Origin of the sequence: Sporomusa rhizae, from assembly GCF_041428845.1 — a bacterium.
In the GTDB taxonomy this organism is placed as follows: domain Bacteria; phylum Bacillota; class Negativicutes; order Sporomusales; family Sporomusaceae; genus Sporomusa; species Sporomusa rhizae.
This window is the reverse complement of record NZ_CP156925.1, coordinates 4,534,558-4,592,228: the sequence shown is the minus strand read 5'-3', so window position 1 is coordinate 4,592,228 and position 57,671 is coordinate 4,534,558. Positions and strand designations below refer to the sequence as shown.

At 44.8% G+C, this 57,671-nt stretch carries 47 protein-coding genes and 1 other annotated feature (2 of these 48 only partly in view); of the genes, 23 read left to right on the top strand and 24 right to left on the bottom strand.

Features of this window, described 5'->3' with window-relative positions:
* The 3 genes in view from SRRS_RS21585 to SRRS_RS21575 are tightly spaced (at most 37 nt apart) and all read right to left on the bottom strand, a layout consistent with a single transcriptional unit that may run on beyond the window.
* Positions 1–395 carry the 5' portion of a DUF979 domain-containing protein gene (locus tag SRRS_RS21585; RefSeq protein WP_371363438.1) on the bottom strand. The gene continues 520 nt to the left of window position 1, outside the view, so only the first 395 of its 915 coding nucleotides appear in the window; its start codon is at positions 393–395; the stop codon falls past the left edge of the window.
* Complete coding sequence (locus SRRS_RS21580) at positions 395–1,090, bottom strand: DUF969 domain-containing protein (protein WP_371363436.1); 696 nt, start codon at positions 1,088–1,090, stop codon at positions 395–397. Before SRRS_RS21580 ends, SRRS_RS21585 begins: the two co-directional genes overlap by 1 nt.
* A gap of 37 nt (positions 1,091–1,127) precedes the next feature.
* Positions 1,128–1,817: a Crp/Fnr family transcriptional regulator gene (locus SRRS_RS21575; protein WP_371363435.1), complete on the bottom strand. Its 690-nt coding sequence runs from the start codon at positions 1,815–1,817 to the stop codon at positions 1,128–1,130.
* A 585-nt stretch (positions 1,818–2,402) separates the two neighbouring features.
* On the opposite strand from SRRS_RS21575, the gene SRRS_RS21570 reads away from it, so the two are divergent.
* From SRRS_RS21570 to SRRS_RS21560, 3 genes are all read left to right on the top strand, one after another.
* The gene (locus tag SRRS_RS21570; RefSeq protein WP_371363433.1) at positions 2,403–3,347 is read left to right on the top strand and encodes a protein tyrosine phosphatase; all 945 of its coding nucleotides are present in this window, start codon (positions 2,403–2,405) and stop codon (positions 3,345–3,347) included.
* Positions 3,348–3,594: 247 nt separating this feature from the next.
* Entirely contained in the window at positions 3,595–4,893 is a 1,299-nt protein-coding gene (locus SRRS_RS21565; protein ID WP_371363432.1) for an NCS2 family permease, read from the top strand.
* Positions 4,894–5,046: 153 nt separating this feature from the next.
* The gene (locus tag SRRS_RS21560; protein WP_371363430.1) at positions 5,047–7,023 is read left to right on the top strand and encodes a methyl-accepting chemotaxis protein; all 1,977 of its coding nucleotides are present in this window, start codon (positions 5,047–5,049) and stop codon (positions 7,021–7,023) included.
* An 88-nt stretch (positions 7,024–7,111) separates the two neighbouring features.
* Here the strand turns inward: SRRS_RS21560 and SRRS_RS21555 are convergent, their stop codons facing one another.
* The 11 genes from SRRS_RS21555 to larA all read right to left on the bottom strand — a co-directional run bounded on the left by SRRS_RS21555 (position 7,112) and on the right by larA (position 19,712).
* Positions 7,112–8,464 carry a sensor histidine kinase gene (locus tag SRRS_RS21555; RefSeq protein ID WP_371363429.1) on the bottom strand — a complete coding sequence of 451 codons (1,353 nt, stop codon included), beginning with the start codon at positions 8,462–8,464 and terminating at the stop codon, positions 7,112–7,114.
* A 6-nt stretch (positions 8,465–8,470) separates the two neighbouring features.
* Complete coding sequence (locus tag SRRS_RS21550; protein ID WP_371363428.1) at positions 8,471–9,334, bottom strand: response regulator; 864 nt, start codon at positions 9,332–9,334, stop codon at positions 8,471–8,473.
* Positions 9,335–9,563: 229 nt separating this feature from the next.
* Positions 9,564–10,811 carry a dicarboxylate/amino acid:cation symporter gene (locus SRRS_RS21545; protein ID WP_371363426.1) on the bottom strand — a complete coding sequence of 416 codons (1,248 nt, stop codon included), beginning with the start codon at positions 10,809–10,811 and terminating at the stop codon, positions 9,564–9,566.
* Between the two features lie 20 nt (positions 10,812–10,831).
* Positions 10,832–11,656: a glutamate racemase gene (murI, locus tag SRRS_RS21540; RefSeq protein WP_371363425.1), complete on the bottom strand. Its 825-nt coding sequence runs from the start codon at positions 11,654–11,656 to the stop codon at positions 10,832–10,834.
* Between the two features lie 248 nt (positions 11,657–11,904).
* Positions 11,905–13,131, bottom strand: a complete 1,227-nt coding sequence (locus SRRS_RS21535; protein ID WP_371363424.1) for a hypothetical protein — start codon at positions 13,129–13,131, stop codon at positions 11,905–11,907.
* Between the two features lie 25 nt (positions 13,132–13,156).
* Complete coding sequence (locus SRRS_RS21530; RefSeq protein WP_371363423.1) at positions 13,157–14,302, bottom strand: acyl-CoA dehydrogenase family protein; 1,146 nt, start codon at positions 14,300–14,302, stop codon at positions 13,157–13,159.
* A 71-nt stretch (positions 14,303–14,373) separates the two neighbouring features.
* Positions 14,374–15,033, bottom strand: a complete 660-nt coding sequence (locus tag SRRS_RS21525) for a 3-oxoacid CoA-transferase subunit B (protein ID WP_371363421.1) — start codon at positions 15,031–15,033, stop codon at positions 14,374–14,376.
* A 20-nt stretch (positions 15,034–15,053) separates the two neighbouring features.
* Complete coding sequence (locus SRRS_RS21520; RefSeq protein WP_371363420.1) at positions 15,054–15,815, bottom strand: CoA transferase subunit A; 762 nt, start codon at positions 15,813–15,815, stop codon at positions 15,054–15,056.
* Positions 15,816–16,105: 290 nt separating this feature from the next.
* Positions 16,106–17,458: a sigma-54 interaction domain-containing protein gene (locus SRRS_RS21515; protein WP_371363418.1), complete on the bottom strand. Its 1,353-nt coding sequence runs from the start codon at positions 17,456–17,458 to the stop codon at positions 16,106–16,108.
* A 139-nt stretch (positions 17,459–17,597) separates the two neighbouring features.
* On the bottom strand, positions 17,598–18,191 hold the full coding sequence (locus SRRS_RS21510; protein ID WP_371363417.1) for a hypothetical protein: 594 nt from the start codon (positions 18,189–18,191) through the stop codon (positions 17,598–17,600).
* A gap of 222 nt (positions 18,192–18,413) precedes the next feature.
* Positions 18,414–19,712, bottom strand: a complete 1,299-nt coding sequence (gene larA, locus SRRS_RS21505) for a nickel-dependent lactate racemase (RefSeq protein ID WP_371363416.1) — start codon at positions 19,710–19,712, stop codon at positions 18,414–18,416.
* Positions 19,713–20,099: 387 nt separating this feature from the next.
* Between larA and SRRS_RS21500 the strand changes: the two genes are divergently transcribed.
* From SRRS_RS21500 to SRRS_RS21460, 9 genes are all read left to right on the top strand, one after another.
* On the top strand, positions 20,100–21,476 hold the full coding sequence (locus tag SRRS_RS21500) for an MATE family efflux transporter (protein ID WP_371363415.1): 1,377 nt from the start codon (positions 20,100–20,102) through the stop codon (positions 21,474–21,476).
* A complete protein-coding gene (locus SRRS_RS21495) occupies positions 21,473–22,405 on the top strand; it encodes a DMT family transporter (protein ID WP_371363413.1) in 933 nt (310 codons plus the stop codon). Before SRRS_RS21500 ends, SRRS_RS21495 begins: the two co-directional genes overlap by 4 nt.
* A 20-nt stretch (positions 22,406–22,425) precedes the next feature.
* Positions 22,426–23,661, top strand: coding sequence for a Zn-dependent hydrolase (locus SRRS_RS21490; RefSeq protein WP_371369907.1), 1,236 nt, complete (start codon positions 22,426–22,428; stop codon positions 23,659–23,661).
* A 61-nt stretch (positions 23,662–23,722) separates the two neighbouring features.
* Positions 23,723–24,610: a pyridoxamine kinase gene (locus tag SRRS_RS21485; RefSeq protein WP_371363412.1), complete on the top strand. Its 888-nt coding sequence runs from the start codon at positions 23,723–23,725 to the stop codon at positions 24,608–24,610.
* Positions 24,603–25,139 carry an ECF transporter S component gene (locus tag SRRS_RS21480; protein WP_371363410.1) on the top strand — a complete coding sequence of 179 codons (537 nt, stop codon included), beginning with the start codon at positions 24,603–24,605 and terminating at the stop codon, positions 25,137–25,139. Before SRRS_RS21485 ends, SRRS_RS21480 begins: the two co-directional genes overlap by 8 nt.
* A gap of 147 nt (positions 25,140–25,286) precedes the next feature.
* Entirely contained in the window at positions 25,287–25,784 is a 498-nt protein-coding gene (locus SRRS_RS21475; RefSeq protein WP_371363409.1) for a DUF134 domain-containing protein, read from the top strand.
* Positions 25,785–25,975: 191 nt separating this feature from the next.
* Positions 25,976–27,232 carry a C4-dicarboxylate transporter DcuC gene (dcuC, locus tag SRRS_RS21470; RefSeq protein ID WP_371363408.1) on the top strand — a complete coding sequence of 419 codons (1,257 nt, stop codon included), beginning with the start codon at positions 25,976–25,978 and terminating at the stop codon, positions 27,230–27,232.
* 19 nt (positions 27,233–27,251) lie between these two features.
* Entirely contained in the window at positions 27,252–28,556 is a 1,305-nt protein-coding gene (locus SRRS_RS21465; protein WP_371363406.1) for an amidohydrolase, read from the top strand.
* 138 nt (positions 28,557–28,694) lie between these two features.
* Positions 28,695–29,924 carry an aminopeptidase gene (locus SRRS_RS21460; RefSeq protein WP_371363405.1) on the top strand — a complete coding sequence of 410 codons (1,230 nt, stop codon included), beginning with the start codon at positions 28,695–28,697 and terminating at the stop codon, positions 29,922–29,924.
* Positions 29,925–29,979: 55 nt separating this feature from the next.
* Here the strand turns inward: SRRS_RS21460 and SRRS_RS21455 are convergent, their stop codons facing one another.
* Positions 29,980–31,416, bottom strand: coding sequence for a DEAD/DEAH box helicase (locus SRRS_RS21455; protein ID WP_371363404.1), 1,437 nt, complete (start codon positions 31,414–31,416; stop codon positions 29,980–29,982).
* Between the two features lie 169 nt (positions 31,417–31,585).
* Here SRRS_RS21455 and SRRS_RS21450 point away from each other — a divergent pair, with 169 nt between their 5' ends.
* The 3 genes from SRRS_RS21450 (at position 31,586) to SRRS_RS21440 (ending at position 34,627) form a co-directional block, all read left to right on the top strand.
* Positions 31,586–32,185, top strand: coding sequence for an HD domain-containing protein (locus tag SRRS_RS21450; protein ID WP_371363403.1), 600 nt, complete (start codon positions 31,586–31,588; stop codon positions 32,183–32,185).
* A gap of 482 nt (positions 32,186–32,667) precedes the next feature.
* On the top strand, positions 32,668–34,392 hold the full coding sequence (locus tag SRRS_RS21445) for a methyl-accepting chemotaxis protein (RefSeq protein WP_371363402.1): 1,725 nt from the start codon (positions 32,668–32,670) through the stop codon (positions 34,390–34,392).
* 22 nt (positions 34,393–34,414) lie between these two features.
* The gene (locus tag SRRS_RS21440; RefSeq protein ID WP_371363400.1) at positions 34,415–34,627 is read left to right on the top strand and encodes a hypothetical protein; all 213 of its coding nucleotides are present in this window, start codon (positions 34,415–34,417) and stop codon (positions 34,625–34,627) included.
* Between the two features lie 70 nt (positions 34,628–34,697).
* Here SRRS_RS21440 and SRRS_RS21435 read toward each other — a convergent pair whose 3' ends face one another.
* On the bottom strand, positions 34,698–36,149 hold the full coding sequence (locus SRRS_RS21435; RefSeq protein WP_371363398.1) for a sigma-54-dependent transcriptional regulator: 1,452 nt from the start codon (positions 36,147–36,149) through the stop codon (positions 34,698–34,700).
* Positions 36,146–38,851: a PAS domain S-box protein gene (locus SRRS_RS21430; RefSeq protein ID WP_371363397.1), complete on the bottom strand. Its 2,706-nt coding sequence runs from the start codon at positions 38,849–38,851 to the stop codon at positions 36,146–36,148. Before SRRS_RS21430 ends, SRRS_RS21435 begins: the two co-directional genes overlap by 4 nt.
* Positions 38,852–39,182: 331 nt before the next feature.
* Here SRRS_RS21430 and SRRS_RS21425 point away from each other — a divergent pair, with 331 nt between their 5' ends.
* Together SRRS_RS21425 and SRRS_RS21420 are read left to right on the top strand one after the other, a co-directional pair.
* Positions 39,183–41,093, top strand: coding sequence for a [Fe-Fe] hydrogenase large subunit C-terminal domain-containing protein (locus SRRS_RS21425; protein WP_371363395.1), 1,911 nt, complete (start codon positions 39,183–39,185; stop codon positions 41,091–41,093).
* Between the two features lie 141 nt (positions 41,094–41,234).
* Positions 41,235–42,362: a [Fe-Fe] hydrogenase large subunit C-terminal domain-containing protein gene (locus tag SRRS_RS21420; RefSeq protein WP_371363394.1), complete on the top strand. Its 1,128-nt coding sequence runs from the start codon at positions 41,235–41,237 to the stop codon at positions 42,360–42,362.
* A gap of 354 nt (positions 42,363–42,716) precedes the next feature.
* Here the strand turns inward: SRRS_RS21420 and SRRS_RS21415 are convergent, their stop codons facing one another.
* Entirely contained in the window at positions 42,717–43,211 is a 495-nt protein-coding gene (locus SRRS_RS21415) for a Dps family protein (protein WP_371363393.1), read from the bottom strand.
* Positions 43,212–43,438: 227 nt separating this feature from the next.
* Here SRRS_RS21415 and SRRS_RS21410 point away from each other — a divergent pair, with 227 nt between their 5' ends.
* Together SRRS_RS21410 and SRRS_RS21405 are read left to right on the top strand one after the other, a co-directional pair.
* Positions 43,439–44,728, top strand: a complete 1,290-nt coding sequence (locus SRRS_RS21410) for a uracil-xanthine permease family protein (protein WP_371363391.1) — start codon at positions 43,439–43,441, stop codon at positions 44,726–44,728.
* A gap of 25 nt (positions 44,729–44,753) precedes the next feature.
* A complete protein-coding gene (locus SRRS_RS21405) occupies positions 44,754–45,710 on the top strand; it encodes a P1 family peptidase (RefSeq protein ID WP_371363390.1) in 957 nt (318 codons plus the stop codon).
* A gap of 454 nt (positions 45,711–46,164) precedes the next feature.
* On the opposite strand, the gene SRRS_RS21400 is transcribed toward SRRS_RS21405, so the two are convergent.
* The 5 genes from SRRS_RS21400 to SRRS_RS21380 form a co-directional block, all read right to left on the bottom strand.
* Positions 46,165–47,331: an aminotransferase class I/II-fold pyridoxal phosphate-dependent enzyme gene (locus tag SRRS_RS21400; protein ID WP_371363388.1), complete on the bottom strand. Its 1,167-nt coding sequence runs from the start codon at positions 47,329–47,331 to the stop codon at positions 46,165–46,167.
* Positions 47,328–47,807, bottom strand: a complete 480-nt coding sequence (locus SRRS_RS21395; RefSeq protein ID WP_371363387.1) for an Lrp/AsnC family transcriptional regulator — start codon at positions 47,805–47,807, stop codon at positions 47,328–47,330. Before SRRS_RS21395 ends, SRRS_RS21400 begins: the two co-directional genes overlap by 4 nt.
* 48 nt (positions 47,808–47,855) lie before the next feature.
* Positions 47,856–48,068 (bottom strand) — a binding site (T-box leader).
* A gap of 78 nt (positions 48,069–48,146) precedes the next feature.
* The gene (locus SRRS_RS21390) at positions 48,147–49,118 is read right to left on the bottom strand and encodes an ABC transporter substrate-binding protein (RefSeq protein WP_371363385.1); all 972 of its coding nucleotides are present in this window, start codon (positions 49,116–49,118) and stop codon (positions 48,147–48,149) included.
* A 22-nt stretch (positions 49,119–49,140) separates the two neighbouring features.
* Positions 49,141–49,866: an ABC transporter ATP-binding protein gene (locus SRRS_RS21385; protein ID WP_371363384.1), complete on the bottom strand. Its 726-nt coding sequence runs from the start codon at positions 49,864–49,866 to the stop codon at positions 49,141–49,143.
* A complete protein-coding gene (locus SRRS_RS21380; protein ID WP_371363382.1) occupies positions 49,847–50,617 on the bottom strand; it encodes an ABC transporter permease in 771 nt (256 codons plus the stop codon). Before SRRS_RS21380 ends, SRRS_RS21385 begins: the two co-directional genes overlap by 20 nt.
* Before the next feature lie 218 nt (positions 50,618–50,835).
* Here SRRS_RS21380 and SRRS_RS21375 point away from each other — a divergent pair, with 218 nt between their 5' ends.
* On the top strand, positions 50,836–52,212 hold the full coding sequence (locus SRRS_RS21375; RefSeq protein WP_371363381.1) for a sodium-dependent transporter: 1,377 nt from the start codon (positions 50,836–50,838) through the stop codon (positions 52,210–52,212).
* Between the two features lie 194 nt (positions 52,213–52,406).
* Positions 52,407–53,177 (top strand): HD domain-containing protein, encoded by a 771-nt coding sequence (locus SRRS_RS21370; protein WP_371363379.1) that lies wholly within the window; start codon positions 52,407–52,409, stop codon positions 53,175–53,177.
* 176 nt (positions 53,178–53,353) lie between these two features.
* Here the strand turns inward: SRRS_RS21370 and SRRS_RS21365 are convergent, their stop codons facing one another.
* The gene (locus SRRS_RS21365) at positions 53,354–55,522 is read right to left on the bottom strand and encodes a UvrD-helicase domain-containing protein (protein ID WP_371363378.1); all 2,169 of its coding nucleotides are present in this window, start codon (positions 55,520–55,522) and stop codon (positions 53,354–53,356) included.
* A gap of 183 nt (positions 55,523–55,705) precedes the next feature.
* On the opposite strand from SRRS_RS21365, the gene SRRS_RS21360 reads away from it, so the two are divergent.
* Both SRRS_RS21360 and SRRS_RS21355 read left to right on the top strand, forming a co-directional pair.
* On the top strand, positions 55,706–57,130 hold the full coding sequence (locus SRRS_RS21360) for an MFS transporter (protein ID WP_371363376.1): 1,425 nt from the start codon (positions 55,706–55,708) through the stop codon (positions 57,128–57,130).
* A gap of 227 nt (positions 57,131–57,357) precedes the next feature.
* Positions 57,358–57,671: the 5' portion of a YkvA family protein gene (locus tag SRRS_RS21355; RefSeq protein WP_371363374.1), read on the top strand. 73 nt of this gene lie beyond the right edge of the window; the window shows 314 of its 387 coding nt (coding positions 1–314); the start codon lies at positions 57,358–57,360; the stop codon falls past the right edge of the window.

Here is a 57,671-nt window from a genome sequence, read left to right as displayed (position 1 = left end):
GCCAGTCCGCACAAGGAGCCTATCCCCAAACCGACTAAAGCACCCAACTCGGTAAATTTGGCAATTAAGAATGTTACGATTGGCACGATGAGAGTTGGCAAAAACAGACGATTGCCAAAGCGTAAGGCCTCTTGTGTTTTTGTTTCTTTAGAATTTTCACCATAAACACCGGAGGAAAGCCATTTCATACTGGCTATAGCAGCCATCAAAATAACCATCACACCGACCAGCCAGGCGGGAATGCTCTTACCTCCTACAAAGGTTATGCCATACAGCAGCCAAAAAGCGGCAGTTCCCCATTTTGCCTTATGATTTTTATCGAATATTGTATAAGCGCTGAAAATAAACAATATTAGGCCGATCAGATAGTACATATGCTCTAAGGTGATTTTCATTACATAGCACTTCCTTTGCCGTCATCGAAGAATTTTTCTTGCAAAAGACGTTCCATTCTACGATCAAACAGCGAATAGCGAATCCCTGCAATAATTAAAGCGGCTATGCCGGTAGGTAGAGCATACAAGGCCATGGTTATTAAATCCACCTGATAGCCGGCCTGTTCCATAACCCCTTTAATTAACAGTAAACCGCCTGCGGCAATAAAAAGTAATTGACCATAAAAATTGCCATAATTCTCGGATGTAGCTGCCATAGCTCTGATTTCATCCAGTACCTCGGGGGGCAATGTCCGCCCCTTGGCAACGGCTGCTTCCGCCATAGGGGAGACAATCGGGCGAATAAAACTCGGGTGGCCGCCCAATTGCATCCCCAGTGCTCCTGTGACTTGGCGAAAGAGCATATACAGCAGCATTACACGACCCGCAGTAGCTCCTTTTAAGTTTAAAATAAAACGTTCGGCCTGCTCTCGCAGTCCATGGCGTTCTAAAATACCAATGACGGGAAGCAGTAGAATAAGTAAAGACATGTACCGATTTGTGACAAAGGCACTTCCGATTGCATCCAGGATCTCTAATGGTGCCATTCCGGATACCAGGCCGGTAACAAATCCGGCGGCAATAATTACAAGTAAAGGGTTAAACCGAAAAGCCAGTCCTAACACAACAATCACAATACCGACTAGTTTGATCATACACTCACTCCCTTCTTTTTTTGCTGCCATCTTGCTGTTACTGAATACGATCAGTGTAGCTTGCCAGGGTTTCCATATCCAAAATCACAATTTTTTTGTTCTGGATGCGAATTAACCCTTCGTTCATAAATTCTTTCAATTGCCGTGTTACGGTAATACGTGAACAGCCTACATTTTGAGCCAGCTCACTTTGCGTAAAGGAAGAGGAAATCATCGGCATATCGGTAGCATCCTGAACAGGTTCATTTGAGCATGCGGTCAGACGAAGAAGCGCTTCTGCCACGCGTCCTCGCGCGTCATTGAATAAGTGATTTGTTGACTGAAGCAGCACAATCCGAAATTTTCTTGTCATGCTATGCATAAGATACTCATACGTTTTCGGATTTTGTTCCACGGCTTGTGTCAACATTTCTTTACTGACAAAAGAGACCTGCGCTGGTTCTTTCACTTTTACCACATAATTCAGAGCTCCGCCGCCCAGCAAATTCATTTCGCCAAAAATCTCACCGGAGCGAAGCAAATAAAGTAGCTTTTCTTTGCCATGCGTACTAATAATGGTTTTTGCCACTATGCCTTTGGTTACAATACCGAAAGCATTCTCACAACAAAGAGGATCAATCAAATGGCCTTTAGGATAACTCTTACAGTAACCCCATTTTGCCAACTCCCCGCGAAAAAAAGCCCGCATCTCTGTTTGCCGTTTGTCATCAAATACTTCTTTGTACATTCACAACACACCTTATTTCAGTCTATAAGTAAGATATATTGTACAGAATTCCCCATGTTACGCTATTACACAACACTGCTGCAATCTGGTCTTATTATAACTAAAAAGCTTCTTGAAAAATGTATCATGGGCTACATTTTCAGACAAATTAGTTTATTTTTATTGAAAAAAGTGAGATAGATACAAAAAGTGTATCTGGAGAAAAGACAAGTGGATTAACTATGCGGGCTGTTAAGACTACGTAAGCAAAAGTGTAAATTAGCGGAGCGCAAATGGGAAAGATGCACAGGCAACCTTGCCCCCTTGACACGGCGGGGGAGAGTTATATTTATTTTTACACAGAAAAAATGAGAATGTTGATCCAAAACATAACAAACATATATTAAATATGCAACTAAAATAACCAAAATAAATCCTAAAATATATTGCAAATACTCAGAAAATAGATTATAATATTATCAATATGTAACTAAAACAATTCAAACAACCGAAAAGTAACCAAGATATAACCAAACGGTAGTAGCGTTATTTTTCTAAGTTGGCTAAAGATGTTTCGATTAATATAATCTGGGGAGGAGAACTTTTATGGAAAATATTAAAAATAAGCGAACCATACTTTATGCAATCGCATTGACGGTAATTTTTTTTAGTCAGTTAATATTGCCTGTGTCGGCCACAGAGCCGGAGCCGGGTGTGCTGATTTTGAAAGTTGACCGGAATGATGCGATACAGATGCCTAAGGATTTCAGGAAAGCAAGCGACTCCTTTAAAAGATCTGTCAGGGATGGCAAATTACCTTCGAGAACAGGTATGGATAAATTGCAATTGTCTGGCAGTAGTTATTTTTCTCAGTTGGAATTTGCCAAAATGGTTACGAAGCTGCCTGTTGACCGCTTAGTTATCTTGGATTTGCGCGGTGAATCCCACGGCTATTTGGATGGCATGGGGGTTAGTTGGTATAGTGCTTATAAAAGGGCGAACTTTGGTAAAAATGCCGCAGAAGTCGAAGCAATTGAACGGGACTTGCTAAAAAGTACACTAAACGCTCCGGTTAACGTTGCCAGACAAGCTGCGGATAAGTCTGTTATTTCGACGACGGAAAGAAAAGTAACTAACGCAATTACAGAAGGTGACCTTGCGGCAGCATTTGACGTGAAATACTACCGTATCCCGGTAGCTGATTATACCCCTCCGAGCAATGAAAATGTTGAGCAGTTCCTCCAGTTTTATAAAGCTCTCCCCAAAGATGCGTGGTTGCATTTACACTGTGAAGCCGGTGAAGGACGGACCACTACGTTTATGGCAATGGTTGACATGCTACATAATGCGAAAAAAGTCAGCTATGACGATATTATGACCCGTCAGTGGCTGCTTGGTGGTCAGGATATTCGTACAGCTACTTCCAAGGATCCGTGGAAAGCTAAGGCCTATGTGGAACGGGCGAAATTTACCAGGGACTTTTATGATTATGTTGTACAGAACCCCGGACTAGAGGTATCTTGGACCCAATGGATAAGGCAACATCGGTAGCTAATTAACGGAGTTAATAATACCCCTTCTTTTGAAATATAGAAATAGCCGCAGGCCCTAGGTAGACTACGAAACGTTAATTCTTAGTTTACCAGGGCCTGCGGCTTTCTATTTTACCATTTATAGCAGGGCGGAGTATATAGTAAAAAAACAGTATAATACATGCAAGGATATTGTGTATGCGATACATAGCTGTTATAATAACGTCTATATCTTTTAATAAGACGCAGTAATTGAGGTGCAATTTATGGAAAAATGGTTTGGGCTACAGGAACGCGGCACAACAGTTGGGACAGAAGTGCTTGCCGGATTTACTACATTCTTGACTATGGCGTATGCCATGATTGTTATTCCGGCAGTATTAAGCACAACGGGTATGGATTTTAACGGAGTGTTTTTGGCAACCGGGCTGACCAGTATTATCGCTACTCTCATCATGGGTTCTTTTGCTAATTATCCTATCGTTATTGGCCCGGGGCTAGGACTTAATGCATACTTAGCTTACAGTGTGGTGGCAGGTTCAGACTATTCATGGCAAATGGCGTTGGGCGCAGTTTTTGTATCCGGGGTCTTATTTTTTATTATATCGTTAACTTCACTGCGTTCCATTCTGCTGGAAGCTATTCCGACCAGCCTGAAACACGCCATAACGGCCGGCATTGGGTTATTTGTTTGTTTTATCGGCCTGCAAAGTGCTAAAATTGTTGTGGACTCGCCGGCAACTTTGGTTACTTTGGGCAATCTGACGGAGACAACGGCAATGTTATCGGTTGTCGGGCTGATTACTTCGCTTGTCTTAATGGTATACCGGGTGCGGGCCGCTTTTATTGTAGGCATGCTGCTTACGTCGCTATTGGCGTATGCAAAAGGGGTACTGGTATTGCCGGAACAATGGCTGGTCATCCCCGGAGGTTTGGAAAAAACGTTGTTCCAGTTAGATATCGCGGCTATTTGGCAACAGGGATTATATTCGGTAGTGTTTACCTTTTTACTTATTACCTTATTTGATACAACCGGTACTTTGCTGGGGATTGCCGAGCAGGCTAACATTCTGGAAAACGGCAAACTGCCGCGGGCCCGCAGTGCCTTTTTAGCCGACGCTACGGGTACGGTTATCGGTTCGCTGCTGGGGACCAGCCCGACAGCTACCTATATTGAATCAGGTTCGGGCGTAGCTGCCGGCGGACGTACCGGTCTTGCTGCAATTACCGTAGCGGTGCTTATCGGCATTATGCTGTTTTTTTCGCCTGTAGCCAAAATGTTGTCGGTTATTCCGGCTGTAACAGCACCGGCACTAATTATTGTTGGTTTTTTTATGATGAATGGGCTTAGATATATTGATTGGCAAGATATGGAGGAGGCGTTTCCGGCCTTCTTGATTGTCACGACGATGCCGTTGACCTATAGTATTGCTACCGGTATTGGCATAGGATTTATTGTTTACCCGGTGTTAAAGCTGCTGCGCGGCAAAGGAAGAGAAGTTCATCCGATTCTGTACTTGTTTATGGTTCTGTTTTTTATTCAGATCGCGTTGCTCGGACATTAAGTAACGCATAGTTTTTGGAGACTTGTCAAGCTTGGGCCTGGCAGGTCTTCTTTTTTTATTTGTAGTCCTGCTAACCCGAGAATAAGGAAAATAAAGGGATTATGTGAAGCTATGTTGAAATGTGTAATAAAAAACTAGTAGGAGGGGTTGACCGTGAACAAGCTGTACTTATCTATGGGATTGAAGAGCAAGTTGCTTCTCTTTTTTTCATTGGTTAGTTTGGTGCCTTTGATAATTCTTAGTGCTATTAACGGCTATCAATCCTATCAGGACGATGTTAGTAATGCCTACAAAGAGAATCAGCAGCTGTCGTTGAATTTGGCTAATGATGTCGACAATATGATTGAGTCCAGGATTGCTATGCTAAGGACAATAAGTCAACTGCCGCAGATTCAAAGCATGGACCCTGCACAGCAAACCTCAATTTTGCAAGTAGTAAAGCAACAAAATTCTGATTTTTCGGCCGTAGTTACCGTCGCACCATCAGGACAGCAAATCGCGCGGGATTCGGGTAAGTTGATCAGTATAGCTGACAGGGATTACTTCCAGACTGTTATGAAGGGGAAAGATATAGCTGTCAGTGAAGTGCTGATTTCAAAGGCCACCGGCAAACCGGGTATTTTTATTTGTCTGCCAATTAAAAATGCGCAAGGCGGTTTAGTTGGTGCTATTTTTGCAAATCTTGACTTAGTCGATTTGGGAACGAAGGCCGCCACTGTAAAAACAGGTAATACCGGCTATGCATATATCACCGACTATACGGGCAAAGCTATCGCTCATCCACTTAAAGAATATGTTGATAACCAGACCGATCTGAAACAGGTACTGCCTGTACAGAAGGCCATTGCCAAGGAAACGGGGACTGTGGCGTATAACTTTGAGGGTCAGCAGAAACTGGCCGGGTATGCGTTTGTGCCGACAACAGGCTGGGGCGTTGTCATGCAGGTAGCCGAGACAGAAGCGCTGGCCAATGCCCGGGCCAATTTGATGGTATCTGGTGGATTAGTAGCCGCAGCCGTCATACTGGTCATTGTTGCTGCCATTTTTATTGCCCGTTCTATTACCAGACCGATTGCCCGCCTTGTAGGCAGTACGCAGGCAGTAGCTGCGGGCGACCTGTCGCAGAGCTTGCCGGTAGAAAGCAAGGATGAAGTAGGGCAATTATCGGAAGCGTTTAACGCGATGACCGGCCAGCTAAAAAGTTTGATTAAACAAATAACCGTTAACGCTGAACTCTTGGCGGCCTCTAGCGAAGAACTTACCGCCAGTGCGGCGCAATCAACACAAACCGCTAATCAGGTTGCGGTTGCCATTGCCGATGTGGCTCAAGGTGCTGAGGAGCAAATGACAACGATACTTACTACTTCGGCGGCGGTAGAGCAGATATCGGCAAGTACCCAGCAGGTAGCCGCCAATGCCAATGAAGTGGCGGCGCAGTCTGTGGAGGCTGCCCATAAGGCCAAACAGGGCGATGAAGCGGCGGTTAAAGCGATTGAGCAAATGAACTTTATCGAAAAGACGGTTAACACTTCTGCACAAGTTGTGGCAAAATTAGGAGAACGTTCCAAGGAAATCGGTCAGATTGTCGATACGATTTCTGGTATTGCCGGACAGACCAACCTTCTGGCTCTTAACGCGGCTATTGAGGCTGCCCGGGCGGGTGAACAAGGGCGCGGGTTTGCCGTCGTAGCCGAAGAGGTGCGGAAACTGGCTGAACAGTCGCAGGAAGCCTCTAAGCAAATTGCATTGTTAATCGGTGAAATTCAGGGAGAGACGGATAAAGCTGTTGACGCGATGAATAATGGAACCCGTGAAGTTAAGCTGGGAGCCGAGGTTGTTACTTCTGCCAGTCAAGCCTTTAAGGAAATTGTCGGTTTAGTAACTGCGGTATCTGAGCGAATTAAGGAGATATCAAGCGCTATCCAGCAAATGGCCGGCGGCAGTCAGCAAGCGGTAGGGTCGGTCAAGAAGATTGAGTCGATTAGCCGGCAGGCGGCCGGGGAAGCCCAGACCGTTTCCGCGGCTATGCAAGAGCAGACCTCAACAATGAATGGCATCGCTTCAGCCAGTGAGAACTTAGCGATGCTGGCTCAGGAACTGCAATCTGCGATTAGTAAGTTCCGCGTGTAAGAAAGAGCATAGTGAAGCCTCCTAAAGTTGGGTAATTCTTAACCCTGCAATAGGAGGCTTTTTTTGCTTCCTCTTTCTAATTTGGTTATTAATGCAATTCCCTGTTAGCAAGCTTTCTCCCGGAGTTACCTTGTCCGGGGCGTTCTTCAAACAATTTACTAAACGGTAAGAATACAGAAAACTTAGTTCCCCGACCTATCTGGGAATCTACCCGGAGTGTACCACCCAACATTTCGGTAAGATTTTTTACATGAGCCAGGCCTAAGCCGGTAGACATTTTGCCGGTGGTTTCGGAATATTTGGTTGAGTAGCCGGGGACAAAAATAAGTTCAATATCTTCATCAGGAATACCATGGCCATTGTCCTCGACACTAAATATAACCTGATCGCCGGTCCTTATTTGGCTGACGATTATCACACCATATTCACCACATACTTCAATCGCATTAATAATTAAGTTATTCAAAATGGATACAAGCATATAGTGCTTATCGGTTACAAAATCGTCATCATACTTGTATATAATCCGGATTTTCTTGGTATCGACATTTAAGAAACGAACTGTATTTTGCTCGATGATATAAAAAATTTCCGAGATGTTCATGCCACTCTCTTTGGCTGAGGGAGTTACAACATCTTCAATTCCTTTAACAACCCGGTAATAGTCTTTTTTGACCTCATGAATATCTTTGGCAATTTTTAAGGCTCGCTCGGAGGACGGATTTATCTTTTTAAATTCCAAGGCTAAGGTATCCAGTTCCTGAAATAGCAAGAAACTTTCCTCCATAACCTGTTCAATATCCTGCGATGATTTTTGCAAAAAATATAATTCCGTCTTTATTTTGGCAAAAACCATAACCAGCTGCGTATATCGCTTTAAGCGGTCTTCGGCCATAATAAACATCCGGTATTGTTTTAGCGCATAATATCCATAGGCTGTAAGGATGGAGCGAAAAACAGCCACTCCGACGAGTGAAGTAAAAAAGCCTACCGACTCACTGATGCTAAAGGTGTGGCGGAAGTAGAGCTCTACCAGATTACTGACAAAATCGATAAAACTTAGTTTTAAGATCATTACAGGGATATTTCTAAGATTGCTGCGAATCCGGAATACCTGAAAACCAAGGCCAAAAATAATATAATAGCAGAGGGCAGGCAAGCTTAACATCAGGCTTTTATATAAAGTAGTATCACTATCCGCAACCGTATAGAACAGGACCCGGGAACCCATAATCAGTACTGCGCTCAAGCTGGCGGTAGTTATGACCGGAAGCCGGGGAAAATACAATAACAAAATAGACAGCATGGTAACGCCAAACGTAAAGCGGAAATGATTATCAAATGGATGAACAGACAAGGCGCTGGTTAATGCCACTAAAAATACGGTATTCAAAAGTAAATAGTATTGGGCGTACTTTTTCCGCCTTAATGTAAACACCATATCACCTTACCCGTTTGTAATAAAAAGTAGTCCTTCAACAAACTTTTTTACGTTAACCTTACCGTGGTATTTGCTTTTCTGATTAATAAAATCCATCTCAATGCGAACTTCTTTGAAGTCAAATAAGGATGAATTGTAGGCTTCAAATCTTTCGTTATAATAATCTTCAATCCCGATGTTTGCCGTATTCTCTAACGCTTTGGCGATCGTCCGGCGCACCCGTTGTTCAATGGTACGGACATCCTGATTGGATTGAAGTGAGATATGCTGAAAGATTTGCGATAATTGGTAATCAACCCTGTCTTGGTGAATATATTTTTCGGCTATCTGCACCATCTTAAAAATATCCTGGGTTCCTTTCTCGCCAAGGATTCCCAGCTCAGAGAATATTTTATATATCTTCGTTTTTTGTACGCTGTTATAGTCTTTATTACCAGTCGCAGGAGAAGCATTTGAATACTGAGACGTTGTTTTGCAGATTTGAGACATCGCTTGCCGGATATTGCGGTTATCCAGCACCTTGTTGACTATAAATACGATTTCCAGTACGTTAATAGGTTTGTGAATAAAGAATTCAATGCCACTTTGGTAAGCCTGGGTTACCAGCTTCTCACTGTTGGCCTGAGAAATCATAATGAATGCCGTATTTTCGCAAAACGGGCGAACGGCATTTAATATTTGTATACCATTCCGGCCAGGGAGTAATAAATCAATAAACACAATATCCGGTTGATGCTCGCGAACGAGTGCTTCGGCTTGTTCGCCTTCCTCGCATTCGGCCAGAACAATCCCTAAATCATGTTTCTTTATTATTTTTTTAATAATCTCACGAATGCCAATATCATCGTCAACTATAATGAATGATGTCATCCACAAGCCCTGCTTTCTTTATACTGTCTGGATGCCGGATATCGTTTAGAATAAATTCTAAACGCATCCTGCACCATGAATCCGCACTATATTGTTTCTTAATTATAACATAAAGTTGTAATACGTTATGGAACTCTACAAGTAGTCCCCGGTAGACGACGAGTAAGACAGAATCAATAACGAAATATTGATCCTGCCTTATTCTAAAACGAGACGTTATTAGGGGTTATCAGTCATAACTAACCAGATAGCCTTGTTGAAGTCTATCTTCAGGAAGTTCTTTCTCCCAACGGGCAACCACAACGGCGGCAACACAGTTGCCAATCAAATTGCATCCCGTCCGGGCCATATCCAGGACGCGGTCAACCCCCATCAGTAAGGCTACGCCCTCCATCGGCAGCCCGAGAGAGGCAGCGGTTCCGGCTACAACGATAAATGAGCCGCCCGGCACACAGGCAATTCCTTTGGTTGCCAGCATAAGTGTCAGCATAATCATGATTTGCTGCCCTAAAGAATAATCAACATGGTATATTTGAGCAATAAACATCAAGGTTAAGGCGCTGTATAAGGTACCACCGTCCAAATTAAAGGTATAGCCTGTCGGCAATACAAAGGTAATAATGTGCTTGGGCACACCTAGTTTTTCTAAGTTCTGCATAGCAACCGGAAGGGCCGCTTCACTGGTGGTCGTAGTAAATGCCAGAATAGCAGGTTCTTTTATCACTCTTAGTAAATGCCGAATATTTACTTTTGTAACAATGGCAACGAACGTAAAGAGAATTACGAGGAATATAAACAGTGCAAAATAGAGGCTAAAAACAAGTTTACTTAACGGAATCAGCATAGCAAGACCGTATTTTCCGGTTGTAAACGCACATAATGCGAATACACCGTAAGGCGCAAGGTTCATAACATAAAAAGTAAATTTGAACATAATCTCTGCCAGGCTGGTTGCCAATTTTACAACCGGTTCCCCTTTTTCCCCCATGGCCGCTGCCGCTATGCCAAAGAAAGTAGAGAAAAATACGATTTGCAGCATATCGCCGCGGACCATGCCGTCCACTATATTCGTGGGAACGATGTTTACTACCGTTTGCATAAAATCGATACTTTTACTAGCCATCTGCTGAGCCGCCGAAGCATCGACCCCGCTCAGCACTACACCATTACCCGGTTGAAAGTAATTTGCAAAACACAGCCCGACCGCTAAAGCGAGTGTAGTCGCAGCCTCAAACCAAATCGTGGCTTTCAACCCCAGTTTACCGAGTTTCTTAAAGTCTCCTGTCCCTGCGATTCCCATGACCAGTGCACTAAAAATCAAAGGTACGACAATCATCTTTATCATACGGATGAAGATGTCCCCAAGGGGCTTTAACGCCGCTCCATAGGTTGGAAAGAAATGCCCGAAAACAAAACCTAGAAACATGCCGATCATGATTTTGCTGCCTAAGCCTAATCCTTTTTTTGCTTCTGCCATAATAATTTCCCCTCCCTTAACTATGCATATACTTTTGCTGGATGTTCTTTATAGGACGCCATATCAAGCAGCTCAAACTCACAGTTTGTGATATCCATTATTTTATTGGCGATCCGTCTTACTTTGTCTACATTGGCAGAAAAGCATAGCCGGCTATAGCCCTGTCCGTTCGTACGCAACAGTCCTGCTTTTTCTAACAGGTTTTTTACTGTAATGGCTGTTTCTTCTGCCGGATCCACCAGATACGCTTGCCCGATAATTTTGCTAATCACCGGCGTAAGCATCGGATAATGCGTGCACGCCAAAATCACAGCATCTACTTTTGCGTCTTTCAGTGGGGAAATATAGTCTATGGCAGCCGTCTCTATGGCTTCGTCATCAAGATGTTCGTTTTCCACTAAACTGGCAAACTTGGGACAGGCGATAGGAAAAACTTTTACCTCGGGATTGCGCGTAACCACTTCGGAAACATGTTTGCCGCTCCGAATGGTTGTTTCGGTGGCAAGTACGCCGATACGGTTGTTTTTTGTCATTCCCAGTGCGCTGAGAACGCCTCTACCCATACCTACAATTTCAAATGGATACGTATGCTCAAGCTTTTCCAGCAATACCGTAATGGTATTACAGGCCGATACCGCCACTTTCACATGGTTGTCCTGCATGAACGACAGTATTTCATCGACATATTGCAAAATCTCTGCTTCTGAGCGTGGACCATAGGGATTCCGTTTGCTATCACCAAAATAGATTATATTTTCTGTAGGTAGCATGTTTCGCAATTGACGAAACACTGTGAGCCCGCCGACACCTGAATCAAATACGCCAATGGGTAAATTTGAGTCCATTGTTAATCCCCTTCCTGATGTGTTTTGCCAACCAGCTGGTGTTGATACTACCTGAAGTATATCTGGCAACATACAAAAAAACTTCAAAATCAAACAGCAGAACATAGTTATTGACTGAATTTTCTTTTAAGAGTGTCTGTTACAACAGTAGAGAAGGGGGAACAATCTTAGTCACACAATTAGAAAAAGCCCGAACTCTGTGCATTTTATTGCGCAGTGGTTCGGGCTTCACGATTAGAATGTAACTATCATTTTACCGTTTCTTTGTAAATGAGCGGCCATTTGTCAAAAAAAGTATTAAAGTAAAGGAATACCATTAGTAAAGCAAACTGTCCTGCCAATAAGCCCATTACCGGAAATCCCATTCCTAAATCATTGCCGGCGAAGGGAAGTAGTTTGTAAGCTTCCAGCCACGTAAAACCGAAAACAGTTCCGAGTCCAAGCCAGATACCCACACGAAGCAGCACACGACGTCCAATGCCTGGTACTGTTTCCGCTCCGGGATAGTCGTCAAACAAATGGTGCCAGCACAACATAGTAACAATTAGAGAGAGTTCCAGCGATGCGGCTGTTATATAGGGGTTCACACCAGGATTAATATGGAAAGTGTTAATCAGCTTAACATATACCATTGGGGTTAGATAGCCACCGCATAGTAAAGCTGCTGCCAAGCCTATAAGTCCCATCCAAGGCTGTTTGCTGGTAAATAGTTTATATGGATAGCCTTCACCGCCCTCTGCCGGAATCAGAAACCAGAAAATAAATCCTTGGCAAAAGGCCAGCACAGCCGGCCAAGATCCCAGCGGTTGGCCGGTAACGGCGTGTCCGCCCAATTGAAAATGCATAAAGCTGGGTACAAACATAGCTATCCAGATCAACAAGGCAAAGAATGAACTTGTCATCATTACTGCCAGCCCGTCAAGGGGCGGTTTTAAGTTACCGGCCCATGGCCGTTTTTGAAAAAGTGATACAAAAGGAATTTGCACTATAATGACGGGTAATACATAGAAATTAGAAGCCTCCCATGCTTCCAGGGCCAAATGAACTTCTTCCGCACTTTTAGGAGCAAACATGAGAATGAGATTAAAGGGCTTCCACCATATGCCAATGAAGGATATCACAAGTAAATAAGCTGCACTGCCACAAAGGAAACTGAGAAAGGTGTACCAAATTCCGGCACCGGGTTGAAGGGCGGTCCACTTGTATTTTCCGTAGTTACCAAATATTAATGTCTGCCAAATCCAGGCGCTAATGCTACACCAGAAAAAAGTGCCCTCAGCAAATGTGGCTATAAATTTTTTCGCTACCGCCGGTTCAACTGCCTGTAATCCTACGGCAGCCGTAGACGTAATAATCGCTTTTGCCGCCATAGCCCAGACAGGCCAGTAAATCAGGGCGTATACAAAGCATAGGATGACACCCGCAATTCCCATCGTCAGCTTATTGTCGAAACGTTTTTTTATGGCATAATCCATGCATTATCCTCCTACTATTATAAAATCAATGGTCACTTCCTTTAATTTTTGCAACTGCCGAACCAACAACCATTTTTAGCACTTCAGATGCCCCAACACCGATATCAAGCAGTCTTGCATCCCGGGCATACCGCTCTACATCATTGTACTTCATATAACCGTGGCCGCCGAATATCTGCAAAGCCTTATGACAAACCTCATTAACCACTTCTGTGACAAAAAGTTTGGCCACCGAGGTATCTAGTGCATAATCCTTACCGCTGTCTCTTTTCCTGGCCGTTTCGGCTACCAATAAGTTAGCCGCCTCCAGTTTAACATACATATCTGCCAGCATTTCCTGAATGGCGAACAGGGAAGTCAGCGGCTTACCAAATGCGCTTCTCCGATTGGCATACTTAGCGGAAGTTCCCAAAGCCGCTTCGGCAATTCCCAGTCCCATGGAGGCCATGCCCAGACGTCCGCCTACCAAACCATACATAGCAATTTTGAAGCCTTCATTGACATTCCCCAGCAGATTCCCGGGGGGGATTACACAATTTTCAAATTGAAGACCTGTGGTATATGAGCTTCTACAACCCATTTTTTCTTCAGGATCACCAATTCGAAAACCAGGATTGCCTTTTTCGATGACAAACATGCTGATGCCTTTGGCCCCGGCCTCGACATCTGTCTTAAAAGCAACAAAATAAAGATCGGCTAATCCACCGTTAGTACAAAAATACTTAGCCCCGTTTAAAAGCCAACCGGCGTCTGTCTGAGCGGCGGTTGCCTTAATTGCAGCGGCATCAGAGCCGGCTTGGGCCTCGCTGACAGTATAGGCCGCAACTTTTCGGCCCTGCAGCAGATCAGGCAGGTAGCGGCGTTTTTGCTCTTCGGTACCAAATTTAAAAAGAACATCGATTGCCATCCAATGCACGTGAAGGGTTAGTGCCACCCCCGGGCTGACTTTGGCAATTTCCTTGGCTACCTGGTGGGTAGTAACGGAATCATACCCACCCCCGCCATATTCAGGGCTATAATTCATACCGAAAAATCCTAATTCGCCCATTATTCCTAAAAGCTCGGTAGGGAACCGGCCGTTAGCATCCAATTCTCTGGCAATGGGCTGCAGATGTTTCTTGCAAAACAGTATTGAGTTTTCAATAATATTTTCACCTACGGGATTATCCATAAGGCTCATAAAGCTCCTCTCTTGTGTTGATGGAGAGGCCTGCCGGGCAGACCTCTATATAAACATGCCGACTATAAATTCATTTCACGGAATGTGTCGGCAACAATAAAGTCGGCCTCAGTACACGCTTTAATTTCTTCTAAGGTCACGCCAGGAGCATGTTCTTTTAAAATGAGGACATTTTCCCCAACAGCAAAAACCGCTTTATCTGTAATAATAGTCTTAACGCAACTTTTGCCGGTCAGAGGTAAGGTGCATTTTTTTAGAATTTTAGAGGCGCCGTCCTTGTCGGTATGCATGAGGCAGGCAACTACTTGTTCCGTACCATAGCATAAGTCCATGGCCCCGCCAATGCCGGGCCACCATTTTCCATTACGCCGCACCGCCCAATTGGCGATATTCCCTAACTGATCAACTTCCAAAGCACCGAGCACTGTGATGTCCAGAACTCCGCTTCGCATGGCTCCCAACGAAGTAGCCAAATCCATAATGGCGGCTCCCGGCATCAGTGTGACAGGTTCTGAACCGGCATTGGTCATATCGGCGGAAGCTTTTGCGGCGGCCGGTCTAGGGCCAACGCCAAAGACACCATTTTCAGCATGAAACATGACCTGAACGCCTTCCGGCAAATAATTAGATGCCTGCGTTGGCATACCAAATCCTAAATTCACAAGTTGTCCGTCTTTAAATTCTTGTGCGACACGTTTGGCTATTAATACTCTCGGATCCATGTCAGTCCCTCCTAAAATGTTTATTTTTCAGGGGTCAATTTACCAATCTTCAGCCAGTGCTGACGGTAAAGATCATCATGTTGTTCTAAACTTAAGCCCTTAACCACCGCTTGCACAAACGGTGCCGGTGTCCCAACCCGTTCCGGCGGAATAGTACCAACAGGAACAATTTCTTCGACCTCGGCAATGGTATAGTCGCAAGCCATCGCTACCATTGGATTGCAATTTGTGCTGGTCTGCCGATACTCGAGATTACCCATTTCATCGGCACGCCAGGCTTTGACAAGTCCAACCGGTGCTCTCAGTGCTGCTTCCACAAAGCACTTGATACCGTTTACTTCAATGATTTGTTTTGGCTCTGTCATCTCGGGAAACAGTTCAGGATCATCCAGTATGCCTACACCAACAGGGACAAGTACGCCGCCAAGCCCCATGGCACCTGCCCGTACTTTCTCGATCCAGGTCCCCATCGGATAAAATTGTTCTACTTTTAGGTTGCCTTTCAGATATTCATCTGTTGATTCTTGCGTCGTACCAACATGACTGGAAATAATCTCGCGCACCAAACCATTCTTATATAACATGGCTCTGCCAAACCCACTTAAGCCCGGCTCATTCGTAATCAGCGTTATGTCCTTGACTTGATGCTTGATTAGCCATTCGATGCAGCAAGTTGGCTCGCCGGCCCCAACAAATCCTCCCATCATAATGGTTGCGCCACTTTTGGGAATGGAACTGAGTGCTTCATCAATGGACTTGACTTTATTAGTAAATTTAGACACTTACTTTCCCTCCTTCAAATATCAATCTTTTGTTGGATGAAACTGATGGCCATCAGTGTTTTCATACAATTGCAATAACTATGCCAACTCATAGATTTATCCGCAGTAATTTTACCGTAAAGAAAAACGGTTTGACGGCGAACCGTTAGAGAAGCGAAGCCTTTCTTATTTTATCCGGTTCTTGCATAACTTAAAAATTGACGTTACAGCAAAAAAAACAGCCCGTGGTTTTCTAGCCCACGAGCTGTTTTACCGTATCGATAGGAGACAGGTGTACACAAAGAATACACCTATATTCCTAGTCTTCCTATTTTTTTATATAAAACCGAACGCTGCATATTCAGCGTTCGTGCCGCTTGCGCCTTGTTTCCCTTTGCCTGCTCCAGGGCACTTATAATCAAATCCCGCTCGGTCTCCTGAATGCAGCCCCGGAAACCGATATCGGTACTTACCGGTGTATAGTTATTCTCTTCTTCCCAGGGTCTTACCGGAATGTTGCGAATATCAACGATGTGGTCGTCACTCCAGTTGATGGCCTGCTCCAAGCGGTTTTCCAATTCCCGCACATTCCCCGGCCAGCTGTATTTTTTCATTATTTCCAGAGATTCGGGGGAGACGCCGGTGGCATCGGCACCGATTTTGTGATTGATACGTTGAATTAAGGCATGAATAAGCAGCGGTAAATCCTCAATTCTTTCCCGCAAAGCAGGCATCTTGATTTCCAGTACGTTTAGGCGGTAATACAGATCTTCGCGAAAATGTTTTTCTTTCACCAGTTGTATAAGATCGGTGTGTGTGGAGGCCATAACCCGTACGTCCAGTTTGGTCGGGGTCGTAGCCCCAATTCGCCAAACTTCCCGGTCTTGCAGTACTCGCAGTAATTTTACCTGCATGAATAATGGCATATCGCCGATCTCATCCAGTAAAATAGTGCCACCGTCAGCCAACTCAAATTTCCCGGGTTTTCCACCTTTTTTAGCCCCGGTAAAGGCGCCATCCACATAACCGAACAATTCCGATTCAAGAAGATTTTCCGGAATAGCGCCGCAGTTTACACTGATAAATGGTCCTTCTCTTCGAACAGAGCGGGTATGAATGGCCTGAGCAATGATCTCTTTGCCGGTACCACTCTCGCCGGTAATGAGTAAGGTGGAACTGGTCCTGGAAGCTCGCCGGGCCAATTTCTTTACATATAACATGGGGGGAGTTTCACCGATAATATCCCGGCAAGTACAAAGCGTGTTTTTTATACTATTTTCCGGTTTGGCCGGGCGGGATACCTTATTCATAATTTCTTTGGCAGTACTCTGGTCAGGAAACAGTGTCTTAACCATAGCCCCTACCGTCCGCCCATCCTTTTTTAAAGGAAACCGCGCCACTAAAAATTCTTTGGCGTTAATTGACAAGGTTTCGCCCCATATGGAATAGCCTTGTCCGACTGTCTCGAACAGGCGGCAGGAAGGAATGACATCCCACACCTTTTTGCCGATAACATCCTGTTCAGCCCGGTTTAGAATTTCCAAAAAAAATGAGTTAGCAAAAAAAACTGTGCCGGTTTCGTCAATTGCCATGCTTCCCTCAAAAGGATTATCCAGAATCATCTTCAACTTTGCATAGGACTGCTCAAGAGTTACCATTTCCATTCCCCAACGCTCCTCCCAGTAATTGTTCTTTGTGGAGTCTCTATTTACTACACTATTAACGATTTTTATCATCAAAGTGTCTTTAATAGCTACACTTATCATATCGTTGGCAGAGCATCTTGTCTACAGTAAATTCATGTTACCGTTTACGGTTTACGAACCGGTACATGGCTTTCAATGTAGAATATCCTTTTCCTTCACGTTTACTCACGCGCAGTACATACTGTTTCAGATCACGTAGTTTATGCCTGACCTGCTGCGCTTTGTATTTAGCATATTGATACGCCCGCATTGCTTTTAGCTTGCTAAGTAACAGGTTTTTTAGCATAACTGCCTTTTGGTAACCGGCAGCAAACCAACGCAGCGTCAATAATGCAGGTAATGCTACCTTAGCATACCATACAGTCAATGCGGCTCCGCATAATTCGCCGGTAATCAGCAAAGGCGGACCATATATGCGGCCTTGGCTAATCCAATACAGGGAAAGAAATTTGATGCTGGAAAATAAGATTAGTTTTACGGAGTAGATGGCAAACAAAGTATACGGGTTGCGCTTATGCAAAAATTTCTCTATTCTCTGCAGAATTCTCCAGTTTGAAACACGCTCTACTAACGGTTTTACTACAGTTTCAATAAATTCTTCCAGCAAAACATAGAGAGCTACTAAAAAAATAAGCGGTGATATAACTAAAGATCGAACCCAGCGTCTACATCTGAATTCTTTGGAATACATATTCATTCCCCTTTAACCATAACTTAACGACAAGTCCTTCTTTTTACATGCTTTCCCAAAATAGCATTAACATTTTTCTCTTATTAGTTGCTTTTACTATAGTAATTTAGAAACAGGTATTCTGCAATCATTCGTATTACAAGCTGTGCAAAAAAAGAATTACTGCTAAGAATATATTCCTATAAAAAACAAAAGGGGCTGCTATGAACAGCCCCTTGACTCTTAGTTTTCCGGTGGCAGCGGTACCGTGTTGGCTGCATGCGGCATAACCGTAATGGTATAATCTTTGCGTCCTAATTTTTGCTCGGCAATTGCCAGGGCTTCTTCCAGGGTGGTAGCTGCAATCATTCCGGCTTTCTCGACAAATGCTTTGTTTTCAGGGAGGGTAACAATAATGTGCGGCACTTTTTTGCACATCAGACCGGTTTTGAGAGCGATGAATCCTGGCACGGTAAAGGCTTTGCGTAGTGCCAGTTCCCGTTCATACAATGATTCGTAGTTAAACCAGCCGCTAAAATCGGGTGGTTCCATTATATCGCGGCATTCCAGGAGAACAATTATAACACCGTCATCTTTGGCGGCCATAACTGCATTGTCGGTGGTTTTAGAGCCTTGGTACAGATTCATATCTTTGGGAAAACCGCCGGCAGAAGCGATAACCAGATCGGTTTTGGCTTTTATGGGGACGCCGAAGATTTCTTTTACTGTTTTGCAGCCTTCCAGCCAGGCATTATACCAGTGACCGGCAACAAACCGCGCGAATTTCCCTTCTGGTGTGTACACAGTGTTGACAAGGAAGGACGGGTTGAGCATGGCGGCAATTTCGGTCATATCTTCATGCATATTGTTGCCTTCTATTTTACCGGAACTACAATGAGGGCTAATGCCTTGACCGACAACATCGTGCAGGCAGAAACTATGGTTGCCTTGGATAGTGGCATAGCCGGACACTCCGGGCAAAATGGCCTTGCGGCCGCCGGCGAAGCCTGCCATCGGATGGTAGACGATGCCGCCTGTCAGAATGACTTTGTCCGCATGGGCAACATGTTTATTGATATAAACTTGCACCCCGCGGGAGGTTGTGCCGACAAAGACAAAATCCTCGGCGTCCGGTGCATAGCTTTGAATAATTTGAATACGGTCGACTGCTTCTGCGCCATACACCAAAATATTTTCCTCGTCGGTATGACGGCGGTGAGCGCCGAGGCTGACTACCAGAGTGATATCGCTGTCAGGTATACCGGCAGCATTGAGTTCATTTAATAGAGCAGGCAGAAATTCGTGATATTTAATCCACTGCCGGGTAATATCGCTGGCAATAATGGCTACTTTGTCGCCTGACGTTATAACCTGTTGCAGTGGCGGGGAATCAATAGGGTTGGTTACTGCTGCTTTTATTGCGGCAGGTATATCGGTGATGGCTTTCACGGATTTACCTTCCACAACTTGAATTACTTGTTTTTCGGGCAAAGTTACTGTGAGCTCTATAGCGCCGAAACCTAACGTATATTTTTTCTGCATTTTTATCCCTCCAGTTTAAGCATATACTAGATTGTATTGCCTATTTCCTGCAAGTGTCAGTATGTATAGTGTGTAAACTTGTTAAGGAGATAGCTAAAGCATACTCGGAAACACTGTAAACATGCTATGTTTACAGTGTGTTGTCCTTGTGGCATATATAAATGAGCACTATTTATGAATGGTATAAACTGGACGGAGCGGTAGAATGATGATAATATATTGATAATAGCAAGTTTTTTACTGGAAAAATGTCGAATGAGCCTGGAAAGGCTTGGCATAAGCCAAGTCTTTTACATTTCCTTATAGAGAAATTATCCTAAGATTAACCTACTCTAATTTTGACAAGATTCGTAGTTTGGTTTTTCTTCAATTATTTGAGGTGAGTGTGTGAAACAAACGTTTTCGGTGCAGGAGAAAATAATTCAATTTCTTGTGATTTTTTTTCCTATATTTATTACCCAAGTATCTCTCACGGCAATAGGCTTTTTTGATACGGTTATGTCCGGGCAGGTTAGTCATTATGATTTAGCCGGGGTTGCTATCGGGGCAAATATGTGGTTACCTATATTTACCGGAACTTACGGGGTCTTGAGTGGAGTTACCCCAATTTTGGCACAGCTGCATGGAGCGGGCAGGAAACAGGAAATGCCGTTTTTTGTAATACAGGCTCTGTATGCAGCGCTGGCAATCGGTGGAGCGGTAATTATTCTGGGGTGGCTTTTGCTGGCCCCAGCGCTTAATGTAATGCATCTGGAAGCGTCAGTCCACCAGATTGCGTACGATTTTTTAAGGGCTCTGGCTATTGGCGTAATTCCGGTATTTGCATCGGCCGTATTACGGAATTTTATTGATGCGCTGGGATATACCCGTATAACAATGATTATAACGGTTATTGGCGTCCTAATAAATATTGCTCTAAATTATTTGCTTATTTTGGGTAACTACGGATTTCCCCGTCTTGGTGGGGTAGGCGCAGGCTATGCGTCGGCCATGACTTATTGGTGTATTTTGTTTATGAACATAATAGTTGTACATTATATTAAGCCTTTTAAAACCTATCGGATATTTGGGCATTTCACCGGCATTTCGTTTAAGGCCTGGCGAGAACTGGCGGCTGTTGGCTTCCCAATCGGGTTGGCAATATTTTTTGAGGTGAGTATTTTTGCCGCTGTGGCCATATTAATGGCCGAATATGGCACTTCTGTTATTGCCGCTCATCAGGCTGCCATTAACTTTGCCGGTTTGGTGTATATGGTACCACTCAGTATTGGTTTTACTTTGACTATTGTAGTAGGCTTTGAAGCGGGTGCGCAACGTTATTGGGATGCCAAACAATATAGTTACCTGGGAATTAAAATCGCAGTTACGGTTGCTGTTATATTTGCGGTCTTATTACTTTCTTTTAACACTACAATTGCAAGTTTCTATACGAAAGAGCCAGGCGTATTGGAGCTAATTAAAAATTTCCTGATATATGCTATTTTCTTTCAACTTTCTGATGCAATTGCAGCTCCCATTCAAGGCGCTTTGCGCGGCTATAAAGTTGTCCGGATAACCATGGTCGTGGCAATCATTTCCTATTGGGTTATTGGTATGCCTGTTGGCTATTTGCTGGCAAAACATTCTACCCTGCAAGCCTATGGATATTGGGTAGGGTTTATTGTTGGCTTGGCAGTTGGCGCTGTTGTGCTATTAACCCGGTTAATCAGGCTGCAGAAGAAGTATAGTAGTAGATATCAGAAGGGAAAGGAGTCTTATTCATGAGTGCAATGAAGGCAAATATATTATTGCTGATGGCCGCCGCTATCTGGGGATTGGCGTTTGTAGCCCAGCGGGTGGGGATGGATTATGTAGGTCCCTTTACTTTTAATGGATTTAGGTTTGCGCTGGGAGCGGCTTCTTTATTGCCGCTGATCTGGTATTATCGTAACAAAGACCAGCAGCAGACTGCCAAGGCAGGATCTGTTTCAGCAATAAAGGCAGGTTTTCTGGTAGGTCTGATTTTATTTTCCGGTGCTTCTTTGCAGCAGATTGGGTTAGTATACACCACTGCCGGAAAAGCTGCCTTTATTACTTGTCTGTATATTGTAATTGTACCTATTCTGGGTATTTTTTTGCGGCATTACATAAGTCTTACTAATTGGGTGAGTTCAGGTATTGCTGTTGTTGGTTTATATTTGTTATGCGTAAAGGAAAATTTTTATATTTCTTATGGGGATTTACTGCAGTTAGTCGGAGCCTTATTTTGGTCTGTACATATTTTACTTATTGATTACTTTGCTGCCAGGGTCAAGAATGTTTTGCATTTAACTTTTTTTCAGGCTGCAACCTGTTCAGCGCTTAGTTTGGTAACAGCCTCGTGCTTGGAAACAATAACCCTGTCGGGCCTTATGGCAGGAATTGTTCCCTTGTTATACGGAGGAATTGCTTCTGTAGCAATTGCTTATACCCTGCAAGCCATTGGACAAAAATACGCGCCACCCTCGCATGCGGCTATCATCATGAGTATGGAGACAGTGTTTGCTGCAGTAGGTGGTTTTCTCGTGCTGGGCGAACGCTTAAGCTTCCAGGAATTAATGGGTTGTTTACTCATGTTTGCCGGGATGATGTTGACGCAGGTAAAAGGCGCCCAGCCCGCGAATGCTGCCAAGAACATGGATAAAGCTGGTGACAAAGCCAGCTGTGAGAGGTAGTGTACTGAGAAATGAAGAAAGTGATTTCGTCGCAACGATTGACCGAGGATTTCAAAAAAATGTCGGTAGTTGGCGCCCGGCAAGAAGGCGGCATAACGCGGCTAGCTTTTAGTGATGCCGATTGGGAAGCCCGTAATATAATTGAACAATTGATGATAAAAGCCGGTATGAATGTCAGAACAGATGCTTTCGGTAATCTTATTGGCCGGAGGGAAGGTCTTAGACCCAAAGCTGCGCCGGTTATGATGGGTTCACATATTGATAGTGTGCCTGGTGGCGGTAATTTTGACGGTGTGGCCGGTGTACTTGCTGCGATCGAAGTTGTCCGGTGTTTGGAGCAAACCGTTCATCCTGTTGAAGTAGTCGTGTTTATGGCTGAAGAATCAAGCCGTTTTGGCATGGCCACGTTAGGCAGTAAAGCTTTTTGCGGAAAATTATCTCTGTCACAACTGGAACAGCTTAAAGACAATCAGGGAGTAACCTTAGCCCAGGCAATGCGTCAGCGGGGGCTTTCCCCTGAGCAGATTGCGGAGGCACGATATGGTAATCCGATAAAGGCCTTTCTAGAGCTGCATATTGAACAAGGCAAAGTACTGGAGACTATGGGAAAACAGGTTGGAATAGTCACCGGCATTGCTGCGCCTAGTCGTTTTAAAATTATTCTAACCGGCCAAGCGGATCATTCGGGTGCCACTCCGATGAATATGCGCCAGGATGCGTTAACAGCCGCCGCCGAGATTATTCTGTTGGTAGAAAGCCTAGCAACAAGGGAAGGTCATAATGGTACTGTGGGGACAACCGGTATTGTCAAAGCTGAGCCGGGTGTTATGAATGTCATCCCTGGGTGTGTCGAATTAGGCGTGGATATCCGAGGTATCTCCTTGAACAGTAAACAGCAGGTTGTACGGGCGCTTAAGGCTGGTATCGCTGAACTGCAGGTGCGCCGGGGAGTAAAAGTGGAAATTATTACACTGACTGATGAAAATCCTGTGGAAATTTCCCGGGAAATAGTCGAATTTCTGGAGAATGTAGCAAACGACAGTGGCTGTTCGTACATGCTGCTGCCAAGTGGCGCCGGGCATGATGCTATGCATTTGGCTGCACTAACCCTTACCGGTATGATATTCGTACCCTGCAAAGGGGGAATTAGCCACAATCCGGCTGAGTGGGCCAGTATTGAGGATATTGCCGCCGGCGCTGAGGTGCTCATTAGAGCGGTAAGACAATTGGCTGATGAATCTCCCACGCCTATTTAATCTAAGTCACAGGATAAGCGTTGCATGAAGCTAGTCTGTTTTGTTAGTGAAAGGAGAAAAAATGAGACCAGTAGTTCCAAGGGTTGCAGCCGTTCATGACATATCTTGTGTCGGACGCTGTTCTTTGACAGTGATTATGCCCATATTATCTTGTATGGGGATTCAGGTATGCCCGCTGCCTACCGCCGTGCTTAGCACTCATTTAGGCGGATTTAGCGATGTCGCTTTTCATGATTTTACTGACCAGATGAGCGACTTTTTTCAGCATTGGAAACGTGAAGGTATTTCCTTCGACTGTATTTATAGCGGCTTTTTGGCTTCAGGAGAACAGATTGATACTGTTACTGAATTTATTGATGAATTTTCCGCCAATAAACCATTAGTTCTGGTTGATCCGGTTATGGGTGATGAAGGTAGATTATATTCTGTCTATACGCCTAAGATGCAAGAGCATATGAAAAGACTTATCTGTAAAGCAGATATTATTACGCCGAATTTTACCGAAGCCTGTTTCTTATTGGGAGAGTGTTATCAGGAGCGGATTCTGGAACCCAATTTGCTGAAGGACTGGCTTGTCCGGCTGGCGGGATTTGGTCCTTCTCAGGTAGTTATGACAGGAATTCCTATCGGCAACCGGCAAATTATGAATATTGGCTATGAACAAAACTCAGGCGCTTTTTGGGAAGTTGTTAGTGAACATATTCCAGCCCGTTACCCGGGGACTGGTGATATCTTTGCCAGCATTTTGGCAGGGGCACTGCTTTGGCGCCAAAGTTTGCCGGAAGCGATGAAACTTGCTGCTGATTTTGTGGCTGCGGCTATTAAAGCGACTTATAAAGCAGACACTCCTACGCGGGAGGGTGTTTTATTGGAAACAGTTTTGCCACAGCTGGGATTGGTGTGGGCAAAGGCCAATAGTGAGAAAGAGGGAGGGAGTAAATTTGATTAATAAACGCAGGTTAACAGTAAAGGATATTGTATATGTTGGGGTGCTGGCCGCAATGTGTGCTATGGCTACTTCACTTAAAATTCCCTTTGGTGTTGGTGCTATGGTGCATTTGGGTACAGCTTTTCTCTTTACTGTTGGTATTTGTTTTGGTGGTGTGTACGCCGGTTTGGCGGGAGCCATCGGTTCGGCCTTTTACGATCTTCTTATGGGTTTTTCTCCATATACCGTATGGTCTTTTGTTATTAAGGGTACAGCCGGACTACTGGTTGGACTTATTGCCAAAGGATTATGGCCGGCACCAATTGCCTGTAATGCAGGTAATACGTGGGTGTGGCGGGCTTTATTAGGGTGTGTTGTGGCAGCAGCCTGGACGTTAGGTGGCTATATTGTCGCTTGGTGGCAAATAACAGGTAGCTTGGCAACAGCTTTTGCTAACATACCAAGCTCACTTATGACTTCTGGCGTTGGTTTGGTGGGTGCGATGATCTTGTCGCCCAAATTACGTAAAAATGTGAATAGATTAACGTAAGTTTTAATAATATGTTGGTAATAAGGTAAAGATGATCTGAACCCAACAAGCGGTTCAGATCTTTTTTTCTTTCTTCTCTTGTATTTTTTCCGCAATTTGGTATATAATTATAAATGAGCATATGCTCAAAAGAAAGGTTGATTGCTGGTGCCAAGGCGACGTTGTCACGGTTTAGTGTATGACGAACCACTATGCCGGAGGTTTTCTACACAAAGTGATGGAGATAATCAGCCGGTTATTTTGCAACTAGAAGAGTTAGAGGCCCTTCGGCTGAAGGATGTCAAAGGATGGGAACAAGCCATTTGTGCAGCCGTGATGGGTTTAACTAGACCTACCTATCAGAGAATTCTGCAATCAGCTCGGCATAAAGTCGCTACGGCGCTGGTGGAAGGACGGGCCATAATCATTGAAGGAGGGAACTATGTTATGAAAAACAGAGTATTTGAATGTGTGGATTGCAAGCATGTGTGGGAAGAACCCCCTTGCACCGAAGGTGGAAAACATGGGTATGAGATTGCCTGCCCGAAATGCGGCAGCATGCAAAAAATGAAATTGGATAATGGTGTCAAACATACCTGTGGCGGCGGTCAGCATGGTCATGAACACGGGCACGGCGGCGGGTGCTGCGGCGGACACGATCATTAATACTACGATTATAGTTAAGAATGCTAGCCTAGCTATGCAAAACGCATGGCTGGGCTAGCTTTTTTTTATTCGTTGAAATTTTATAAGACTCCCAAAGCCAGCAGGATAATAGTGCTATTTCAGAGAAGTTACATAGTTACATTGTAACACTTGTTCACAATGAAATAATGAGAGATGAAGGGGAGAAGAATGTGATTTGGTTGGGCGGTCTGATTGTTTTACTTACCTTTGCTGCAATTATTAAACGGTATGAAACAAGAATGGTCTTATTCACCTCCGGTCTTATTATGGCGTTGATTTCCGGAAAACCGCTGGTAGCTATTGACGCTTTTGCTACCGCCATGGTCAATCCTGGCTTAGTTACTGTTATTTGTACTGTAATGGGTTTTGCGTATGTTATGAAGCTGACCAAATGTGATGCTCATCTTGTACATTTATTAGCTGGTGGATTAACCAAATGCCGGCCAATTTTGATTCCCGGAACCATTGTGATTACGTTTGCCATTAATATAGCTTTGCCGAGCGCAGCCGGTTGTGCCGCCGCCGTCGGTGCCATTATGATTCCGGCATTAATTGGTGCCGGAGTTCATCCTGCTCTGGCTGGAAGTGCTGTGTTAGCAGGCACCTGGGGCAGTACCTTAAGTCCTGGCGCTACCCATAATCCGTTTATAGCCAAACTGGCAAACACGGATGTTATGACTGTAATTGCGGTATTAACGCCTGCCGATTTAGCAGCGCTGGCTGTTGTTGTCGTTGTTTTGACCGCTACTGCCTATCTCCGGAAAGAACATAATGTTACAATGTTGTCGGACGTGGAAAACAAACAAGAAACAGAATCTTTCAAAGTAAATCTGATTAAAGCGATTGTACCGGTTGTGCCACTAGTACTCTTAGTATTAGGCAGTAAACAAGTACATGTGATACCCGAAGTTACTGTGCCGCAGGCTATGATTTTTGGCACAATTCTCGGTTTTGTTGTTACCCTGGTCAACGCCCAGGAGATTACTAAACAGTTTTTTGCGGGCATGGGCGATGCCTTTGGTAGTGTTGTTGGTATAATTATCGCTGCTGCTGTGTTTAATAAAGGCATGGAATTAATTGGACTAACCGGTGCGTTGATTGACGCTATGAAGCATTCAGAGAGTATTGCCAAGCTTGCAGCAACATTTGGACCGTTTATTGTCGCTGTGCTTTCCGGTTCGGGTGATGCTGCCACGCTGGCCTTTAATGGCGCCATTACTCCCCACGCGCAGCAGTTTGGTTTTGGTATCATTCAAATGGGGCAACAGGCACAGGTTGTAGGCGCACTTGGCCGCTCGATGTCGCCGGTTGCCGGAGCTGCCATCGTTTGTGCCGGTCTGGCCGGCGTAAATCCTGTCGAATTGACCAAACGTAATGGACCGGCAATGCTTTTGGCGGCAATCGTGACAATGGTTGTCTTAATGTAGTTATACTTAGGAGGAACTTATGGTAGCGAATTTGGTAGAAAAGGCTGAGCAGTTAAGAGAAAAAACTATCGCCAGGCGGCAGGACTTTCACAAGCATGCCGAAGTTGCCTGGACAGAATTCCGCACAGCGGCGATTGTAGCTGAAACGTTAGCCGCGTTGGGATATGAAGTATTAGCTGGAGCGGAAGTGGTTGATGAACAAGCTATGATGGGAGTGCCGTCAGCAGCCGAACTCGACCGGCATGTTGAACGGGCGCTGGCACAGGGGGCCAATCCGAAGTGGGTCGAAAAATTGCGCGGCGGCAAAACCGGTGTTGTTGGAATACTCAAAGGCGCTAAGCCGGGACCAACAATCGGTATTCGCTTTGACATGGATGCCAATGATGCTTTGGAAGCTGAAGATGCCAATCACCGTCCGGTGAAAGAGCATTTTGCATCAGTAAATCGCGGCGCCATGCACGCCTGCGGCCATGACGGTCATACCGCCATCGGCTTGGCTGTTGCCGAAGTATTGGCTTCCTTGCGGGACGAACTTAGCGGTACGGTCAAGTTAATTTTCCAGCCGGCGGAAGAAGGCGTGCGCGGAGCTCGGGCTATGGCTGTCAAAGGCGTAGCCGATGATATTGATTTCTTATTGGGGATGCATATTGGTTTTAATACCAAAAAAATCGGTCAGCTTGCTTGCCGGATCGAGGGATTTCTGGCAACTACTAAGCTCGACGCTGTATTTACCGGTGTTGCTGCTCATGCCGGTGCCGCTCCCGAAGCCGGGCGCAATGCGCTGTTAGCTGCTGCGACAGCTGCACTTAACTTACATGCTATTGCCCGGCATAGCCAGGGGCCATCCCGGATTAATGTAGGGCAGCTGGAAGCGGGCACAGGGCGCAACGTTGTTCCGGCCAATGCTGTTATTAAGCTGGAAACCAGAGGCACAACAAGTGCAATTAACGAGTATATGTGCAGTGAAGCAACGCGGATTATTAAGGCTGCCGCTGATATGTACGACGTCCAAGTGGTAATCCGGGAGATGGGCGGAGCTGCCGGGGCGGAAAATGATCTGTGTCTTGTTGAGCGGATCGAGCGAGTAGCTGAAAAATTGGGCATTTTTGAGGAAATTATGCCAAGTTGTTACTTTGGCGCCAGTGAAGATTGTACCTACTTTATGGAACGGGTGCAGCAACATGGCGGTAAAGCGGCCTATCTTATGATTGGAACAGAATTGGCTGCCGGTCACCATGATTTCCGGTTTGACTTTGATGAAGCCGTTTTACCTCAGGCTGTGGCGCTGTTAAGTGCGGCGGCGGTAGAATTGTTGCAACAATAGGACAATGTGCCACTAAAGGCCTGCCCCTTGCAAAAAGAGGGGCGGGCTTTTAAAAAATCTAACATTATTAGCATGGTAACCATTGTGCTTGTTTAGAATATATATAGTAAATAGCTTAACGCATGGAAAGGAGTCACTATGGATAATACAGTGCTTAAAAAATATGCTGAGTTGTTAATCAAGACCGGCGTAAACATTCAAAAAAACCAAACTCTTATCGTTACTGCACCGATTGAGTGCGCCGATTTTGCCAGAGTTATTGCTGAGACGGCTTATCAGTCCGGTGCTCGTGAAGTGGTTATGAATTGGAAGGACGAGTTATCGTCCAAAATTAAATTTTTGCATGCACCTGACGAAATTTTTGATGAATTTCCTGAATGGCAAAAAGAGTTTTACCTCTCTTACGCCAAAACAGGAGCTGCCTTTGTCAGCATTGCTGCCTCTGACCCTGAGCTGTTAAAAGAAGTGGATCCCGACAGGGTAGTAAGGGTACAAAAGGCCAGCAATACAGCCCTTGAAGAATACCGGGAACGCATTATGAGCAATAGAAATGCCTGGAGTATTGTATCGATACCTACCAAAGCTTGGGCTAAGAAGGTATTTCCCCAGGCAACGGAAGAGGAAGCTGTCGAAAAATTATGGACGGCAATTTTAAAAGCCGTGCGTGTAGACACTGCTGATCCGGTTGCCGCTTGGCGTCAGCATAGTGAAAATTTGAAAAAGAGCATGCAATATTTAAATGCGCACAAGTTCAAAAACCTGCACTATAAAAATTCTGCCGGTACCGACGTAACCGTGGAGCTGCCGGACGGACATATCTGGCTTGGCGGACCGGAGCATACGGAAAAAGGGATTGAGTTCGTTGCCAATATGCCGACAGAAGAAGTATTTACTATGCCTAAGAAAACAGGGGTTAACGGCACCGTTGCCAGCGCTAAGCCGTTAAACTATAATGGCACATTAATCGACAAGTTTTCTCTTACCTTTAAAGATGGGCGGATTGTCGACTGCAAAGCAGAAGAAGGTTATGAAGTCCTCAAAAAATTGGTTGAGACCGATGAGGGTTCACATTATCTCGGCGAAGTGGCGCTTGTGCCTTTCGACTCGCCAATCTCCAATTCTAACATTTTGTTTTATAATACCTTATTTGATGAAAATGCTTCCTGTCATTTTGCTATCGGCAAAGCCTATCCCATTAATATTGAAAACGGCACTACCATGAGTAAAGACCAGTTGGCACAAGCCAGTGTCAATGATTCTATTGTGCATGTTGACTTTATGATAGGCACGGCTGATCTTGAAATCACCGGGACTACGGCTGACGGGAAAACCATACAAGTGTTTAAGGACGGGAATTTTGTCTTCTAAATTGGAAAAGCAGCAGACGGCCTAAATGGCGAGTCTGCTGCTTGCATTTTTCAGGCTATTTTTTATAGCCGCTTTGTTTATAGTTGCCTGGTTTATAGCGGGGTTTACCGGTACCGGTTGTTGTGCCTCTTTTATTCTCTGGCGGTTTTCTTCTGCTGCCATAAGAACGTGAGCGCAAGGGGGCTTCTTCGGTTATTTTGATTGGTGTGGTGTCCGGTTCCTTTGTCAGTAGTTTTAAGGCAGCAGACAATAGGGAAACCGAGTCGTTTTCAGCCAGAAGATCTTCGGCTCGGCCGCGATATTGCTCCAAGTTTCCTTCTTCAATCTGATTAAGGATCTTTTCTACAGCCAGCCGCTGCTGTCCTTCGATTGCTTCGATTACGCTGGGAACAGGCATGCGCACGATTTTTCGCTTAGTAGTGCGTTCAATTGTGCGCAAATGCTCTATTTCGCGCGGAATGACAAAGGTCATGGCTGAGCCGGTTTGGCCAGCACGGCCGGTACGGCCGACCCGGTGAACATAGCTTTCCGGGTCTTGCGGGATGTCAAAGTTATAAACATGAGTAACCCCACTGATATCGAGGCCCCTGGCTGCCACGTCGGTGGCTACCAGAATTTCAATGGTGCTTTCTCTAAACTGCCTAATAACACTATCTCGTTTGGCCTGAGTAAGGTCGCCGTGTATTCCCTCGGCAGAATAGCCACGCTTTTTCAGCCCTTCCGCAAGCTCGTCAACCCGGCGCTTGGTGCGGCCGAAAATAATAGCAAGTTCAGGGGATTGAATATCAAGCAGGCGGCAGAGCACATCGAATTTTTGTCTGTCCTGCAGTTCCATATAATATTGCTCAATGAGCGGAACAGTGACTTCTTTGGCTTTGATACTGATCATAACGGGCTCTTTTAAAAACCGCTGCGCCAAGCTTTGGATTTGTTTGGGCATGGTTGCTGAAAACAGCAGTGTTTGCCGGGATTCCGGCGTTGCGCTTAAGATCTTTTCAATGTCTTCGATAAAGCCCATATTGAGCATTTCATCGGCTTCGTCTAAGACCACCATTGAAATATCAGTAAGCCGAATGGTACGGCGTTCCATATGATCCATCAGACGGCCGGGAGTTGCCACAATAATCTGGGGTTTTCGTTGTAAAGCTTTAATTTGGCGCTGTATGTCCTGGCCTCCGTAAATGGGGAGGGTGTGGACGTTGGAGAATTGTGCGATTTTATTTAATTCTTCAGCTACTTGAATAGCTAATTCACGGGTAGGTGTTAGCACAATTCCGCGGATTGGCCCTTTGCCTGGTTCAAGATTTTCTAACAGCGGGATGCCAAAGGCCGCTGTTTTGCCTGTGCCTGTTTGGGCTTGCCCAACTAAATCTTTACCTGCTAGTAAAGTTGGGATAGCCTGTTCCTGTATAGGGGTAGGTTCTTCAAACCCCATATCACTAAGAGAGCGAATTATAATATCACTAATTCCTAGCTCTTTAAATTTTTCCAATATGGATAACCTCCTTTAAGTACGCTTTGTTAATTAGTATCGACAGGTTGTTGCGGATTGTATACTATTGCACCAAATGTTAAAATAGTAGGAGCATTTTATTCAAGATAAGTACATAGAAAGCAAAATAATGAATAAAAGATAAGCGGGGAGAGAAGAGGGGATTTTTGTGATTAGCCAACGCCTGGAGCAGCAAATGGCATTTATCATTGAAGTGGACAAGATAAAACAAATTTATCGCCGAAATTATGTTATTGGGACAGACCGCCACGAAACAGACGCCGAACATTCCTGGCATTTGGCCATTATGGCTGTGCTGCTGTCCGAACATGTCACCGGTTACCCGGTTGATATACTCAAAATTATTAAAATGGTGCTTATCCATGACATTGTCGAAATTGATGCCGGCGATACCTACTGTTTTGACGCACAAGCCGGGATGGATAAAGAAGCCCGGGAACGAACAGCAGCTGACCGGCTGTTTGGGCTGCTGCCTTTAGATCAGGCGCAGGAGATGCGGGCATTATGGGAGGAGTTTGAACAAAGGGTTAGTCCTGAAGCCAGATTGGCCGATGCCCTCGATCGGTTGCAGCCGCTGGTGCTGCACTATAAAACAGAAGGCAAGTCCTGGAGACTGAATAATATTGTCAGTGCCCAAGTACGAGAGCGCAACAAACGAACTAAGGAGATAGCGGCCGAGTTAGGCCAGCTTGTTGAGCAGATTATTCAGGATTCCATCGCCCGCGGCTATCTGCGGGAAAGTAAATAGCGTATAGTATAAAGAAAACACGACTTGCGCCGAGCCTTTGGCGATAGCGGAAGTCGATGTTGCCCTTATCCAGGCGAAAGTTATACTTTCTATCAGGACAAGAAAAAGCCAGATACCCGGTTTGTCGGGTTCTGGCTTTATTAGTTTCCTAACAGAAAGTACACTCCCTTACACCAGGTAAAAGGTACGGCCGTTACTTGCGTCAGATGTCGGTGCAAGCCATTTTTACAACAACTTACAAAGTATAACATTATTTGGGCATTCTGTACAGTATTTTTATATGAGGTTCGCAAAATACTGTTTTGTATTGAGAAATATTTGGTGATTTTTGTTCATTTTTGTACAAGTCAGTGAACAACAATGTAAAAATAAGCGAAAAAGTGAAATGAAAAGTGTCGAACTTGCTGGATTGAGCTATTGGCATGATTTATGCAAATATATTGGAAAGAACCTAAAAGCAGAGACTGTAGTGGAGGGGTCATATGAAATTGAAGATGGGAGCGAAGGTTGGTTTAAGTTTTGGTATTATTATTGTTCTTATAGCTATTAATGTAGGATTTGCATGGTCTGTATTATCAAGTATCGTAAATAATGCGGAGACAGTAGAGAAAGCCAGTAATCAGCTTTCTCTAGGCAATAAAATCGCCTACCAGTATCATGAAACCGTAATAGCCATCCGGACTTATGTTGCTTTTGGCGATCCTAAAGTAGCTGCTCGCATAGAGGAGGAGCTTAATGCAACATTGCAATTGGAAGATGAATTATTAAATATAGCGCCTCAGGCAGCAAAACCGAGCCTGGAGCAATTGCGTGCAAATACCAAAAAATACAGTGATAGTATTCGAACAGACTATATGCCGATTGCTATAGCTTACCAACGGGAAACGGCAGCCGGCAATTTAGTTCAGGCGCAGGAATATAAAACTAAGCTTAACGAAGTTGCCAAAGTTGTTGTTCCGTTATCAGTAGAAATTGATAAGACGTTGAAAGCGGTGGCGGAAGAAAACGATAAGCTGGTAGCGGCTAACCTTCAGGAAACGAATCGTTTGGCACACGGGGCTAAAAGCCTGCAGCTCGTGATTGGGATTGCTGCTTTGCTGTTAGGAATTGCTATCAGTGTAGTGTTAACAATTATGATAAAAAGGCCACTAGGTAAGTTGGCTGCAGTGACCGATAACTATGCCCAGGGTGATCTTCGGGAGATTGTCCAAGTCAATACCAGTGATGAGCTGGGTGAGTTGGCCCATTCGCTAAAAATTATGCGGGACAGTCTATCCGATATTGTAATCAATATTGCACAGTCCTCGCAGCAAGTAGCCGCGGCTTCCGAAGAACTGACCGCCAACGCGGAACAATCGTCGCAGGCAGCAATCCAGGTAGCAACCATTGTTACCGAGATTGCGTTGGGAGCTAATAATCAGGTTACAGCGACTAAAGAAACATCAACTATTGTTGAGAAAATGTCAACTGATATTAAAGATATTGCTGCAAATGCCGTAAATGTAGCAGGGGTAGCGGATAAAGCGGCTGAAGCCGCCAATAGCGGCGGAAAGTCGGTTGCAACCGCCGTGGCTCAGATGAATAATATTGAGCGGACTGTGAATGATTCTTCAACAGTGGTATCAAAGCTGGGTGAGCGATCCAAAGAGATAGGTCAAATTGTTGATACCATTTCAGGACTTGCCGGCCAAACCAACTTGTTAGCCCTTAATGCAGCAATTGAGGCTGCCCGTGCCGGTGAACAAGGACGCGGGTTTGCGGTTGTAGCCGAAGAAGTTCGCAAGCTTGCCGAGCAATCGCAGTCAGCCGCCAAGCAAATTTCTGATCTGATTTTTGAAATTCAGGGAGATACGGAAAAAGCCGTTACGTCGATGACGGAAGGAACTAAAGAGGTTAAAGCCGGAACCCAGGTGGTTAATGCCACAGGCGAAAGCTTCCGGATTATTACTGACCTCGTTACTGAAGTATCTTCCCAAATTCGTGAAATTTCGGCTTCTATTGGGGAAATGGCAGCCAGCAGTATTCAAATTGTTACATCGGTTCGGGATATCGAAGAGGTGTGTAAATCGACGGCCGGACAAACGCAGAATGTGTCTGCAGCCGCCGAAGAGCAGTCAGCGTCCATGGAGGAAATTGCCGCTTCCAGCCAAAGTCTTGCCAAGCTGGCCGAAGAGTTGCAGGAGTCAATGTGCAGGTTCCGGTTATAAAAGTAGAAAGGGGAGTAAGTATATGACGGATAACGACAAAATTGAAGTTGAGATTACCGAAGAGGAGAAGGCTGAGCTTCTCAGAGGACTTCCGCTGACAGACAGATTTAATTTACAAACGGAAAAACCGGAAAAGGCGGAAGTTCTAAAGAACTTTGCTAGAGTTCAGCGCATTTTGCAGGCTTCGATGGATATAGAGACAAGTAATGCAGGTATAAGTTCGTATAATAGATAAGCAACCTCTGAGAGAGAAAACAAAAGGAAATCGCGTACTGCTGCGATTTCCTTTTGTAAAACGTTTATAATTACCCGTTTAGCTTTTCAACCCGGTAGGAAAGCGATCTGCGGGAAAGACCAAGATAGGCAGCAGCTGCTGATTTGTTGCCGTTATGCAAGAGTAAGGCGGCTGCAACAATTTTATCGACAAATTCATCCAGGTTAAAGGGGGTAGGCGGTAAAACTACAGGCGCTTCCGGAATAATTGCGCCCGACTGCATCACCGTTGGAATGGCGGTATTTCCGGATGCTATGTTAAGATGTTCGGCTTTAAGTTCTTTATTATCAAACATAAAAACCGACCATTCAATCGTATTCTTCAGTTCACGGATATTTCCGGGCCAGGAATGGCTGACTAATACTTTTTGTGCTTCGCTGCTGATAGTGGCGAATTTTTTGTTTTTCTGTGCGGCAAACTGGCGGAGAAATACTTCTGCCAAAGGAATAATCGATTCGCGGCGCTCACGCAGGGGGGGTAATACAATTTGCCCCACGTTGAGACGGTAATAGAGATCACGGCGGAATTTGCCTTCTTCCACGGCTTGACGCAAATCGATATTGGTAGCGCAGACAACGCGGACATCTGTTTTTATTTTTTTTAAGCCGCCAACTCGGTAATACTCTTTTTCTTGCAGTACCCGCAAGAGTTTGGCCTGCATTTCCAGCGGCATTTCACCAATTTCATCAAAAAACAGTGTGCCGCCTGCTGCTAAATCAAACTTACCTTTTTGACCTTTAGTTAAGCCTCCTGTAAATGAACCGGCCTCATAACCAAACAGCTCACTTTCAAACAGGGTAGGGGTTACGGCGGCACAGTTGATATCGACAAAGGGGGTTGGCTCTTCGAAGTCATCGTAATGTATGAGTTTGGCAACCATCTCCTTGCCGGTACCTGTTGCCCCCTGGATGAGGACAGAAATGGACCTGTCTTTGTGATACATTCCGGCCTGACGGAATACATCCTCCGTCGCTTTATCAAAGATGCCTATTTCGCCGATTCCTTCGGCTTTAGCGACTAACCGCCGTAAGCGGGAAATTTCTTTACTCGACTCTTGTGTTGCCGCCTGGACTTCTTGATCGAAATGATCGGTTAGGCGGCGGTTTTCGCGCAACAAGCCTTGATGTTCAGCGACCTTATTGACAATAATGGCTAATTCCTGAATATTGATTGGTTTTATTAAATAATCATAAGCCCCTATCCGTAATGCCTCGACGGCTGTTTCCATAGAGCCGTGTCCGGTGAACAGGACAATATCGGTGTAGGTGCTGTTAGGTAATTCTTTGATATGTTTTAATAGATCAAGGCCCGACATCTTAGGCATTTTGATATCGGTTAACACCATAGGAAAGCTAGCATTGCTGAATGTAGCAAGTGCTTCGTCGCCATCAGCACATTCAATAATTTCGTGTCCCTGCCTGCGCAAGAACTTGGCAACCGACATTCGACTGCCGGAATCGTCATCTACAAGTAGTATATTCAATTGCTGACATCCTCCTTACAACCATTAGGTTCCATTATGGGGAATTCCAACTGGAAAGTAACTCCCCGGTCCGGGTTATCAAAAATCATTATATTACCGCCATTAGAAGTGACTACCGATTTAACAATAGCTAACCCCAAACCCATACCGTCGTTTTTGGTAGTAAAGAAAGGTGTAAAAATCTTGGCTTTAACAGCTTCCGGAATCCCGGGGCCGTTATCAGAAACTTGTAATATAATCTTGTCTTGGTATTTTGTGCGAATGGTAATTTCTTTTTGCGGCTGGGGCGAACTTACTAACGCCTGGAGGGCGTTATTCATAAGGTTAAGAATAACATGTTCCATATAAGCAAGCGAGCCATATATTTCGAGCGGATCATCGGTAAGATCATGGATAAGGGTGACGCCGACTGCATCCAAATTAGGAGTCATCATTTTTATAGTGTTTCTGATAGCTATAGCTAAGCTGAAGCGTTGATTGTTAGGGGTTTGATTCGTCCGGATTAAATCGCGGATGTATTTAATGATGCTCGCGATGCGGGAAGACTGCTCGGAAATTGTTTGAACATCTTCCAAAAATTCTTCCCAGTTATAGGTATTGCCCTCTTTTGACCACATCAAGATACTATCGGCAGTAACCTTAATAGAATTTAGCGGCTGGTTGATTTCATGGGCAATTCCTGCTGCCATGTTGCCCAGAAAAGCTAACTTTTCCGCCTTGTTAATGCGGTCTCTGGCAGCTAATAGTTCGGTTTCGGCCTTCTTACGGCCAGATATATCGCGGGCAATAGACAGCCCGACAAGTTCGCCGTTAAGAGCAAACAGGTGGGCATTTACTTCGGCAAGTATAATTCTGCCGTCTTTGGTTACCTGATCGAATTCAAATATAGCTTGCCGGGAAGCCAGCAGCTTTTCCATGCGTAACGTGGTAGCTGCTTTTCCCTGATTGGACATGGTGTCAAACATACAGAGCGACAATAATTCGTTTCTGCTGTAGCCCAGCCAGCGGCAGGCTACATTGTTTACTTCAATAATTCGGCCAGGTAACCCCTGTGCTGTAATTTTCCAGACAAAAATAGCGTCCTGTACACTGTCAAATAATTGACGATACCGTTTTTCGGCTGCGCGGCGGACAAAAATTTCCTGAGCAAGAATTGCGTTAGTATTAGCAAGCTGCCGGGTTTGTTCTTCGGCGCTTCTTTCCAGGCGTTTATAGTAATATTTTAAATCCCGGTCAGCCAATATTTTATCGTGAATATCCAGGCAGCAGTTGATATAGCCGACAAACGTGTTATCAGTATCAAATCTGGGAATACCGGACGATTGAACCCAGCGATACCGGCCATCAAAGCGCAGCATCCGATATTCATAAAAATATTTCTTTTTCCGGTTAACGGCGCTGCAGAAGGTATCCTCGACCATTTGCCGGTCTTTAGGATGTATATAGTCTGTCCAGGTAATTTCTGCTGGGTTTTGTGTAGTCACTCCTGTATACTCACGCCATTTTTCGTTAACAAAGGTGCAGTTGCCATCTTTATCATCCATCCACAAAATGAGGGGGATGTTGTTTGACAAATAATGAAAGCGCTCTTCGCTTTCAAGCAGTGCTCTTTCTGATAGTTTTTGTTCACTGACATCCTTGGCAATAGTAATAACCCGGAAAGTATTCCAGAATTTCACCATATAAGCATTAATCTCGACCGCAATTTGTCTACCGCTTTTGGTGCGAAAAGTGGCTTCAAAGAATACATGCTCCATCTTCATTAGTTTTTCTAACTGGCTGCTCGTTGTCTTTAGGGAGGACGAATCATTGATGTCTGCTATGGACATGTTTAATAGCTCGGCCCGTGTATAGCCGAGAAAGCTGCAGGCCCTGTCGTTAACTTCTAAAAATGATGCGTGCTTGCTGGTTGAGGGCGGGGAGACAAAAATAGCATCGTTACTGTTGTTAAACAACGCCTCGCAGCGTTCCTGGATCGTACGGAAATTATCACTGTCATACAATCGGCGGGTTGTATTATCCCGCAGCATTAATACGGCTTCATGTGGATTTAGGGCCGCTAAGCGGGCTTCATAAATTTTGTTTTTTTCTATTTGACAATCAAAGGTGCAGACAGTTTTATTTTTGAGAGCCATATGCACATACTGCATTGTTTTATGAGCTAACGTACGGTCCACAATATCACAAATGTTTTTACCCACACTAAACTTGGCTGCCATTTCGGAATTCTCGTTCGTTCTTGAAAGAATTTCGCAAATGACGCCATCTTTGTCAATTATGCTGATAGTATCAGATGCTGCGTTCAGAACGCCGCGAAGCTTTTCTTGGGTCCGGTGCAGTTCGGCCTCGGTTTTTTTGCGTTCGGTAATATCAACGAGGGCACCTGCAACCGAAGGTTGGCCATCAAATTCTATACAATGACTACTTAGAACTTCAACATAGCGGCAGGTTCCTGTTTTGGTAAGTATCCGCACTTCGTAGCGTGCGTCTACTTTTTGTCCGGATAAGCATTTTTGCATAATTTCACGAACAAGTTCCCAGTCACCAGGGTGAATATAGTTATAGATATTATCTACTACTAGCAGCTCGGACTGGGGATGATCTATAATGGCCTCGAAATTTTTGTTACCGTATACCAGTTTAGTTCCTTGTATAATGTAAATGCCAATTGATAAATTCTCCACTAAGTTGCGATATTTCAACTTCAGACACCTCATCATCTGTATTCGCCATGATTTTGTAGAATCCTTGAAAACAATGGAGATATAGGATATTATTGTAATATTTTTAAAGAAAATAGGAAAAAACGTCAAAGCAACGATTCCATAGACATCTATAATTACAAAAAAAAGAGGTTGAATCGCTATTTTTTTGTACAAAACATGACAAAACAAACGTAACTTTTGTCCATAAATGTCGTATAAATAAAGCTTTTGTAAACATGTAACAAAATACAGAAAATTTGTTTGACTTGGTGTAGACTGGTATTATAATAGGATTGTGACAAAAATAACGAAGGTGCGGGTGACGATTGTGATTCAAGAGGTATTATTAACGAAGGAAGAACTCTGTGCCGGCTGCAATAAATGTATTGCAAAATGCCCGACAAAGGCCAATATTGCCTATCAAGTAGCGGGAGAAAACAAAGTTAAGGTAGATCAAAAACGCTGTATACATTGCGGCGAATGCTTGGAAGTTTGTGATCACGGGGCTAGGGATTTTGCTGATGATACCCAACTTTTTTTTGAGGACCTTAAGCGCGGGACAAGCATTTCTCTTATTGCCGCACCAGCTATCCGCTTTAATTTTACCAATTATAAACGTCTCTTAGGCTATTTGAAATCATTGGGAGTAAAGCTCATTTACGACGTATCTTTCGGAGCGGATATTACTACCTGGGCCTATTTGGAAGCCATTCGGGAACAGCACCTTACGTCAGTAATAGCCCAACCTTGTCCGGCCATTGTCAATTATGTACAAAAATTCCGCCCGGAACTTATTTCCAGTTTGGCTCCTATTCACAGTCCCATGCTGTGTACTGCTGTATATTTGAAAAAATATAAACAGATTACTGATAAATTGGCATTTTTGTCTCCGTGTATCGGCAAAATAGACGAGATTAATGAAAAAGATACCGAGGGATTGGTTCAGTACAATGTGACTTGTGAAAAGTTGGACAAATACCTCAAACAAAATGGTATTATTCTGGATTCCTATCCCGAAACTGAATTTGACGATGCCGGCTGCGGCCTGGGTCTGACTTTCAGCCGTCCGGGCGGCTTGCGTGAGAATGTCGAATTTCATACCAATGATGTTTGGATCAGGCAGGTAGAAGGTCCGGGTCATGTCTATCATTACCTGGATGAATATGCTGCGCGAGTGCGGCAAGGGAAAAACGTACCTTTGCTCGTGGATATACTGAACTGTTTGTGCGGCTGTAATCTTGGTACGGGTACAAATAAGACAATTACTATTGATGATATAGATTACAAAATGAATCAACTGAAGCAAGCTGCGATTAAAGAGCAGACTACTAGCAAGCTGTTTAAGAAAAGCTACTCTTTGTTTGACATGTTCGATAAAGAATTAAAATGGCAGGATTTTGTCCGTCGTTATGAAGATAAGTCCAAGATGGTAGCGCAATCTGCCAACTTTGACTTGGAAGCAGTATTTTCTACCCTGCACAAAACGACAGAAGCTTCACGCAAGGTTAATTGCTATGCTTGCGGCTTTGGCAGCTGCAAAGATTTTGCGACTGCGGTAGCTCAAGGTATTAATCATGTGGAAAATTGTATTGATTATAATCGGAAAGAAGTAGAAGCCGAGAAAGTGTTACTGACTAAGACCAATGCCGAAGTACAGGACATGCTGGCCCAAGTAAAAACTTTGGGTGAAGAACGCGAACGTTCGGCCGTACTTCTTAGAGAACGCGTAAAAGATATAACCGACGCTATTCAGGAAGTATCTCTTGGCAGTAGTGACAATGCCAAGAGTATTGAAACAATTAGTCAGGAAGTACATTTTATTTTGCAAACCGCTACTGAACTTCGGGACAGCATTCTTGAGGTAGAAACTAAACTAAAAGACTTTAGTCAAGCCTCAGATGAAATCGTAGGTATCGCCGGACAGACCAATCTGTTATCTTTAAACGCAACTATCGAAGCTGCCCGCGCCGGTGAGCAGGGTAAAGGGTTCGCCGTTGTCGCCAATGAAGTTCGGGTACTTGCCGACAAATCCAAGACTATAGTCACGTCAACCAAAAATAGTGAAGCAGATATTAGGCATCAGGTTGCTACCATTATTAGCATTTCGGACGACCTGGAAAAGAAAATGGATGCCGTAAATAATGAAATTACCAATATCTCGGCCACTGTGCAGCAAGTCACCGCCAAATGCGAGGAAATTGCGGCAACTGCCTCGATGTTGGAACAGAAAAATCGGTGATTATTAGCTTCAGCTAATAATAAGACAGTGAATTTTGTCGAAATTTTTCGATAGTTTAGCCGCCTCACCGTCATTATTCGCTATGATTGTCGTATTATAATATGATTGCGATGATTGACGAAAGTGTGGGTGATGATTTTGATGGAAGCGGTTTTGTTAATTAAAGAAGAATTATGTGTGGGCTGCAAAAAATGTATGGACAAATGTCCGACAAACGCAAGTATTGCCTATCAGGTTCAGGGCAAGAACAAAGTTAAGGTCGATCAAAAGCGGTGTATACACTGTGGAGAGTGCTTGGAAGCTTGCGACCATGGCGCCAGGGATTTTGCTGATGACACCCAGCTTTTTTTTGATGAGCTTAAACGTGGTACAAGTATTTCTCTCTTTGCTGCTCCGTCTATACGCTTTAATTTTGCCAACTACAAGCGGATGTTTGGTTATTTAAGATCATTGGGAGTAAGGCTAATTTACGATGTATCTTTTGGAGCGGATATTACTACCTGGGCGTACTTAAAAGCCATTCGGGAACAGAATCTCAAATCGCTAATTGCCCAGCATTGTCCGACCATTGTCAATTATGCGCAAAAATTCCGCCCGGAACTTATTCCTAACCTGGCTCCTATTCACAGTCCCATGCTGTGTACTGCTGTGTATATGAAAAAATATAAAAATGTGAATGATAAGCTGGCCTTCCTATCACCATGTATCGGCAAAATAGAAGAGATCAACGAAAAAAATACCGGTGGGTTGGTGCAGTACAACGTAACTTATGAAAAATTGGAGAAATACCTTGAACAAAATGGTGTTAATCTAGATTCCTATCCTGAAACTGAATTTGATGATATTGGCTGCGGTCTGGGGCAGACCTTTAGCCGTCCCGGCGGATTGCGTGAGACTGTAGAGTTTCATATCAAGGATGGGTGGATTAGGCAAGTAGGAGGACCGGAGCATGTGTATCAGTACCTGGATGAATATGCTGTACAGCTGCGTCAAGGGGAAAATGTCCCTTTGCTTGTAGATATACAAAATTGTTCCCGTGGCTGTAATGTAGGTACAGGCATTAATCGGCCAAGCACTATTGCTGCTGCAGATAAAATTAATCGGTTAAAGCAAACGGCGATTAAACAGCAAAGTAGTGATACGCTGCTAAAGCAAAGCCACTCGTTGTTTGACTTGTTCGATAAAGAATTAAATTTGCAGGATTTTTTACGACATTATGAGGACAAGTCTCAGATGGTATCACAATCTGCGGGCGTTAATTCCAAGTAATAGGTAATAAACTGTATATATTGACATAATCTTGGTGTAAGAACAATTGTTTCAACTATAAAAGGGTTGAATTTCTAAGATAGAGATTCAACCCTTTTACTACCCTAACAAAAAGTATAAATTTTAAAAAACAGGATAAGGGCAACAGCGGTTTCCACTGCCGCCAAAGGAAGGAGTATTTTCTTTATGTAAGGGCTGGAAAACAGTATTTAACATCCAAGATCTACGAATTAAAATAGTGAGCTCCTAACATCTTGTGTATGGCTTAGGTGCTTGCAGAGAGAATAATAAGATGGAAGGCATTTTCAAGATTTGCTGTTAGGATGCATCTATTTAATAGGGGTATTATACATTTTATTGAGAGCACCTGGTTATATAGGCATTAAAGAACCAGATATTTTTTTCCAAGAAGCACATAGTTTCTGCTAATAACGAACTAGTGCATTCATCAAGCGTTTCTTTGGTAATATAGTCTACTTTTCTAACAAGCTTCAGTAGCTGGCAAAAGTCTTCGATAATAATCTCAGCCGCGCAAAGTGAGGATATATCTTCACTGGGTAGTTCTTCGATTGCTGCTGCATCCAGAAAGTCTTGAAGAGATGCTAGCGGATATTCCCCCAGCATTTTGATTCTTTCGGCTGTTTGATCCATTTTTTCGCCGACGTTTTCATATAATTCCTGGGTTTTCGCATGCAGAGCAAAAAAACCGGAATCGACAACATTCCAATGGATATTATGGAGTTTGATCTGAAGCACACCGAGGTTAGCCAAATATAATTGTAATCCTTCGATTACTTTTGAGGTTATTTCTGGTTTTAAGCCGCATTGACAATGTTGGTTTTTCTCCAAGAAAGTCGCTCCTTTCTATATTGAGCCTTCTTTATATACTTATGTAGGTTTACTACTAACGTGCGTGTACTGCACAAAATTGGCGGTTACTATATTAAAAGGAAATTCCAGGGAATGGGAGGATTCTATGCGAACGATAGGGAAGATAAGTTACTACAAGTAATGGTAACCCGTTTGTTACGGGAGTTCCCATGGAAACACGATAGAATAGATGCAGGAGGAAAGCCTTGAATCAATTTACATTCAAGTACCAATTAGATGAGTATTTACCAGCCAGGCAGACTTTAATTTATAGCCTGCAATGGTTTTTGTTATCGGTTCCCTATATTGTTATTCTTGGGGCTCTTGCTGCCAACCATGACTATGCTAACGCCCCGGCCTTACAACTGATGTACTTGCAAAAGTCATTTTGGGTAGTGGGGATTACGCTATTTGTTCAGGTCCTGTGGGGGCATCGTCTGCCGCTTGTGGTAGGACCGGCTGGTGTGTTATTGAGCGGTATTTTGGCAAATCAAGCCGCCGGCGCAAGCGGAGCAGTATATTTTGCTATTGCCATATGCGGACTTATACTGGCGGTATTAAGCAGTTTAAAGTTGTTGCGATATGTCAGTGCGCTATTTACTACCCGGATAGTGGGGATTGTATTATTATTAATAGCTTTTGTCATTGCACCGGCTGTTCTGAATATGATTGTAGGCAATACAGACAGGCCGTTTACCAATCTAATGTTTGCAGTATTTATGCTCGTGGCCTTGCTGCTGGGGCAGCGGTGGCTGCCTGATATGCTAAAGTCAACGATAATTGTGTGGGCATTGCCACTCGGCAGTATCATCTATTACAGCCTGTTCGCCAGCAACTGGCCGGAATGGTCTCAGACCTTGCCAACGGCTGGCGAATGGAACATGGCGGCCTATTCTTTTACATTTGATCCGGTTGTAATCATTTCATTCGCTTTTTGCTTTTTAGCATTGATGGCCAATGATTTAGGGTCAATTCAAAGTAATGGTGCCCTGCTGGAGGTTAATGATTTAGAACAACGCACCAACGTCGGGATGCTCATTACCGGGTTAGGTAATGTGCTGGCAGGCTGTTTCGGGGTTATCGGACCTGTTAACTATTCGCTTAGTGGCGGAGTTATTATTACTACAGGCTGCGCGTCACGCTTTCCTCTGGCTTTTACAGCGCTGGCTATGGTTGCAGTGGGGTTTGTACCGGCACTGATTGGCCTGCTTTCCTGCGTGCCGCCGGTTGTGATAGGCAGCGTTTTTCTCTACGCTCTTTGCCCGCAAGTGGCAGGAGGGCTGATGATGCTGGGGAAATCGCTGGAAACGGACGGCTTTGATACCGGGATTATTATCGGTGCTTCACTAATGCTGGGCACAATGGTGGCTTTTTTACCGGGACCGGTGGTAGCAGCTATTCCGGTGATTATCCGGCCGCTGGTCACCAATGGTTTTGTCGTCGGTGTTACGATTGCTTTATTTTTGGAGCATATAGTTTACAAAAAATCGCAGTAATGAAAATGGTAAGGAGTTAGAGAGAATGATGACATTGACGGATATTACCGGTATTAAAATCGGACATGCCCAAAATAGGGAGGCGGCAACCGGCTGTACAGTTATTCTCTGTCCGGAAGGAGCTACCGGCGGAGTAGATGTTCGCGGCGGCGCTCCCGGGACGAGGGAAACCGATTTGCTCAATCCGGTAAATTATGTTGATAAAGTACACGCTGTTCTGCTAAGCGGTGGCAGTGCGTTTGGCTTGGATGCCGCCGCCGGAGTAATGCAATACCTGGAAGAACAGGGGGCAGGCTTTGACGTAGGTGTAACTAAAGTGCCGATTGTTGCCGGGGCGGTGTTGTTTGACCTAAACTGTGGTGATTATCGTATCCGGCCCGACAAAGCCATGGGGTATGCCGCTTGCCAAGCCGCCAGCGCAGGGGTAGTGGCGGAAGGCTGTGTAGGTGCCGGAACCGGAGCAACCGTTGGCAAAATATTTGGGATGCAGCACGCTATGAAAGGCGGGCTGGGTATAAGTTGTATGGCTGTTGGCGATTTGCGGGTAGGGGCTGTTGTCGCCGTTAATTGTCTTGGCGATGTAGTTAATCCGGCTGAAGGCGGAAAGATTATTGCCGGAGCTTTTGCCAAGGAGCCATTTAGGTTTTTAAACTGTGAACAAGGTTTACTTTCTCAGCACGACAAAAAAGTTAATCGGTTTGCCGGCAATACTACCATCGGCGCTGTTGTTACCAATGCCATCCTAACCAAGGCACAGGCTAACAAGATAGCGTCGATGGCGCATAACGGTTATGCCCGAACCATTCGTCCGGCTCACACCCTGTTTGACGGTGATACAATTTTTACGGTAGCAACAGGGCAGGTAACCGCAGATATTAACGTAGTAGGTGTACTGGCAGCGCAGGCTGTTGAACAGGCCGTACTCCGGGCAGTAACCCAGGCAACTTCGTTAGCCGGTTTTACCTGTTGCCGGGATATATAATAAGAAAAATCGCTAACGCGGTCCTTTGATATTGAGTACATCCGAAATTTGGTACTCAACTCCGTTAACCTTTTTAGGGGCACTCGCGGAGTCCTAGACAACCCCCGTAACTTCCGTAACCCCTGGCCCTTTGCCGGAAAAAGCGTTCCGCAGGAGAAAATCCAGGCGGTATTCCGTTAAGAAATTCGTACTGTTTGAGTGTAGCGAGTTTACGAATTTTAGGAGTACTGCCTGGATTTTCAGGTCCGCGCATTGAAATGGAGACTGTATCATACAGGGCTATGAAAGCAGATCTCTAGCGGAACAGGTTAGCGTGGAGGCTTCGGGCCTAGACCTTTTGTTTACTTTTGTGGCAATAACAAAAGTAAAATTCTGCAAACTCGCGCCATTCCTCCTAATTTCTGATACATTAAAAAAGCGGAATTGACCAGTGCTGGACAATTCCACTTTTTAATTACTGATATCGTTTAATAAACCGGCCAATCCGTTCCAGGGCTTCAGACAGGTTACTGATAGAGGAAGCATAGGAGCAGCGGATAAAGCCTTCACCGCTGTCGCCAAAGGCATCACCGGGAACTACTGCCACTTTTTCAGTTTTTAGCAGTTCTTCGGCAAACTGCAATGATGTTAAGCCGGTTTCTTTAATGGAAGGGAAAATATAAAAGGCGCCCTTAGGTTCAAAACAACTAATATCCATACTGCGCAGGCCATTGAGCATAAGCTGGCGGCGGGAGTCATATTCTGCCACCATTTTTTCCATTTTGTCTTTGCCATGCCGCAGGGCTTCGATGGCGCCGATTTGGGCAGTGATGGGAGCGCACAGCATAGTGTATTGGTGGATCTTGTTCATTGCGGCAATAAAGTCCGGATTGGACAATGCGTAACCGATGCGCCAGCCGGTCATGGCATAGGCTTTGGAAAAGCCGTTTAAGAGAATGGTACGCTCACGCATATCCGGCAAGCTGGCAAAACAGGTGTGGGTGCCATGGTAGGTTAAGTCGGCGTAAATTTCATCGGAAATGACAATCAAGTCATGTTTCGTGGCAAAACGGGCAATTGCTTCTAACTCGGCTTTCGGCATAATAGCACCTGTGGGATTATTGGGATAGCCGATGAGCAGGGCTTTGGTACGCGGAGAAATCAGCTTTTCCAGTTGTTCTACCGTTACGCGGAACTCATGCTCCATATTTGTCGGCACAGGCACCGGTTTGCCGCCGGCCAGGAGGACACAAGCCTTATAAGAAACATAGCAGGGTTCGGGAATAAGCACTTCGTCACCAGGGTGTAAGACAGCGCGAATTGCCAAATCCAGGGCTTCACTGACACCCACTGTTACTAAGGCTTCTTTCCGTGGGTCATAGGTAACATTGTAGTTATTGTAAATCGTGCGGGCAATTTCCTCTCTAAGTTCCAATAGGCCGTAATTGGAAGTATAGGCGGTATACCCTTTATGCAAGCCGTGGACACAGCTTTCCCTGATATGCCAAGGGGTAATAAAATCAGGTTCTCCGACACCGAGGGAAATAACGCCTTTCATTTCGGCAGCTATGTCAAAAAAACGGCGAATGCCGGAGGGCGGGACGGCGTTAACCGTAGGAGATATGCGTTCAGCCCAACTCATGGTGACACCACCAGTCTATGATCTTCTTCGCGGTCCTCTATAATAACACCGGCATATTTATAGCGTTTGAGCATAAAGTGGGTGGTGGTGCTGAGAATACCATCAATTGTTGACAGCTTGGTAGATACAAACTGGGATATGTCTTTCAGGGTTTGCCCTTCAATCGTTACACTTAAATCGTAACCGCCTGACATCAGGTAGAGGCTGACAACTTCCGGAAAACGGTAGATGCGCTCGGCAATGGCATCAAAGCCTACTTCCCGCTGGGGAGTAATTCTGACGTTGATAACGGCAGTTACTTTGTCCACGCCGGCTTGCTCCCAATTTATGATTGGCTGATATTTAACAATAGTCCTTTCTTCTTCCAAGCGTTTGATTGCGGCAGTTACTTCTTCCGGAGACATTTGGAGGATGGCCGCTAATTGGTGGGCCGACTGGTTGCAGTCTTTTTCTAATAACTCTAAAAGTTGTTTCATAAGTATTTCCCCCTTACAGATTATAAAAAATAAAAAATCCCGTCCTTGAAAAAGGACGGGATTTAGTTCCCGCGGTACCACCTAAATTAGCCTTATTAAGGCTCGCTTACTCTTGTTAACGCCAAGTAACGGTTGGCTTACTGTTAATTCAGCCTACAGCTCAAGGGTGGCTTTCCCGAAAACGTCTTCCGCCGGTTCTCACCCTAGCCGGCTCTCTGGTGGGTAAGACATTTTGGGTACTTTCCCTGTCATTGCAGTGTAAACATGTTAAGTTTTTTTATAGGATAACACAAAATTCCGCTGAGAACAAGTGCCATTATACTGATTTTTCAATTCAATTTACATATCCTTACTCATATCTTTGACCAGTTTCTTAATTTCTATCTTTTGGGTTAGTAAACCGTTTTGTACCAGGAATTCCTGAGTTTTTTCCAAATCCTTGATATCGCCGTCAGTGATGGCCGGATCGAAATTATACCAGTTGTACATTTTTTTGACATCTTCGACTGAGATGCCTGTTTCTTCAGCAGCTAAGCGGTAGACTTCATCAGGATGTTCTTTCATATACGTCAAGCTTTGTTGATGTACCTTCATATAACGTTTTACGATACTGGGGTGTTCCTGAAGGAACTTACCGTCAACGGCAATAACGATAGTCGCGTCTAATAGCCCTTCCCCGGTAGTAAGGATTCGGCCGCCAGCCTCAACCGCTTTAGGAACGGCCGGACCGGCAACAAGTGCGGCGTCTGCATCACCGGACATCATGGCTGTAACGCCTTGGGGAATTCCCATGTTGACAAATTTGACAGAGTCGCCGGTAAGCCCTTGCTGAGCAAGAGAAGCAAGCAGTAACTGGTGAAGAATGGTTCCTTTCGGTCCGGCAACCGTTTTTCCTTTAAGGTCGGCAATGGTATTAATCGCCGGGTTTTTAGTCATAATGACGAAAGCTTTGGGAGCGCGGCTGTACATGCCGATGATTTTAATATCAAGGCCGTTGGCTGCCGCCAAAATTGCCGAAGTGCCGCCTAAAGCGTTGCAAAAGTGGAGCGATCCGGCCGCCAGTGCAGCCGTCATTTTCGGGCCCTCGGTTATCTCAGGAAAGGTAACCTTAATATTGTCTTTGGAGAATTCTTTTTCAAATAATTCCTGTTTTTTCTCCACAATTGACGGCACATTGAGCGGTAGTTTTACATAGGAAATATGAATGGCGTCAAGCGTTTTGGTTTCCGGCTGGCTGGGCTTGCCGGTACCGCAGCCGGTCATTGTTAAGGCAAATACAGCTAATAAAACAAGCGATATTAATTTCTTCATTATGACACTCCTTTTCATAGGTTTATGGTTCTTCCATGATTGCCGCCAGTACTTGGGACCGGATGTTGTAAAATTCCTTGCTGGCTGCTATGCGCGGATAGGTCAGCGGTACGGCCAGCTCATTACAAATCTGTCCACCGCCCATGACAACAATCCGTTCCCCTAGAAGGACGGCTTCGTCAACATCATGGGTAACAAATAAAATGGTTTTGTGTGCCTCCTGAAAAATCTGCGTCAGTTCTTTTTGCAGAGTGGCGCGGGTGAAGGCATCTAAAGCCCCGAGCGGTTCATCCATCAAAATGATATCCGGATTATAACATAAGGCTCGTCCTAACGCTGTCCGCTGAGCCATGCCGCCGGAAATTTCAGAGGGATAAGCGTGACGGAAGTCTTCCAGGCGCAGTAGTTTTAGATAGTGATCTACTGTAGCTTTAACATACTCCCGGTCGGGTTCTTGCTGCAAGGCAAAGGCCATATTGTTTTCTACTGTCAGCCATGGCATAAGGCGAGGTTCCTGGAATACCAGTCCTATTTTAGCCTCTGTCGGCTGAAAAGTGATTTGGCCGCAGGTTTTTTGCTCCAACCCGGCAATTATTCTAAGCAGTGTTGTTTTGCCGCAGCCGCTGCGTCCGACAAAGGTGACAAACTGACCTGAATCCACGGTTAGATTGATATTGGTCAGAGCAGACACCTGACGATTTTCCAACAGATATGTTTTGCTGACATTATTAAGGGTTAACACTGCCATCGTCTGCCGTCCTTTTTGCCCAAGGCATGCCATACTGGGCGAATTTTAAAAATAAATAGTCAATGAGGTAGCCAATGGCACCGATTGTCAAGATGCCGATAATGACAATATCTGACCGTGAAATTTGTTCGGCATCCAGAATCATATAGCCAATTCCGGCAGAGGCGGCGACAAGCTCGGCTCCGATAAGTGCCCGCCAGCTATAGCCTAAGCCTAAGCGCATGCCGACAATGATCGACGGGAGACTTGCAGGCAGTATAATCCGGCGGAACTTTTCCTGTGGCGAAAGACCAAAGGCATCGCCTACTTCTAACAGCTTTTTATCACATTGGCTGATGCCGCTTAAGGTGTTTAAAAAGATGGGAAAAAAGGCTGCCAGAATAATTACTGCCAGTTTGGAAGCTTCACCTATACCAAACCAGAGGATAAGCATTGGGATACAGGCCAACGGTGGGATATGACGGATAAATTCGACAGGCGGATTAATATAGGGGGTAAACCGGCGGTTCATGCCTAAGAGAACGGCCAGAGGAAATGCCAAGACAAAAGAGGCGGTAAACCCGGACATGACCCGATAAAAGCTGGTGGACAAATGTTTTAGAAGAAGACCGTTTTCAAGGAGAGACAATGTAGTTTTCCATACTTGTTCAGGCGGCGGAATAATATAAAAACTTATGAGCTTAAGTTTTGCTATCAGCACCCAGCCTAGCAGCAGCAAGGTAGGAATGAGTAAGCCTTTTATCAGGTTCATTAGCAATAATAGCTCCTTTTTGGTATTTTTACCAGTTCGACAAGGATATGGGAATGTTCCTGCAAAATTATATAACCAGACAAATTTATGAATGATATTTCAAGAAAGTCAATGTCATTACTGGAAATAATAGAATTTTTAAACTTTACACATTGACACATAGAATTACTGGGGATTAAACTACATTGTATAGGAATGTTATCTGAAGGGAGATAAAAATGGGAGATTCGCAAGGACAACTAAAGAGAGAAGGATTTTCATCAGGACTGGCGATATTTTTTGCCACCCTGGGCAGTGCCGTTGGCTTGGGAAACATTTGGAAATTCCCATATCTTACCGGGCAATTTGGCGGGGGCGCATTTTTACTGGTCTATTTTTCTTGTATTATTTTAGTCGGCCTGCCCGTCATGCTGAGTGAGTTTTATTTAGGCCGCAGCACCCGCAAAAATGTGGTTGGTGCGTTTGACACTCTTAGATCCGGTACTGCTTGGCGTTATACGGGGATTATGTCTGTTTTGGCCGTGTACTTAATTATGTTCTTCTATAGTTGTGTTGCCGGTTGGGTATATCTGTATCTATTCAAAGCTTTGTCGGGCGATTTTGCCGGCATTACGGCCGCGGTGGCTAAAGATCAGTTTGCCAGTGTAGTGGTTGGCCCGTGGAGTCCGATTATTTGGCAAGTCATTGTAATGGCAACTGTTTCCGCTATCCTTATTATGGGTGTAAAGAAAGGTATTGAACGTATAACTAAAACACTGATGCCTCTGTTGTTTATACTTATTCTTCTGTGTGATATCCGGGCGCTAACATTGCCAGGCGCCGGTGCCGGTATTGACTTCTTGTTCAATGTGGATTTTGGTAAAATTACTCCACCGGTTATTCTTACCGCGATGGGGCTGGCTTTTTTCAAGTTGTCGCTGGGCTTAGGAGCTATGGTAACTTACAGCAGTTATTTTACTCATGACAATAACTTGTTTGGCACAGCTACCAAAGTTGCATTATCAGACACACTGGTATCGATGTTAGCCGGTTTGGCTATTTTCCCGGCGGTTTTTTCGTTCGGAATGGAACCAGGCGCAGGTCCGGGACTGTTATTTATGACTATCCCGCTGGTTTTTTCTCAAATGCCGTTTGGCAACATTCTGCTTGTCGCCTTTTTCTTCCTGTCTTCAATTGCAGCAACAACGGCCATGTTGTCATTGGTAGAAGTAGCGGTTGCTTACTTTGTGGAAGAAAAGGGCTTTGGGCGGAAGACAGCAGTAATAATTAATGCCATTGTTATTCTGGTCTTTGGCGTGTTAGCCGCCTTATCGGCCGATAGTTCCGCTCTTTTGGGACAATATACGATTTTTGGCAAAGGATTCTTCGATTTCTTTGACTATGTATCTTCCAATATCTTATTACCGGTGGGTGGTCTCTTGATAGCGGTGTTTGTAGGCTATCTGGTTAACCCAGCTGAACTGCGCCGGGAGTTAACTAATGATGGTGCGATACCGGCAGTTTTGTTTGAAGCCTTCTATTTTATCATCCGGTATATTACACCGGCACTGCTCATTTTAGTGTTCTTAAATTCCATTGGTGTGGTAAAGTTATAATAAAAGTGGAAAATTTGTAATAAAAATGGTAAAATGATAGGGATGTAATCTGAACGGTTTTTGACATAGTCAAAAACCGTTCCTGTTACCCTAAAAAAGTATAAGGTTATTAAAAGCAGAAGCGCAGTATCGGCTCCCATCGTTATCTGAGGAGCGGTGGAAGTCTATGGTTTCTTTGTTAGGGGGATTCTAAGGTGGCAGTGTTAGGACGTTTATATGAGTGGTTTCTGGAATATGTCAGTACGTATTATACTAAAGACCCTGTTGTTATGCATGGCGTGTCAATTAAGGAAATCCATAGCCAACGCGTGGCGGCTATTGCAGCAAGGCTTGCCAGACATCTGCGGCTTACTGAACGCCAAAAGATAATCGCCGAGGTTATCGGCTTGTTTCACGATATCTCCCGGTTCCGGCAAATTACCGAATATCGTACTTTTATTGATTCCGCATCTTTTGATCACGGAGATGCGGGAGCCCAGGAATTAGCCAAGCTGGGAATACTTAGTGACTTTTCGCCGGCAGAGGTAGATATCATTAACTTTGCCATCATCAATCATAACAAAATGTTAATTGGGCCTGCTAGTCCGGAACACTTACTATTTGCCAAGATTATCAGAGATGCCGATAAACTGGACATTTTTAGGATTTTACCGCCAGTTCAGGCTGACCATGAATACTCACCCAAACTCATTAATCAGTTAAAACAAGGCAGTCTGCTATCCTATACCGATGTATTGACTGCGGCGGATAAACGGCTGATTCGATTGAGTTGGTTTTATGATATTAATTTTGATTGGACGCTTAACCAATTGGTGTCAGAAGGTCATTTGAAACACCAATTAGAGGCTCTGCCCGATACCGAGGATTGTACCAGTATTAAGGCTGTTATGGCTAACTATGTCAGACAGAGAATCGGTACTACCGGCAAAACTTCAACAACTCGTGCCAGTCATAACGTTAGATAAAGTAAAAATCCCGGAGATCCGGGATTTTTCTATTGGTGTTATTATCCTGTAACTAACCCGCTCTCTCCGCTCTCTTACTCCCACTTCTAAAAGCGGGAGTAAGAGCGGCTAAGCTCCTGGATAAGGGCGACTAACCTTCAGGCGGGGTTAAAACCCCATCTGAAGCTAAGTCTACTTTATCGAAGCAGCGGTGTGAGCTTGCCCTGATGAAAAATATGCAGGTAGTACATAGCGCGGGACAATGCTACATACAGAAGTTTGGCGTCCTGATATTCGGGAGAAAACTTGCGTTCCGATGCATTCCAAAGAATAACGCCGTCGAACTCCAGTCCTTTGGCCAGGAGGATGGGAGCCACAGTGACACCGCCGTGATAGCTGGCAGCACCGTTTGTGATGACATTGAGATTGGTGAGCTGGGGGGCGGCGGTCATGAGGACTTGGTATAATTTTTGGCTTTCCGTTTCCAGTTTGGTAAGAATACCAACAGATTTACAGCCTAATGCTTGGAATTCTTCAACAACCTCAACGAGTCGCTTTACGGCAACTGACGCCGAAGCAGCCGCTTCAATAACAGGCTTGCGGCCAATTTCGTAGACCGGGACCGCTTTGGAGCGACCGGACGGCAGAACTTTGTTAAACAGGTCAACAATTTCCTTGGCCGAGCGGTAGCTGAAGTTTACTTCATAGTACCGGCATTTAGCCTTATCAAAAATTTCTTTGAGCAGTGACTGCCAGCTGGTAAGTCCCCTGTCAGTATGGATGGCCTGAGACATATCTCCCATGATGGTAAACGAGCTGTTGCGGGACAACAGGGATAATACCCGGTATTCTAACAAGTTAATGTCCTGGCCTTCATCTATCGCAATATGGTCAAATTTACCCATATGCCTGAAGCCATCAATAAGATATTTTAAGTAACACAACGGCGCAAGATCATCCCGTTCCATTTGTCCGGCCTCTAGGTTTGCTAAGGTATGGGTCAGCAATAATTCGACTTCGACACCTACCGGTTTGGTTTTGCGCCAGGCTGCTTTATCTTTGAACAGTTCGGAATATCCGTCTAACAGCGCAAGCACGGGCCATTTGGCAAAATGCTTAGCAATAAACTGCTCCCCTTCCGCAACATACCGGGCTGCTGTTTTTTCATCGGTCCGGGCTTTGCCGCGATGGAGTCTTGCTTCATAGATTTCGATAAAGTTTTTTATCCGGAATCTTATGTATTTTTCTAGTGACCGCAGCCGCTCGTTAAACGGAATATTAGCTCCCTCGACTACTTTTTCCAGCTGTTGTTCCCGGCTGATTGTAAGCTGGTCGTCAAACAGGCTGATTTCTTTGAGTTTCATACAGAGCTTTTCCAGCCGCTTATCAAGGAACAGTTCCATCACCTTAATGAATTCCAGAGTCCCCTTCCACCTTGCTGCTGCGGCAAGCGGCTCTGTTTCCGCCGGAGTCATGGAAATAACCGGTTCGAGCTGCATAATGGTTTCCGCCAGATCGGCAAAAGTTGTCTGTTTTACATCCTGGGCATCAATTTCCGGCAATAAATCGGAGATATAGTCGAGGAAGATTTTGTTGGGAGCTATAATGACAAGTTTTGTTGGGTCAAGTTTTTCGTTATAGAGCAGGTAGGACAAGCGGTGCAGCCCGATGGTGCTTTTCCCTGAACCGGCTACCCCTTGGATGACGGTAACTTGGTTTAAGGGCTCACGGATAATCTGATTTTGCTCAGAGCGAATCGAAGTAACAATATCTTTCAGCCGGTCACCTGCGCCTGCCAGCAGCCGCTCTAAGAGAAACGGGTCGGCAATCAGCGATTCTTGCTGGCGGGCCATGATTTTGCTAAGAATATTATCTTCGGACATCGAGATCAACTGGCCGTCTTCAATCTTGTACTGGCGTTTTAAGCGGACATCGCCGGTATAGTGGTAGCGGTCCAGAACTTCATAGCTGGCGCGTCCGTCCTGACATTCGTAAAATATCGTGGATACCGGGTCGCGCCAGTCGAATACTAAAATATCTTTTACGTTTTCAATATCTAATTTGGCTACTTTTGTCCGGCCAATATAATATTGATCAAAGTCTTTCGCGCCGTCTTCGCGAAAATCCACGCGGCCAAAATAGGGGCTGTCAAGCGCTTTGGCAATATCATGCACTTTGATGGCATGGTCGCTTTTCATCAGCGAATGGACATAGGCGCTGACTTCATCTTTTATGGACAACGACTGGTTAATCTTATGTACCCGGTGGTCCATATCATGCTCCAAGTCATGCATGATTTGCTTCATGGCCTCGATGGTATCGGCCAAGTGTTGTTGTTCAAAAGAAAAATCAGGATGATTGTTCATTTCGTTACCTCGTGGTATCTTATCGTAGTCATTTAAGTCTGCTAGAATAGTATAGGACTATGTTATTATATTTCGCAACCGGTTTTGTAATGCTAGGCAACATTATTTTGCGGAATGTTTCAGGACAATAGCTGGTAAACTATTGAAGCGGCAGGGTTGTCATACGCCGAAAGGGGTTTATACGTGCAGGATAAATTGCAAAAACTTGATTGCTATAAGTGGCTGATATTAGCTGTTGTTTGTACCGGAACCTTTATGTCGACAATGGCATCTTCGATTGTCAATGTAGGTTTGCCGCCAATGACCGTTGCACTGCATTCGGATATTTTGACCGCGCAATGGGTGGTTACCGCTTATATGCTGGTGATTACCAGTCTGCTGCCGCTCATGGGAAGGCTGGGGGACGTAGGGGGGCAGCGCAAGATATATAGTTATGGTTTCATTGGTTTTGTAGTAGGCTCGCTGCTATGCGGGCTTGCTAATTCCATGGGTATGCTTATTGGTTTTAGAGTGCTTCAGGCTATCGGTGCGTCGGCGCTTATTGCTAATTCGATGGGAATCGTGGCCGCCAGCTTTCCGCAAAACGAGCGGGGCAAAGTCCTTGGAATAATTGGTACTGTCGTGGCCTTGGGCGGTTTATGCGGCCCGAGCTTGGGCGGGGTGCTTGTTGAGCATTTCGGGTGGCATACTATCTTTTTTGTCAATATTCCGGCTGGTCTGCTGGGGTTTGCCGGTGTACGACTGGTGCTGCCTCTTGATAAAAGGCTGCTGGACGAAAAGATAGATTATTTGGGGGCCTCCCTGTTTACAGGAGGTATGATCAGCTTTCTGCTAGCATTAAGTTATGGTAGTAAGTGGGGCTGGTTTTCACTTCCGATACTCGGCTGCTTCGGTTTTGCCGCCGTCATATTTGTTAGCTTTATCAGGCATGAACGAAGAATTGATTATCCCATGCTCGAGTTATCGATTTTCAATAATTGGGCATTCTCGGCGGGAAACTTAGCCGGACTGCTTTCCTTCATGGCTATGTTTACAAGTACGATGCTCGTTCCCTACTACTTACATGATGTGCTTGCTTTTTCGCCAGGCAAAATTGGCTTAATTATGTCGGCGTTTCCGTTGATTATGGCGGTAACTTCACCCATAAGCGGTATGCTGTCCGACAAGGTGAGCACGAATGTCTTAGCAACAACCGGCTTAGTAATTTTGGCTGCAGGACTAATAATTACCGCTAATTTGCAGTTGGATTCCAACATGTGGCTGATAATGACCGGGCAAGCGCTCATGGGGTTTGGCAATGGCTTGTTTCAGTCACCTAACAACAATAGTGTCATGAGTTCGGTTGAGCCGCGCTATTTAGGAATAGCCGGCGGGGTTAACGCTCTTGGCAGGAACTTTGGCATGATATCCGGAACTGCTTTGGCTGTCGCTATTTTGGAGTACCGGCGTGCCGTTACTGCTGCGGAAATTGGCATACCTAGCCCGGCGCAGCAAATGGCCTTCTTTTTGGATGGCTTTCATTATGCCCTGCTGGTGGGGGCAGGCTTGGCCATTGCCGGAGCCTTAGTTTCCTTTATCCGTTTTGGCGCGGCGGGTCAGGAGTCATAACTTGATAGCCGGGCTGGTAAGAGGCAAAATAGAAATATACGAAGCTATAAATTGCCGTCTGCGGGGAAAGTGGTAAAGACGTATTATACAACAAGTTTGTGGTAACACTCAAAACAAATAATGCAAGAAGAGTAGGGGGCTATAGCTCACGCTCCATAGTATAAAGTTAAATTATGCTATAATTTAACCGCAACGTCAGGTTAAAATTACATAAGGTTGGTGATGACATGGTTGGAGGACGCTTGTTCCGGCTAGGGGTTTGGTTGAAGCTCTTGCGGGATAATTTAATTATTGTATGGTTTGCTTGGCGGCATCCCCTTACTCCTGGTTACGTTAAAGGGCTGCTGGCGCTGGTGTTAATATATTTCGTGAGTCCTATTGATATACTTCCCGATTATATACCGTTTCTCGGTATTGTGGATGACGTTGGCCTTGTTACCGGGGTAATGTTATATTTGAAATACTTGCTGCCTGAACCGGTATATATGGAAAGTAAACGGCAAAGCGAAAAATTGGGGCGGCGCATGCCATATATTTTGGG

Excerpts from the sequence above, each read along its gene's own strand:
- SRRS_RS21580 (WP_371363436.1), bottom strand. The coding sequence starts at position 1,090 with ATGATCAAACTAGTCGGTATTGTGATTGTTGTGTTAGGACTGGCTTTT.
- SRRS_RS21575 (WP_371363435.1), bottom strand. The coding sequence starts at position 1,817 with ATGTACAAAGAAGTATTTGATGACAAACGGCAAACAGAGATGCGGGCT.
- SRRS_RS21570 (WP_371363433.1), top strand. The coding sequence starts at position 2,403 with ATGGAAAATATTAAAAATAAGCGAACCATACTTTATGCAATCGCATTG.
- SRRS_RS21565 (WP_371363432.1), top strand. The coding sequence starts at position 3,595 with ATGGAAAAATGGTTTGGGCTACAGGAACGCGGCACAACAGTTGGGACA.
- SRRS_RS21555 (WP_371363429.1), bottom strand. The coding sequence starts at position 8,464 with ATGGTGTTTACATTAAGGCGGAAAAAGTACGCCCAATACTATTTACTT.
- SRRS_RS21550 (WP_371363428.1), bottom strand. The coding sequence starts at position 9,334 with ATGACATCATTCATTATAGTTGACGATGATATTGGCATTCGTGAGATT.
- SRRS_RS21545 (WP_371363426.1), bottom strand. The coding sequence starts at position 10,811 with ATGGCAGAAGCAAAAAAAGGATTAGGCTTAGGCAGCAAAATCATGATC.
- murI (WP_371363425.1), bottom strand. The coding sequence starts at position 11,656 with ATGGACTCAAATTTACCCATTGGCGTATTTGATTCAGGTGTCGGCGGG.
- SRRS_RS21535 (WP_371363424.1), bottom strand. The coding sequence starts at position 13,131 with ATGGATTATGCCATAAAAAAACGTTTCGACAATAAGCTGACGATGGGA.
- SRRS_RS21530 (WP_371363423.1), bottom strand. The coding sequence starts at position 14,302 with ATGGATAATCCCGTAGGTGAAAATATTATTGAAAACTCAATACTGTTT.
- SRRS_RS21525 (WP_371363421.1), bottom strand. The coding sequence starts at position 15,033 with ATGGATCCGAGAGTATTAATAGCCAAACGTGTCGCACAAGAATTTAAA.
- SRRS_RS21515 (WP_371363418.1), bottom strand. The coding sequence starts at position 17,458 with ATGGAAATGGTAACTCTTGAGCAGTCCTATGCAAAGTTGAAGATGATT.
- SRRS_RS21510 (WP_371363417.1), bottom strand. The coding sequence starts at position 18,191 with ATGTATTCCAAAGAATTCAGATGTAGACGCTGGGTTCGATCTTTAGTT.
- larA (WP_371363416.1), bottom strand. The coding sequence starts at position 19,712 with ATGCAGAAAAAATATACGTTAGGTTTCGGCGCTATAGAGCTCACAGTA.
- SRRS_RS21495 (WP_371363413.1), top strand. The coding sequence starts at position 21,473 with ATGAGTGCAATGAAGGCAAATATATTATTGCTGATGGCCGCCGCTATC.
- SRRS_RS21485 (WP_371363412.1), top strand. The coding sequence starts at position 23,723 with ATGAGACCAGTAGTTCCAAGGGTTGCAGCCGTTCATGACATATCTTGT.
- SRRS_RS21465 (WP_371363406.1), top strand. The coding sequence starts at position 27,252 with ATGGTAGCGAATTTGGTAGAAAAGGCTGAGCAGTTAAGAGAAAAAACT.
- SRRS_RS21460 (WP_371363405.1), top strand. The coding sequence starts at position 28,695 with ATGGATAATACAGTGCTTAAAAAATATGCTGAGTTGTTAATCAAGACC.
- SRRS_RS21445 (WP_371363402.1), top strand. The coding sequence starts at position 32,668 with ATGAAATTGAAGATGGGAGCGAAGGTTGGTTTAAGTTTTGGTATTATT.
- SRRS_RS21440 (WP_371363400.1), top strand. The coding sequence starts at position 34,415 with ATGACGGATAACGACAAAATTGAAGTTGAGATTACCGAAGAGGAGAAG.
- SRRS_RS21420 (WP_371363394.1), top strand. The coding sequence starts at position 41,235 with ATGGAAGCGGTTTTGTTAATTAAAGAAGAATTATGTGTGGGCTGCAAA.
- SRRS_RS21405 (WP_371363390.1), top strand. The coding sequence starts at position 44,754 with ATGATGACATTGACGGATATTACCGGTATTAAAATCGGACATGCCCAA.
- SRRS_RS21400 (WP_371363388.1), bottom strand. The coding sequence starts at position 47,331 with ATGAGTTGGGCTGAACGCATATCTCCTACGGTTAACGCCGTCCCGCCC.
- SRRS_RS21395 (WP_371363387.1), bottom strand. The coding sequence starts at position 47,807 with ATGAAACAACTTTTAGAGTTATTAGAAAAAGACTGCAACCAGTCGGCC.
- SRRS_RS21390 (WP_371363385.1), bottom strand. The coding sequence starts at position 49,118 with ATGAAGAAATTAATATCGCTTGTTTTATTAGCTGTATTTGCCTTAACA.
- SRRS_RS21385 (WP_371363384.1), bottom strand. The coding sequence starts at position 49,866 with ATGGCAGTGTTAACCCTTAATAATGTCAGCAAAACATATCTGTTGGAA.
- SRRS_RS21380 (WP_371363382.1), bottom strand. The coding sequence starts at position 50,617 with ATGAACCTGATAAAAGGCTTACTCATTCCTACCTTGCTGCTGCTAGGC.
- SRRS_RS21375 (WP_371363381.1), top strand. The coding sequence starts at position 50,836 with ATGGGAGATTCGCAAGGACAACTAAAGAGAGAAGGATTTTCATCAGGA.
- SRRS_RS21365 (WP_371363378.1), bottom strand. The coding sequence starts at position 55,522 with ATGAACAATCATCCTGATTTTTCTTTTGAACAACAACACTTGGCCGAT.